Genomic DNA, 55,150 nt, shown 5'->3' on the forward strand with positions numbered 1-55,150 from the left:
GCCTGACACTGAAGCAATTGCCCGCGCAGCAGCAGGGCCAACGCTTGCTCTGGGCCGAAGCTGGCGCCAAGCCGCTGGTCGGCGAGCGCGTCCATATCGTCGAGCGCCCGCTGCGCTGGACCAACGGCGCCATGAGCCTGGCCGGCACGCTGATGCTGCCGGCCACACCAGGCCCGCACGCCACCGTCGTGCTCGCACCCATGTCCACCAATGCGCCGCGCGAGGCCTATCGCCAGCAGGCCGAGTTCTTCGTCAGCCAGGGGCTGGCCGCTCTCATCTACGACAAGCGCGGCGTCGGCGAGTCCAAGGGCGATACGCGCGAGACCGGCCTCAACGACCTGGCCGACGACGCCGTCGCGGCGGTGCGCCTGCTCAAGCAGCAACCGGGCGTCGATCCAGGCCGCATCGGCGTCTGGGGCCACTCCCAAGGCGGGTGGGTCGCCCCGATCGCGGCAGCGCGCAGCAGCGACGTCGCCTTCGTCATCGCGCAGTCCGGCCCGTCCGTCACCGCGGCCGAGCAGGAGATCTACCGCGTCGAGACCAGCGCACGCAACGAAGGCCTGAGCGCTGCGGACGTGGCCGAGGCGGCCGACTACGAGCGCCGCCTGATGCACTGGGTGAAGACCGGCGAAGGCCGCGACTGGCTGGAAGCGGCCGCCCGCACCAAGACCGACGCGCGCTGGGCCCACCTGGTGGAGTTCCACGAGAAGCTGCCCGACCTGCCGAGCCGGCGCGCCCAGACCTTCTGGTATTTCGACCCCATGCCTTCCTACGCCCAGGTCAAGGTACCCATGCTCGCCGTCTTCGGCGACCGCGACGCCTTCGTGCCCGTGGAGCGCAGCGTGACCCTGCTGCGCCAGGCCCTCGCGCAGGCCGGCAATCGCGACCACCAGATCACCCTCCTCGACCACGCCGCCCATGGCCTGTGGGCGACCGACCTCGACAGCGGGCACAAGGCCGCCACCACGACGGGCTTTCACGCCGACTACTTTCCAACGCTGGTGCGCTGGATGAAGGCGCATGGGCTGACCGGGCCAGACAACGGCAAGCGCTGAACGCCTGGTTGCGCAAAACCTCACGCTCCTGACGGCCGTCCCGGGCTGCCAGCAGTACGTCCGTCGCTGGCTGAGCGACAAGCCTCAGCGCCCGTCGCCGGCTTGCGGGCTGTACTTGTCACCATCCATTGCAGCTCGGCGGGTCATTTGGCGATATCAATGGCGGATGCGAATCCATGAGAAGAAGAAGCACAGCGTCGGCCCCCTGCTGCTCGCAGCCTCCCTCGGCCTGACGGCCTGCGGCGGCGGAGGCAGCAGCTCCCCGGCACCCGCGCCGGCACCAACTCCATCGCCCGCACCGGCACCGGCACCAACGCCGACCCCGCCTGCGCCGCCACCGGCCCCTGCTCCTTCACCTGCGCCCTCGCCCGCTCCTTCACCTGCCCCCGGCGCCGTACCGCAGATCGGCGGCTGCGATGTCTTCTCGGTCACGGCCGTGTTCAACACGCGCATCGACGACGCTCAACGTTTCCCCGTGCACGCCAGCAGCGCGACGTGGATCAACAGCATCGGCGGCACGAGGTCGTTTCATCCGGACTGGGGCACCAGCGAGAACCAGCAACAGACGGCCGACTACTACGGCATCCCGTACAACGTGGTGGACGGCAGCACCGCAGCCACGGCCACCACGGATTGGCCGACGGTCTCCTTCAACCCCACCGACCCACGCGCCGGCAACGGCGACAGCGCGCCCGACGAGAGCGACTGCGCCGCGCCCGTCGGTGGCGGCTACAGCCTGGTGCGCGACTGCACGACGCTGACCGCGCCCAACCGCCGCTTCCCCTTCCCGCGCGACGACGTGATCAAGGCCGAGGGCGGCGCCTGCAACGACGCCCAGCAATGCGGCGACCGCCATGTGCTCGTGGTGGAGCAAGGCAGCTGCCGGCTGTGGGAGAGCTATGCCAGCTATCACGTCAACTCGCAGTGGTACAGCTACTCGACGGCCGCCTGGGACCTGAAGAGCAACGCCATGCGGCCCGACACCTGGACCTCGGGCGACGCCGCCGGCCTGCCCATGCTGCCGCTGCTGGCGCGCGCCACTGAAGCCAGCGCCGGTGAGATCCGCCATGCCTTGCGCGTCACGCTGCGCGACAGCGTGCTCGCCCGCAGCCACGTGTGGCCCGCACGCCACCACGCGGGTGGCGACACGGTGGGCGGCGTGCCCTTTGGTGCCGTCATGCGCCTGAAGGCCGGCTTTGTGCCACCGGCCTCCTGGAGCGCCCAGGCCAAAGCCGTCGCAATCGCGATGCAGCGCTACGGCCTCTATGTGGCCGACATCGGCTCCGACCTCTATGTGCAGGGCGAGCCGAGTGCGCAGTGGCAGGACGCGACCATCTCCAACTTGAAGACGCTGAGGGCGTCGGACTTCGAGTTCGTGGACATGGGCGCGGTCACGGGAGACAGCCGGTTCAACGGCAACTCCTTGCAGGGCAACTGGTAGCGGGCAACGAGTCGCGGGGCGGCTTTGTCAGGCCGCCTTGGACGGGCCGCGGCCCACCCAGACGAAGGCGCTGGCGCTGGCCGCCACGGCCACGGCAGCCGCGACGACGGCGGCCCAGCGGAACGACGCGGCCAGTGCGGCGCCCTGCAGGGCCAGCACGCCGCCGAGCAAGGCCGTGGCGATCAGGCCGCCGGTGCGGGCGATGGCGCTGTTGAAGCCAGACGCCACGCCGGTGTGCTCGGCCTGGGCCGAGGCCAGTACGGCCGTGGTCAGCGGTGCCACCGCGCCGGCCATGCCCAGCGAGATCACCAGCAGCGCCGGAAACACCGTGAGCCAGTAGCTGCCGGCGTGCTCGATGCGCAGCGCCAGCACGCAGCCCGCGGCCACCACCAGCGGTCCGATGACGAGCGGCGGCCGCGAACCGGTGCGCGCGGCCAGCTTGCCCATCGCCGACGAGCTGATCGCGATGACCACCGGCAGCGGCAACAGCGCCGCCCCGGCCGCCGTGGCCGAATAGCCATGCGCCTGGATGAGCAGGTAGGGCACCAGCACCAGCAGCCCGCCGAGCGCGCCATACAGCAGCAGCGTGAGCAGCGACAGGCCCACGAAATCGGCGGATCGGAACAACGACAGCGGCAGCATCGCCTGCTCGCCCCGGCGTCTCTCCACGAGGACGAACACGCCCAGCGCCAGCAGCCCGGCGCCGAGAACGGCCAGCGTCATGGCGTCGGCATGCTGCGCCGCGCTCCAGCGCGTCAGCGCCCAGGTCTGAGCGCCGAGCGCGGCCGACGCCAGCAGTCCGCCGGCCAGGTCCAGCGGCGCGCGGCCCTGCTCGGGCTCGTTCGGCACGTAACGCAGCGCCAGCGCGATGGCCGCCGCGGCGATCGGCAGGTTGATGAGGAAGATCGAGCGCCAGCCCACGACGTCGATCAGCCAGCCGCCCAGCAGCGGGCCCACCGCTCCCGCGGCGGCACCCACGGCGGCCCAGATGCCGATGGCCCGCCCGCGCGCCTCGCCACTGAAGCTGGCGCCGAGGATGGCCAGGCTGTTGGGCATCAGCAGCGCCGCGCCGATGCCCTGCAGCACGCGGCCTGCCACCAGCCACGCCATGCCCGGCGCCAGCGCGCACAACAGCGACGCGGCGGCGAACAGCACCGTGCCGATGACCAGCAGCCGGCGCCGCCCATACAAGTCGCCGGCTGCGCCGCCGATCATCAGCAGCGCCGACAACGGCAGCAGGTAGCCGTTGAGCACCCAGGCGAGTTCGATGCGGCTGTCATCCAGGCTGCGGCCGATGGCGGGCAGGCCGACGTTGACGACCGAACCGTCGATGAAGGCCAGGCTGGAGGCGAGGATGGTGGTGGCGAGGATCCATGCCGCGTGCGGCGGCGAGGCCGTCGCCGCCTCGGGCTTGGCCGCGGCGATGGAACGGTCACAGGAAGGGTGCAGCGGGGCGCTCATGGCCGGGCTCCTGATATGGATTGAAGAACACCTTCATCGGGGACCGTTCAGCATCAAGCACACCAAGGTGCGCAAGGCTTGCGGCCAGGTCTGCGACGCATCGACGGTGGGCGACGCGGCAGCGTGAGAAGTGGCAGTGGCCATGTCGTTTCGACAGCGGTGCAGTGCGGGGATGTGGGGCTGCCGGCTCGGCAGACGTGGGGCAAGGATTGAGCCCGCAAGCCGCCCCGAGCCGCCTGGACTTTCGAGCGGACTTCGGACGACGCCGCCGGCCTGCCCATGCTGCCGCGACTGGCGCGCCGAAGCCAGCGCCGGCGAGATCCTCACCCAGCCAGCGCGGCCGACGGCCCGGTGAGCCAGCAGTTACAGAAGACCGGGTAAGCCCGATGGTCGAACTAATTGTTCGGGGCTCGAATTAATTTGCCTGATGACAACGCTGCCATGGCAGCCGTCGCAGGCGTCTTTCTTCCATCAAACAAACGACATCGGAGACATATGAAATCCACCCACCGCGCGTTGGGCGCAGCCGCCGCCTTCGTCGCCCTGACCCTCGCCTCCTCGACGAGCGCTCAAGCCGCCACCTGGGCCGCCTCCTCGCCCGCGACGGCGTCCTGTTCTGCTCCCAACCTGTTCGCCAGCTGGACCTACGGCAAGTACACCTTCAACAACGACGTCTGGTCGCCCTGCGGCGGCGTGGCCGCCGGCGCGCAGACGATCTGGGCCAACACGAATGCCGACTGGGGCGTCTGGTCCGACCAGCCCAACACCGGCGGCATCAAGTCCTATCCGCACATTGGCTACACGGTGAACCGGACGATCAGCTCGATGTCGCAGCTGTCATCGACCATCTCCGCCACCACGCCGGCCGGCGGCGCCTGGGAATCCGCCTACGACATCTGGGTGGGCAACAACGCCCACGAGATCATGCTGTGGCTGAACTACACCGGCACCGCGGCCGGCTGCGGCAACGTCAAGCCCATCTCCTACAACTGGACCGCGCAAGGCTGCGCGATTCCCGTCTACACCAACGTCAACGTGGGCGGCGCCACCTGGAACGTCTACCGCGGCAACAACGGCAGCAACATGGTCTATTCCTTTTTGCGCACCACCAAGACCAACAACACGACCATCGACGTGCTGGCCATCCTCAACTACTTGAAGAACCTCGGCTGGATGGCCGACCTGGTGGTGGGTGATGTGCAGTACGGCTTCGAGATCACGTCGTCGTCGGGGGGAATGAACTTTGGGTCGAAGAATTTCTCGGTGACCGTGAAGTAGGCGTGGGGCCGGTGGCGCCGCGGGGTAAGTCGTACCCAGTGCGCGCTGAGGTGTCTGCGCACAGTCGCGCCCGCATCTGTTCCCCGACAGCGTGCTTGTCCCAGCCAGTTCTGGCCGGCCCGCCATCACGCTGGCCGGCCAACGCGTGCCTATGGCGCCGTCACGCGCCTCAAGTCCAGCTTTGTGCCGCCGGCCTCCTTGGGACGAAGCTGGGCTTTAGATTTAAGACCTCGTATCTGACCCCGATCCTGAGGATCCCGAGGATGCGCCCAGAGCGCAGCGGCAGGGCGCGACGATCCCGGACGCTGAGGCCGTCAGACTTCGAGTTCGTGGACATGGTTCTATCTAGATAGAACACTTGCTAGACAGCCGCCCTCCAGTGTGTACAAATGCCGTTCGACGCTACAAACGCACAAGGGAGAAAAAAGGATGATCGAATCATTCCTCAAACTAATTGAACCGTATCCCCTATGGGCCCGAATTGCGATTGTCACAGGGTTAATTGTGGTCGGCGCGGCATTGGTTTTTGGACGTCAATCGATAACTTCCGCCGAAGCCGAAACCGCAACCAACGCAACCGGCACAGTCTATCTGCGAATCAACGGCATCACACTGTATCCAGACGACCCCGATGCCGAACTTCAGATTATAAGCTCAGTAAATAGAACTGAATATATTTTCCCAAGCGTGGCGGGTGTAAAGTGGATGAAAGTAGGGCCAGCAATGGGGAAAAAAATAATACCACTTCCGGAAGCAGATAGCTATGAAATTTGGTTCAAAATGAATTACAAATCCGGGAAAGTCGCTCGCGCGCAAGATCCAATTACAATATATAAAAGCAAGGCACTGGCCACAAATGCACGAGCCACCGCATCAATTCCATATTCTGGAAAGTACAAGCTATACCCCGTAAAAAGCGATACAGCCTCACCCGCCGTCGTGGCTGTTGTTTCATTTGAAATCACTCAAAGCGGCGAGTAACACAAGCAATTCGGAGGTTGAGAATGCTTAATTATATTCAAAGCAAAGCCCACCAAGCGATGCTCATCGCCGGCCTAAGCTTGACTTGCACATCGCCCATGGCCGCCGACTCCCCCAAACAAGTTGTATTGATTATTAAGCAAGTCGCTTTCTATGGAGACTCAAAGCCAGACGATGGAGAAGAGGTACATATAAAAGCGATTGTAAATGACACAGTCTATTCATTAGTCCGGGCCTGCTGTCACGACGGCCATGCACTTCTTCTAAAAACCGAGAAATCGTTCCCACTCCCCAACGATTCAAATTATTCCGTTCGGTTCGAATTGCTACGACCCGGCATGTCATTACCCAGCAGCTCCAACACCATACGACGCTACAATGCAAAGAGCGCATATATCAGTACGCAACCAGACCCTGCGAGGCGATGGCTCGGATTGATTCCTGTTTCCATTGCTAACGCCCAGCCCATATCGGGCGAGTATCCATTGTATGAAGTTCGCAACGGGACCCGAGAAGCAGCAGTTTCCGCAGTAGTTCACTATCAACTTGCGCTTAAGACTGAATAGCTCTGCAGCCCATCCAAGACTTTTGTCATGGAATCGAGCTCGGGCCTCAAACCAAAAATACTAGAAGACCATTCCGTCGGTCACTTTGGCAAGCCATGCCGCCGAGCATCGCAGGGCGCCGAGGCGCGTGCGCAGCACGCTTCGTGAACTGGCTCCGCGCAACCGTTTGACAAGGGCGTAGCGACGGGAGTTTTGCGCGGGCCTCGGTGCTCCAGAAGCGCAGGGAACCCCTCGCAACGCAAGGGGCGGCGGAACCAGGGCGGTTTCTTTGCTTACTTCTTGGGCGCCCAAGAAAGTGAGTCACCCGCGGGGCGAACTCCCCGCTGGGCCTCACGCGCCAAGCCGCTGCCGCGACATACGCACTATCCACATCGCGGCATCGCACTGGCGACACACCCCGCATGCTTGAATAACGTCTCCCGCGCGCAGGCCGCCCAGAGCATCCAGACAAGAGCCCGCCGCAGCCAGGGGCAGCTAGGAGACAAACCCATGACGACGTCACTTCGGCAGCTGGCCAACCGCCTCCTGCTCGCCGCCACGGCAACGGCGCTGGCGAGCACCGCCCACGCCGACTTCACCATCGGCCAGACCGCCGGCCACACCGGCCAGGTGGCGGCCAGCGTGGGTGAGGCGACCAAGGGCGCCAAGCTCTATTTCGACATCGTCAATGCCGGCGGCGGCATCAACGGTCAGAAGATCAACCTGGTGTCGCTGGACGACAAGTTCGATCCCAAGATCGCGGCGGCCAACGCCAAGCAGCTGATCGACCAGGGAGTCATCTCGCTGTTCCTGAACCGCGGCACGCCTCACACCCAGGCCATCATGCCGCTGCTGACCGAGCACAAGGTGCCGCTGGTGGGCCCGTCGACGGGCGCCATGGTGCTGCACAAGCCGGTCCACCCCTGGCTCTTCAACGTGCGCGCCACCTACCAGCGCGAGGCCGAGCGGGCCATCGAGCACCTGAGCCTGATCGGCATGGAGCGCATCGCCATCGTGCAGGTGGACGACAGCTTCGGAGACGACGCCGTCCAGGGCGCCATGGCCGGCCTCACCAAGACCAACAAGAAGCCCATCGCCCACGAGAAGTACGACCGCGCCAAGCCCGACTTCGCTCCCATCGTGCCCAAACTGCTGGAGAAGCAGCCGCAGGCCGTGATGTTCATCGGCTCGGGCACGGCCGTCGTGGCGGGCATGAAGGCGGTGCGCGCGGCCGGCTCGACGGCCCAGCTGGTGACCCTGTCCAACAACGCCTCGATGGGCTTCATCAAGGACCTGGGCGACATCGCCTACGGCGTCATCGTCAGCCAGGTCTTCCCTTATGAGCGCTCCATCGCCAAGCCCATCATCAAGGAGATCTCCGAGGCAGCCCAGAAGGCCGGCGTGGACCTGACGCCGACGGTCGTCGAGGGCTATGTGTCGGCCAAGGTGCTGGTGGAGGGCCTGAAGCGCGCCGGCAAGACCCCCACGCGCCAGAGCCTGCGCGATGCGCTGGAAGGCATGGGCCGCTTCGACGTGGGCGGCATCGAGGTCGGCTACGGGCCCAAGGACCACAGCGGCCTGGACTATGTGGACCTGGCCATCATCGACCAGAACGGCAAATTCCGGCGCTGAGCCGGGACCGAGGACAGGCCACTGCGGCCTGTCCGACGCCCGGCGAAGGACTGCCGCCATGCAGGGCGGCTGGCATGAGTCGGAGCGCCTGCGCCCGTATCTTTTTTCGAACGCCCAAGGCTTCGTTTCTAGGGGCGGCCGCAAGGGCCGCCCTTTCCATTTTTGCCCCGCCTGCCCTGCTCGCGACCTTCCTGGCATGCAATTGGTATCAAACCAATGACGAGCTTGCCGGGCAAGCGCCGGACGCTGGTATCTCTTCTATGACAATTGGCCAAATTCCGAGCCGATCGAGGGCCTGTTGACGCGCCGAGACACACGCACTCCACCCCAGCAGATTTCCCTCTTTCATTGATTGGTATCTCAGTGGTACCTTGCGCCGCGTTGACTGGTGGCTGCCCGTGGGCGGCCCCGTCGGCAGGCGCGCTGCGAGCCGCAGTTGAGTAGTTCTCGCAGACCCGCAGGCCACGCCCTGGCGCGGCCCGCCCACCTACCGCAGAGACCCATCATGCGAAGAGCCCCCTCGCCCCTGAAACCTCCTCCCTTGCCGCACAAGCGCGTGCGCAGCGCCATCGGTCTGCTGGCCAGCGGCCTGCTTGCGCTGAGCGTGCATGCCGCCAGCTACCCGGCCTGGAAGCCCGACACCTACTACGCCGCCGGCTCCCTGGTCACCTACCAGGGCCGCAACTACAAGGCCCTGGTCAACCAGACCGACTACGCCAGCACGGGCTGGAACCCGACCAATGGCAGCCTGTGGCAGGACATCGGCGCCGCGGACGGCAGCACGCCCCCGCCGCCTCCTCCCCCACCGCCGCCTCCGCCGCCCCCTCCTCCACCGCCGCCGCCGGCCAGCAGCACCTGGGACGCCAACACGGCCTACACCCAGGGGCAGACCGTGGTCATCGCCGGCGTGACTTACAAGGCCAACTGGTGGACCCGCGGCGAGGATCCGCGCACCAACAACGGCCCGGTTGGCAGCGGCAAGCCCTGAACCATCGTCAGCGGCAACCCGCCGCCTCCTCCGCCTCCTCCGCCTCCTCCGCCTCCTCCGCCTCCTCCGCCTCCTCCGCCGCCTCCTCCGCCGCCTCCACCCCCGCCACCTCCTCCTCCGCCGCCACCTCCGCCGCCACCTCCTCCGCCGCCGCCCTCAGGCACGCACTCGCTGGTGGGCTATCTGCACGCCAGCTTCGCCAACGGCTCGGGCTATGTGCGCATGGCGGACGTCAGCGACCTGTGGGACCACATCAACCTGTCCTTCGCGGAGCCGACCTCGGCGACCTCGGGCGAGGTGGCGTTCAAGCGCTGCCCGGTGGGCGAGTGCCCCAACGTCGAGTCCGACGCCGACTTCCTGGCCGCCATCAAGGCCAAGCAGGCCGCGGGCAAGAAGGTGCTGATCTCCATCGGCGGGGCCAACGGCCAGGTGCGGCTGGAGTCCGCCGCGGCGGTCACGGCCTTCGTCGGTTCGGTCGCCAGCATCATCGACCGCTGGGGACTGGACGGCCTGGACGTGGACTTCGAAGGCCACTCCCTGCAGCTCAATGCGGGTGACAGCAATGTCGCCAGCCCGACCACGCCCGTGGTGGTCAACCTCATCAGCGCGTTGAAGCAGCTCAAGGCGCGCTATGGCAGCAAATTCGTGCTGACCATGGCGCCCGAGACCTTCTTCGTGCAGCTGGGCTACAGCTTCTACGGCGGCACCTGCTCGGGCTGCGACACGCGAGCCGGCGCCTATCTGCCGGTCATCTACGCGCTGCGCAACGACCTCACGCTGCTGCATGTGCAGGACTACAACTCGGGACCCATCACCGGGCTGGACAACCAGTACCACAACATGGGTACGGCCGACTTCCATGTCGCCATGACCGACATGCTGTTGACCGGCTTCACCGTCGCGGGCACGGGCTTCAAGTTCCCGGCGCTGCGGCCCGACCAGGTCGCCATCGGCCTGCCGGCCAACTCGTATGCCGGCGGTGGCTTCACCCCGGTGGCCGAGGTGCAGAACGCGCTGAACTGCCTGACCCAGCTGCGCAACTGCGGCAGCTACGCGCCCCGCACGCCGACGCTGGGCCTGCGCGGCGTGATGACCTGGTCGATCAACTGGGACCGTTACAACGGCAACGAGTTCTCGGTCAACCACAAGGCCTATCTGAACGCCCTGCCCAAGCCCTGAGGCACTGAGCCTCGGCACGGCCCGCCCGGTCTTTCGGCCTGGCGGGCCTTTTCTTTGGACGGGCGACGAGTTGACAGGCAGTTGGATTTAACCGACACCACGACCAACCCGGCAAAGCTATGGTGCCGCCGCCATGCCTTCCACGCCCTCGCCCCGACTCTGGGACATCTCCCCCACCGTCGCCCCCGACGCCCCCATCTTCCCGGGCGACGAGCCCTACAGCCTGCGCTGGACGGCCCAGCTGTCGCCGGGCTGCCCGGTCAATCTCAGCGCCATCACCATGAGCCCCCACGTAGGCGCTCATGCGGATGCCCCCCTGCACTACGCCAACGACGCGCCGGCCATTGCCGAGGTGCCGCTGGACACCTATCTCGGCCGCTGCCGCGTCATCCACGCCATTGGCGCCGCGCCACTGATCAAGGTCGAGCATCTGCGGCACGCTGAACGCGACCTGCCGCCGCGCGTGCTGGTGCGTGTCTGCGAGAAGGCCGACACGGTGTGGAACCCCGCCTTCACGGCCTATGCCCCCGAGGCCGTCGAATGGCTGGCCGCGCGCGGCGTGCGCCTGATCGGCATCGACACGCCCAGCGTGGACCCGGCCGACTCCAAGGTGCTGGACAGCCACCAGCAGCTGCGCCGTCACGACCTGCGCGTGCTGGAAAACCTCGTGCTCGACGACGTGCCCGCGGGCGACTACGAGCTGATCGCCCTGCCACTCAAACTCCAAGGCGCCTGCGCTTCGCCCGTGCGCGCCATCCTGAGGGAACTGAAGCCATGAATATCGAAGACGCCAAGCGGCTCGACGCCGCCGATCCCCTGCGCTCGCTGCGCGACCTTTTCACCCTGCCCGACGGCGTCACCTATCTGGACGGCAACTCCCTGGGCGCCCTGCCCAAGGCGACGCCGGCACGCATCCAGCGCGCCGTGGAGCAGGAGTGGGGTCAGGGCCTGATCAAGAGCTGGAACAGCGCCGGCTGGATCGACCTGCCGCGCCGCCTGGGCGACCGGCTGGCGCCCTGGCTGGGCGCGCGCCCGGGCGAGGTGCTGGTGGCGGACTCGACCTCGGTCAACCTCTACAAGGTGCTGCACGCGGCCCTGCAGCTGCAGCAGGGCAAGCGCAAGGTCGTCATCAGCGAGCGCAGCAACTTCCCGACCGACAACTACATCGCCCAGAGCGTGGTGCGGGCCCATGGCGGCGAGTTGATCCTGACCGAGTCGCCCGAGGACATCCCGCCGCTGCTGGACGAGCGCTGCGCCGTGCTGATGCTGACGCATGTCAACTACCGCAGCGGCCGCATGCACGACATGGCCCTGCTGACACGCTGGGCCCACCAGGCTGGCGCCCTGGCCGTGTGGGACCTGGCGCACAGCGCCGGCGCCGTGCCCATCGACCTGCTCGGGGCGGCGGCCGACTTCGCCATCGGCTGCGGCTACAAATACCTGAACGGCGGCCCCGGCGCGCCGGCCTTTGTGTGGATGCACCCGCGCCACGAGGGCCAGGTCTGGCAGCCGCTGACGGGCTGGCTGGGCCACGCCAACCCCTTCGACTTCGACAGCGAATACCAGCCCGCCCCGGGCATCCAGCAATACCAGTGCGGCACGCCCGCGGTGCTGGCCATGACCGGCCTGGACACGGCCCTGGACGTGTTCGACGCGGCCCAGAAGCTCGGCGGCATCAAGGCCCTGCGCAACAAGTCGCTGGCCCTGACCGAGGCCTTCATCGGCGGCGTCGAGCAGCGCGTGCCCGGCGCCGTCATCGCCACGCCGCGCGACTCGGCCATGCGCGGCTCGCAGGTGTCGTTCTCCCTGCCCCAGGGCGTGGACGGCTATGCCGTCATGCAGGCGCTGATTGCCCAGGGCGTCATCGGCGACTTCCGCGCCGGTGACCCCGAGCTGCTGCGCTTCGGCTTTGCGCCGCTGTACAACGGCTTTGCCGACGTGGCGCGGGCTGTCGACGTGCTCGTCGACATCCTGGAGACCAAGTCCTGGGACGCACCCCAGTTCACGTCTCGCTCGAAGGTGACCTGAGCATGTCCGACGTCCAACACCACGGCGCCCAGCTCGATTTCTCCAAGGACATGAGCTATGGAGACTATCTCCAGCTCGACGCCATCCTGAACGCGCAGAAGCCGCTCTCGCCTGACCACAACGAGATGCTCTTCATCGTGCAGCACCAGACCTCGGAGCTGTGGATGAAGCTGATGCTGCACGAGCTGCACGCGGCCGTCGCCAATGTGGCGGCCGACCGCCTGCCCGAGGCCTTCAAGATGCTGGCCCGCGTCTCACGCATCATGGAGCAGCTCGTCCACGCCTGGGATGTGCTGGCCACCATGACGCCGCCCGAGTACAGCGCCGTGCGGCCCTATCTGGCCAAGAGCAGCGGCTTCCAGAGCGCGCAGTACCGGCGCATCGAATTCACGCTCGGCAACAAGAACGCCGCCATGCTCAAGCCCCACGAGCACCGGCCCGACCTGCTGGCCCAGGTGAAAGCGGCCTACGAGGCGCCGTCCCTCTACGACGAGGCGCTGAAGCTGATGGCCCGCCGCGGCATCCCGGTGCCGGCCGCCAACCTCAGCCGCGACTGGACCCAGCCCCATGTGGCCGACGAGGGCGTCAAGGAAGCCTGGCTGACCGTCTACCGCGCGCCCGAAAAGAACTGGGACCTCTACCAGATGGGCGAGGAGCTGGTCGATCTGGAGGACGCCTTCCGCCTCTGGCGCTTCCGCCATGTGACGACGGTGGAGCGTGTCATCGGCTTCAAGCGCGGCACCGGCGGCACGGGCGGCGTCAGCTATCTGCGCAAGATGCTGGACGTGGTGCTGTTCCCGGAGCTGTGGGCGCTGCGGACCGACCTGTAGCGAGTTTGCGGCCTTCCTGACCTGGGTCAAAACGGCGTCGCCCGCGGCTGGCTAGCCTACATGGCTTGTCGCTTGCGTGCGGCTCAGGACGACCCATGATGAATCGCTTCCCCTTCGTCTCGCCCGATCTGGGCACCCTGCTGGGGCGCAGCGGCCTGTGGCCCCTGCGCCTGGGCGGGCGCGAGCTGCTGCCTATCGTGCAGGGCGGCATGGGCATAGGCATCAGCGCCAAGGGCCTGGCCGGTGCCGTGGCGGCCGAGGGCGGCATGGGCACGCTGAGTTCGGTGGACCTGCGCCGCCACCATGCCGACCTGATGGAAGCCACGCGCGACTGCCGCGCCGGCGATGCGGCCAAGCGGCGCATCGACGCCGCCAATCTGGAAGCGCTGGACCGGGAGATCGCCGGTGCACGTGAACGCTCTCAGGGCCGCGGGCTCATCGCGCTGAACGTGATGCGCGCGGTCGGCGAGTACGCGGCCTCGGTCAAGCGCGCGCTGGCCGCGGGCGTGGACGCCATCGTCGTCGGCGCCGGGCTGCCGCTGGACCTGCCCGATCTGGCCCAGGACCACCCCCGCACCCTGCTCATCCCCATCCTCAGCGACGCGCGCGGCGTGCAGCTCATCATCAGGAAATGGGAGCGCAAGAAGCGCCTGCCGGACGCCATCGTCATCGAGCACCCGCGCCTGGCCGGCGGCCACCTGGGCGCCGCGCGCATCGCCGACCTGGGCGACAAGCGCTTCGACTTCGACCAGGTGCTGCCCGCCTGCCGCGAGTTCTTCAAGCAGGCTGGCCTGGAGCGCGAGATCCCGCTGATCGCGGCCGGCGGCATCCGCAGCTTCGGGGACGTGCAGCGCCTGCAATCGCTGGGCGCGGCGGGGGTCCAGCTGGGCACGCCCTTTGCCGTGACCGCCGAGGGCGACGCCCACCCCGAGTTCAAACGGGTGCTGGCCGAGGCGCGCGACGAAGACATGGTGGAGTTCACCAGCGTGGCCGGGCTGCCGGCACGCGCCGTGGCCACGCCCTGGCTGAAGAACTATCTGCGCCTGGAGCCCCGGCTGCAGGCCGCGGCCCACGCCAAGGCGCGCTGCACCAAGGTCTTCGACTGCCTGGCCCAATGCGGCCTGCGTGACGGCCTCAAGGACTGGGGCCAGTTCTGCATCGACAACCAGCTCGCCGCGGCGCTGCGCGGCGACGTGAACAAGGGCCTGTTCTTCCGCGGCGTCGGCGCCCTGCCCTTCGGCAGCCAGATCCGCAGCGTGCGGGAACTGCTCGAACGCCTGCTTACACCCCCACCGGTCACCGCCTGAGCCCTGTCCTTCGGCAGGGGCGGCGCGGCAAAACTAAACTCATGGCTTCGACTCAGAAAAGGTCCTGGCCATGGACACCCGCACCCACGAAACCCGCCTGCGCATCGAGCGCATCCGCGATGCCCTGAATGCCCAAGGCGTGCACGCCTTGCTGGTGCCGTCCAGCGACCCGCATCTGTCCGAATACCTGCCCGACCGCTGGCAAGGCCGCCAGTGGCTGTCGGGTTTCACCGGCTCGGTCGGCAGCCTGGTCGTCACGCGCGACCGCGCCGCGCTGTTCGCCGACAGCCGCTACTGGGCCCAGGCCGAGGCGCAGATCGCCGGCAGCGGCATCACGCTGGAGAAGATGGCCACCGGCGCGTCGACGATCTACATCGACTGGATCGCCCAGCAGCTGCAGCCCGGCCAGGTGCTGGCCGTAGACGGCCAGGTGCTGGGCCTGTCGCTGGCCAACGCGCTGCGCGCGGCCATGCAACGCGCCGGCGTGACGCTGCGCACCGACCTTGACCTGCTGAAGGCCGCCTGGGAAGACCGCCCCGGCCTGCCCACCGAGCCCGTCTACGAGCACGCCGCGCCCTTTGCCGTCGTGTCGCGCACCGACAAGCTGGCCCGCGTGCGCAAGGCCATGGCCAGCGTTGGCGCCAGCCACCACCTGGTCTCGACCGTGGATGACCTGGCCTGGCTGCTCAATCTGCGCGGCAGCGACGTCGAGTGCAACCCCGTCTTCATCGCTCATCTGCTGATCGACGCCACCGGCGGGCGTCTCTTCATCGCCGACGGCAAGGTGCCGGCCGACGTGGCTGCCCGCCTGGGGGCCGACGGCATCACGCTCGCCCCTTATGACCAGGCCGCCAAGGCCCTGGCTGCCCTGCCCGCCACCGCCAAGCTGCTGATCGACCCGCGCCGTGTGACCCTGGGCCTGCGCGAGGCGGTGCCGGCCACGGTGGCCGTCGTCGAGCAGATCAACCCCAGCACGCTGCTGAAGAGCCGCAAGACGGCCGAGGAAGCCGCCTTCATCCGCGCGGCCATGGCCGAAGACGGCGCGGCCATGTGCGAGTTCTATGCCGACTTCGAGGCCTCGATGGCCCGCGGCGAGCGCTGGAGCGAGCTGGATATCGACACCAAGCTCAGCGCCGCCCGCAAGAAGCGCCCCGGCTTCGTCGGCCTCTCCTTCAGCACCATCGCCGGCTGGATGGCCAATGGCGCCCTGCCCCACTACCGCGCCACGCCCGAGTCCTTCGCGCACATCGAGGGCAACGGCCTGCTGCTGATCGACTCCGGCGGCCAGTACCACGGCGGCACGACGGACATCACGCGCGTCTGGCCCATCGGCACGGTCAGCGCGGCACAGAAGCGCGACTACACGCTCGTGCTCAAGGGCACGCTGGCCCTGTCGCGCACCCGCTTCCCGCGCGGGACCTTGAGCCCCATGCTGGACGCCATCGCCCGCGCGCCGCTGTGGGAGCACGGCCTGGACTATGGCCACGGCACCGGTCACGGCGTGGGCTATTTCCTGAATGTGCACGAAGGCCCGCAGAGCATCAGCAAGGCAATCGCCGAGCCGGCCATGGCCATGGAGCCCGGCATGATCACCTCCATCGAGCCGGGCCTGTACCGGCCGGGACAGTGGGGGGTGCGCATCGAGAACCTGGTGCTCAACGTCGCCATCGACACGCCGGAGAAAAACGCCTTTGGCGAGATGCTGGAGTTCGAGACGCTGACGCTGTGCCCCATCGACACGCGCTGCATCGACCTGAGCCTGATGCGTGCCGACGAGATCGACTGGCTGAACCGCTATCACGCCACGGTGCGCGAGCGCCTGGCGCCGCTGGTCAGCGGCGCGGCCCTGGCCTGGCTGATCCAACGCACCGAGCCCCTGGCCGCATGAGCGCCGCGCCGGGCCGCCCCAAGCAAGCTCGCTCCCGCTTGGCGGGACAGCGCGTAGCGCGAAGGGTGCACCAGTGAGACGGCTGGCCGCACTGCTGCTGATCGCGGCGGGCGCGGCCGGCGCGCAGACACGCTATGAAGGCCTGTGCGATGCGTCGGCAGCCGTGGCGCTGGATGCGCGCCATTTCATCGTCGCCGATGACGAACACAACCGGCTGACCATTTACCGGCGCGGCGAGGTCCGGGCCGTCAGCCAGGTCGACCTCGACAAGTTCCTGAAGGCCGACAAGGAGGCTGACCTCGAAGGCGCGGCCCAGGTCGGCAACCGCATCTACTGGATCGCCTCGCATGCGCGCAACAGCGCGGGCAAGGTCCGCGAGGACAGGCAGCGCTTCTTTGCGACCGAGATCCGCGGCAGCACCATCGAGCCCATCGGCAAGCCCTACACGGTCCTGCTGGCCGACCTGCTGGCGGCCGCGCCCCTGGCGCCGCTGAAGCTGTCCGACGCCGCCGGCCGCGCGGCCGAGGCCATGGGCGGCTTCAATATCGAAGGCCTGGCCGCAGCGCCCGACGGCAGCCTGTTGATCGGCCTGCGCAATCCCATCCCGCAGGGCCGTGCCCTCATCATCCCGCTGCTGAACCCGGCGGCGCTGGTGGAGGGCAAAGGGCCGGCACGCTTTGGCAGCGCCATCCGCCTGGACCTGGGTGGGCGTGGCGTGCGCTCCCTCGAGCGCATCGGCAACGGCTATCTGATCGTGGCCGGCCCGACGGGCGACGAAGGCACGTTCGCCCTGTTCCGCTGGAGCGGCAAGCCCATCGACATGCCGGTGCCGGTCAAGGCCGAGCTGGGCACGCTGCGGCCCGAGGCCTTGTTTGCCTGGCCCGATGGGCAGATCACGCTGCTCAGCGACGACGGCGGCGTCATGGTCGGCAACAAGGCCTGCAAGGACGCCGACAAGGGCAAGCGCACCTTCCGGGCCCTTGACGTCAAGTCCTAGTCAAAGCGCCAGCTTGAGCACTGCGTCCGCCGCCGCGAAGCTGGTGGCCAGTTGCGCTTTCACACTCGCCAGTTCGGCCGCGGGCCTGCCCTGCGCTTGCATGGATTGCAGCAGCCCGCGCAGCGCCCAGCCGCTGGTGGGATGTTCGGCCAGGTCGGCCCTGAAACTGGCCTCGGCCTGAGCCCATCGCGCGGCCTTGAGTTGCATCTCGCCCAAGGCCAGGCGCGAGCCGGCCGCCAGCATCGGCGGCTCGTTGCGGTCGATGAACTTGCCGGCCTCGACGGCCTGTGCCTGCAACTCCAAGGCCGCGTCGGCGCGCCCCTCGGCCAGCGCGATCTCGGCAGCCAAACGCGCCTTGGCCACCTGGGCCAGGCCGCGGGTGACCTTCTCCCTGTACTGGTCGCGGGCGTTCTCGCTGATCAACCGCTCCGCCACGGGTGCGAGCTGCGCGTAGGTTTGCTGCGCTTCGGCGATGCGCCCGGTGCGCACCAGGGCCACGCCCCGCGCCTGCTGAGCCAGCACGATCGCCACGCCCAGGCTGCCAGCAGGCAGGGGCTCGGCCAGCACGGCCTCCCAACGCTCCAGCCGCATCAGCGTCAGCAGGGGCAGGCTGCGCTGGTACTCACCGAACACGTAATTCTTGCCTTCTGCCATCTCGGCGCTGCGGCGTGCATTCACGAGAGCCACCTCGCCACGGCCCTGCATCAGCGCGGCAAACCACAGATAGGAGCGGTTGTGCATGCGCCATTCCTTGCCGGCCGAGAAGCCCTGGCGCTCCAGCTCGGCTTCGCGCGCATCGTCCAGGGCCAGAGCGCGCTCGTTGACGGCGGCCGCCTCGGCATAACGCCCCAGCAGGCCGAAGGTGTGGGAGGGCATGTGCACGAGATGGGGCGACTGCGGCGCCAGGCTGTCAAGACGCTCGGCCGCGGCGATGGCGCGATGCGCCTGGCGGGGCGTGTCCACGGCGTGGATCAGGTAATGGTTGACGCCGGTGTGCTGTGGATGGCGGGCCACCGCGGCCTCCAGCCGGGTGGCCAAAGTACCGACGCGGCCATGCGGCGTGCCACTGTCGTCATCCCACCAGTCGTCGCGGGTGGCGACCAACTCGGCTTCCGCCCACAGCGACAGCAGATCGGGATCGTCCGGCGCGCGGTCAGCAAGCGCATGCAGGCGGTCGGCATACGCGACGTCCAGCGGATCGGGGCGCCTGGCTGAATCTCCGGACTTCTGGCCGCAGACCGGCGCGCTCAGCACCGCCACCTCGGCACTCTGGCTCGCATGGGCGTAGCGCAACGCCATCGCGTCGATCAGCTCGTGTTCGCGCGGGCTGGCACCGGCGCGCAGGTGCACGGCCAGGTCCACATAGCGCCTGGCTTCGGCGAGGTTGCCGCGCTCCGGTGCATTGATGTTGGGACCGAGCTGCCAGGCCACACCCCAGGCGCACAACGCACAGCCGGGGTCGACCGCCAGCGCGGCCTTGAACATGCGCACCGCCTCGTTCTCGTTGAAGGCATAGGCCTGGGCCATGCCCTGGCCGAAGAGACGGCGGGCTTCTTCCGAGCGCGTCGTCACCGCGAGGTCGACGCTGCCATAACCCTCCAGGCGCGGTGCACGGGCGCTGCGGTCCACCTGCAGAGGCATGCCCGAGCAGGAAGCCAGCACGCAAAGGGAGACGAGGCTCAGGCGCCACGACAAGGAGCGAGCGCGGCCGGCGGAAGGCTGAGGCATTGTTATGAGGTTCCCTGACAAAGCCGGGAGCCTAGGCGCGGGCTTCGTGCCTCGCCATTGGGCCGAGTCCTTAGGCGGTGGAAGACTGCCGCACGGCCGGATAGCGCCACACCAGGGCCGCACTCACGAGCAGCTGGATCAGCACGCCGGCAAACACCGGCACGGCGCTGTCCGCATGCCCGAGGAAAGGCGCCACCAGCTGTGTGCCCAGAGCGCCCACGGCCAGCAGGGCCAGCACCAGCAGGGCCGTGGCACGGCCCATCTGCGCAGGCGGCAGGGCCAGCGCATCGACGAAGGTGGCCGGGCCGCGGATGGCCAGCGCACCGCAGAAACACATCCAGTAGGCTGCCACCACGGCGTAAGGCAGTTGCGCCCCGCTCCAGGCCAGCAACAGCGCCACGGTGCAGGCCACCAGCTGCACCACGCTGCCCAGCCTGACGACGCGCGCATGGCCCAGGCGCGCAGCCAGCTTGCCCGACTGCGAGGCACCGATCATGAAGGAGCCCACACCCAGCACCTGCAGCAGCGCGAAGGCCGCCGTGCCCAGGCCCAGGGTGTGCTGCAGCAGCTGCGGCGCGCTGGCCAGGAAGGTCAGCAGCGCGCCTATGCACAGCGCGTGCGAACCGGCCAGGCGCAGATAGCTGCGGTTGCGCAGGATGCCGAAGTAGCCGGCGTCATGCTCGAGGTTGAGGCCGGGCAGCTTGCGCGGCGCGATCTTCACCACCCAGGGCAGCACCAGCAGGGCCAGGGCCGCCAGCACCCAGAAGGTGCCGCGCCAGTCGGTCACGCGCAGCATCAGCGCGCCCAGCACCGGCCCGGCGGCGGGCACGATGGCTTCGACCATGGAGATGGCGGCAATGCCGCGCACCACATCGGCATCGGCCAGCGTGGCGCGCACGACGGTGGGTGCGACGACAGTGGCCGCGGCAGCCGACACGCCCTGCAGCAGGCGCAGCACCAGCAGGGTCTCGATATTGGGCGCCAGGGCGCAGCCCAGGCTGGTCAGCACCAGCAGCAACAGGCCGATCTCGATGCTGCGGCGCGGGCCGAGCCGGTTCAGCAGCTCGCCCCACAGCAGTTGGGCACCGGCCAGGCCGGCGAGGTAGACGGCCACGGTGGCCTGGGCCAGCGGCACGCTGATGCCCATGCCGGCCTGCAGGGCGGGCACGGCGGGCAGATAGAGATCCATCGCGGCCATGCTGACGCCGGTGACAAAGGCCAGCGGCAGGATGGTTCGTATCGATGCAGATGCGGGCGGGGAATGCATGCGGGAGCCTCTTCTTCACAGAGGGCGCCCTTGTCCTGTCGACCCCGCCCAGCGTGGCGGAAGCCTCGTCGCTTCCGTCGCAGCACCCCTCGGCAGAGACGGTGTCGCGGCACTCGCCGCGGCACGTTGCGCATTCTAGGCAAGGCAAACTGCTGGTCATGGACCAGGTGGATATTGCCGTCATCGGCGCCGGCGTCGTGGGCCTCGCGATCGCCCGTGAGCTGGCGCTGCGCGGGCGCGAAGTCGTCCTCATCGAGGCTGCGGGCGCCATAGGCACGGGCATCTCCTCGCGCAACAGCGAGGTCATCCACGCCGGCCTCTACTACCCGGCCGGCAGCCTGAAGGCGAAGCTGTGCGTGAGGGGCAAGCAACTGCTCTACGACTACTGCGCGGCGCGCGACATTGCGCACAGCCGCTGCGGCAAGCTCGTTGTCGCGACGCGTGGGCAGGATCTGCCGCGCCTGGAGCAGATTGCCGCCAGCGCTGCAGCGAATGGTGTCAACGACCTGCGTCTGCTGAGCCAGGCGCAAACGCTGGCCCTGGAGCCGGCCCTGCAGGCCGCCGGCGCCCTGCTGTCTCCGTCCAGCGGCATCGTCGACAGCCACGGCCTGATGACCTCGCTGCTGGCCGATGCCGAGAACGCCGGCGCGACGCTGGCGCTGGCGAGTCCCGTCACGGGCGGGCTGCGCGAGGCGAAAAGCTGGCGGCTGCGGGTCGGCTCGGACTTCGAGCTCGGCGCGCGCTGCGTCATCAATGCGGCCGGCCTCTTTGCCGCTCAGGTCGCCGAGTCCATCGGCGCACCCCGGCCACGGCTGCGCTTTGCGCGCGGCCACTATTTCTCGCTGGCCGGCCGGGCGCCCTTCTCGCGGCTGATCTACCCGCTGCCGGTGGACGGCGGCCTGGGCGTGCACCTGACGCTGGACCTGGGCGGCCAGGCCCGCTTCGGGCCCGACGTGCAATGGCTGCCCGATGCCGATCCGGCGACCCTGGACTACGCCGTCGACCCCGCCTTGGCCCCGGCCTTCGAGGCCGAGGTGCGCAGCTATTGGCCGGGCCTGCCGGCGGGCGCGCTGCAGCCGGCCTACAGCGGCATCCGCCCCAAGCTGACCGGCCCGGCCGAAGCGGCGGCGGACTTCCGCATCGACACGGCGACACCCGGCCTGGTGCAGCTCTTCGGCATCGAATCGCCGGGACTGACAGCCTCCCTGGCCTTGGCCGAAGAGGTCGCCGCCCGGCTTTGAGGCTCAGGCCGTGATGCTGATCTGCGAGTCCGAGCCGGCCTGCTGCAGCCAGTTCTTGCTGAGCTGGTCGTAGAGCTTCTGCGCCAGCGCGGCGATGTCGCTGTTGGCGCTGCCCTGGCTGCCGTCGGCGCCGGCCGTCTGCGCGAGCTCCTTCAACTGGCCGGCCAGCCTCTCGATCTGCGACACCGTGCCGTCCTGGTTGGCGTCCAGCGGGTCATAGCTGGTCGAGGTCGAGCTGGTTGCACTGCTGCCCGACGACGACGACGCCGGCGGCGGGCCGCCAGGACCATGCGGGCCACCTTCATGCCGCTGCGCCTTGCCGGCCTCAAACTCGGCGCGCGACAGCTGGCCGTCGCCATCGGTGTCGAGTTTGGCAAAGGCGTCGCCGTCCTCGCCGCCCTCGTCGTTGGCCGCGCCACGCGATTGCGCGAACTCCAGCGTCGACGAAGGCGGCGGCATCAGGTCGCGCATGCCCTGGCTCAGCTCCTCGCTGTTCAGGCTGCCGTCGCCGTCGCTGTCCATCTTCTTCAACAGCTCGGCGCTGTCGCCAGCCTGGCCGCTCAGCGGCCCCTTTTCCAGCATGGCCGCCAGTTCGGTGGCATCGACGCCCCCGCTGCCGTCGCTGTCGACCTTGGCGAACATACGGGCTTCATGGTCGGCGCGGCGGCTCTGCTGCTGCCCGACGTCCCAGGACCGGTTGGCACCGCCCAGGCCACTGATCGTGCTCATTGGGGACTCCTTTCAAGGGTTGTGGATCGCCCCGCGGCCCTGTTGCGGCGGGACGATTCATTCTTGAAAGCGCGAGTAAGCCCTTCGTATATGCCGTGTGTCGGGCCAGACACAAAGCGGGTTTCGATGCGCTGAACTGGGCGGTCAGCCCAGCCCAGTTCCAGCGATCAGATGGCCAGGGCCGCGTCTGCGCCAGCCGCCAGCGCGCGCGGCCACAGGGCCAGGCCGCCGCCCAGGCTCCAGGCCTGCTCGTGGCCGAGGCGGCGCAGGGCCTGGGCGGCCTGGGCGCTGCGGTTGCCGCTGCGGCAGAAGAAGACCACGGGCGTCTCGGCCGGCAGGGTCAGCCAGCGCGCCAGCGCATTGGGCAGGCCGGACAGGGCCACGGCCTCGCGGCGCACCGCCACGCCGAGCTCCGGCGCCTGGCCCAGGCGCTGCTCATAGGGCTCGCGCACGTCGACCAGCAGCAGCTGGGGCTGCTCATGCAGCAGCTCATTCAGCTCATGCATGCTCATCTCGCTGGATGCCAACGGGCAGGCGCCGTCCACGCGCGCACCACAGGCCACGGTCTGGTATTCGGTCAGGGCCAGGCCCTGTTCCAGCTCGGCCTTCGCGGCCGCGAAGCCGGCAGCGTCGACGCGGCCCGCCAGCACATCGGCCAGCAGCGGCTGGGCCACGCATTCCACGGCCAGGGTGCTGGCGAAGCGGTCGTCGTAGTCATGGCCGGGCAGCAGCAGGGTGTGAGGGCCGACGGCCTGCTCGAGCCGGCCGAGTGACGCGCCGTAGTCCAGCGGCGCGCTCTGCTCGAAGTCGCTGCGGCCCAAGGCGCCGGGCATGACGGTGTCGCCGACAAAGGCCAGGCGCAGGCCGGCCTCGTCATGCAGCAGATAGGCGGTCGAGTCCTGGGTGTGGCCCGGGATGGCCATGCGGCTCAGCTTCAGCGCGCCGAGCTCGATGGCGTCGGCATCGAGGGGCCAGCCCAGGCCGTCGACGGCGCCACGCCGCTGCTTCGCCGCGGCGAGCAGTTCGGGCGCGGAGGAGGCGTGGTCGCCATGGCTGTGGGTGTCCAGCACGGCGGCAAGTTCATAGCCCTGGCAATTGAGCCACTGGGCCAGTCTCTCGGTCAGCTCGGGCAGGGGGTCGACGACGACGGCGCGGCGGCTGGCGGCGTCGGCCAGCAGATAGCAGCAGGCCCCGTCGACGACGAAGCGCGTCAGGCCATCGGCCGGCAGGGCCTGGCCGGGGGTGCTCGGGTCCAGGCAGCTTTCGCGCAGCGACTCGCCGCAGATGCGGATGCGCGCGCAGGCCTCGTCGATGAAGGCGGCATCGGCCACCGGCCCGAAGGACAGGCGCACCGCCGAGGCCGTCTGCCAGGCCGGCAGGCCCATGGCTTCGAGCACATAGCTGGGCTGGGCCTTGGCCGCGCTGCAGGCCGAGCCGCCGCTGACGCGCAACTCGGCGGCGTCGAAGAGGTCCAGCAACAGCTTGGAGCTGATGCCGGGGACGGCGAAGTTCAGCGTCGTCGGCAGGCAGAGCTCGGGCGGCGCATTGAAGACGAGGCCAGGGAAGGCTTGCTGCAGGGCCGCGGCGAGGCGGTCGCGGAAGGCGACGAGGGTGGCGGGGTCGCGGAAATTCTGGCCTTCGCCCAGGGCCGCCAGCACGGCGCCCAAGGCCGCGATGCCCGACATGTTCTCGGTGCCCGAACGCAGGGCGCCTTCCTGGCCGCCACCGGCCAGCAGCGGCGTGAAGGGCGCGCCTTCGCGCACATAGAGCAGGCCTATGCCCTTGGGCGCGTACAGCTTGTGGCCGGAGAAGGGTGCGTAATCGATGCGGCGCTCAGCCAGGCGCAACGGCAGCTTGCCCAGGGCCTGCACGCCGTCCACCATCCACAGCGCCGTGCTGCCTGAAAGCGCCTGCTCGATGCCATCGAGATCGGTGATGACGCCGGTCTCGTTGTTGGCCGCCATGGTGCAGACCAGGCCGGCGCGCGGCGCATGCTCGCGCAGCCAGGCGAGGTCATGACGGCCATCGCGGCCCACGGGAATGGCCAGCACCTTCAGGTTCAGGCCGAGCAGCGCGTTCCAGTGCTTGATGGCCTCGGGCACGGCCTTGTGTTCGGTGGCGCCGTAGAGCAGCAGCTCGGGCCGCGTGGGCGCGTCGCGCAGGGCGCTGAGGGCCGACAGCACGGCCGTCTGTATGCCCTCCGTCGCACCGCTGAGGAAGAGCAGCTTGCCGGTGCTGGCGCCGAGCACGCGGCGGGCGCGGGCGCGCACGCCGTCCATCAGCGCCCTCGCCTTCAGGCCGGTGCTGTGGATGCTGCTGGGGTTGCCGAAGTCCTCGGCCATCGCCGCCATTGCGGCCTCGCGGGCCTGGAGCAGGACGGGCGTGGTGGCGTTGGCGTCGAGATAGATTTCCATGATGGGGGGCCGCCGCAGCGGCGAAAGGCGCTGGCGGGTATTGTTGCCAGCATCGGGCGGAAATGGGTTGCTCAAGCCGTCTTGACGGCCACACTTGTGAGCATGGATTGCTGCGTATCATCGAATCCATGAAATTGGATTCCATAGACATCCGCATCCTGGACATCCTTCAGCAGAATGCCGAACTCCAAACGGCGGAGATCGCGCAGCAGGTCGGCCTGTCGACAACGCCTTGCTGGCGGCGCATCCAGCGCCTGAAGGAAGCGGGCGTCATCACCCGGCAGGTGGCCCTGTTGGACGCCCAGAAGGTGAATGTCGGGGTCACCGTCTTCGTCTCGGTGCGCACGAGCACGCACAGCCAGGAATGGTTCGAGAGCTTCAAGGCCACGGTGCAGGCCATTCCCGAGGTCGTCGAGTTCTATCGCATGAGCGGTGAGGTGGACTATCTGCTGCGCGTGGTGGTGCCCGACATCGCGGCCTATGACAGGGTCTACAAGCGCCTCATCGCCGGCACGCAGCTCCACGACGTCAGCTCGAGTTTCGCGATGGAAGAGCTCAAGCTGACGACGGCCCTGCCACTGGGCTATGTCGGTTGACACCCCATTTGCTACGGTGTGTTGCAAATTGCGGGCGGCCGCAGTACACCATACAGGCACCGCCGCGTTAAGTTCAGCGCATTCGACCTTGAGCGAGCTCGCCATGAAGACCCTAGTCCGCGCCTCCGTTGTTCTCGCATTGCTGGCCGCCCAGGGCCTGGCGAACGCCGGCCCCCGTTACTACCACCATCACCATCATCACCGCGGCCCCGGTCTCGGCGGCCTCGTCCTTGGCCTGGCCGTGGCCGTACCGCTGATCGCCCTGGCCAACCAGGCCGAGCGCGAGGTGGTCTATGTGCCGCCGCCTCCGCCGCCCCAGCCGGTCTACGTGCCGCAGCCGGTGCAACCCGTCTACGTCCAGCCGGCGCCATCGCGTGCCGTGCCCATCATCTATCCGCGCAACGGCCAGAGCGGCGCGCAGCTGGAAGCCGACAGCCGGGAATGCAACCGCTGGGCGACGACGCAGCAGGCGGCCATGTCCGACGCTGGCGTCTTCCAGCGCGCCGTCGAAGCCTGCATGGACGGCCGCGGGTACACGATGCGCTGAGCTTTTAGCAGTCCCCGCAAGCAACAAGGACCTGGAGGCTCCCGCTTCCAGGTCCTTGTTGCTTCAGGGACACAGTTGCATCTTGTGGAGCCCCATCGAGGCGCTGCACACCCTCAAATGGACGGCGCAATGAAAAAGACCTGGAGGCTTTCGCTTCCAGGTCTTTGCTTTATTTGGGGTGGCTGATGGGACTCGAACCCACGACGACAGGAATCACAATCCTGGACTCTACCAACTGAGCTACAGCCACCGCAGAGCCAAAAAGTATAACCCAAAAATCAGGGCGCGCTGGCCGCGGAGGCGGGCGCTTCGACCTTGATGGCGGCCTTGTACTGCGACTTCAGTGCGGCCAGATAGGCCTGGGCTTCGGCGCGGGCCCAGGCGCCGGCGTATTGCTGGGCGGCGCGCTTGTCGTCGATGACGGCAGCGTCGCGCGGCTGCAGCTGGTTGATGCGTGCCACGACATAGCCGCCATCGTCAGCCGCCACGCCGACCACGGCCGGCAGCTTGCTGGCGTCGGCGCCGAGGACGGCCTCGAGCTGCGCACGCGTCAGGCTCTGCGGCTTCGCGCGCGACACGGTGACGGCAGCCTCCAGGCCGGCGGTATCGGCCGGATTGGCCTTCAGCGCGGCCAGGCGGGCCTCGCCGGCCTTCCTGGCCTGTTCGGTGGCGAGCTTCTTGACGAGCTGGGCACGCACCTTGTCCTTCACGTCGGCCAGCGGCGGCACGCGGGCCGGGTTGTGCTGGACGATATGGGCCGACACGAGCTGGTTGGGGCCGGTCTCGACGGCTTCGGTGTTGCGCTTGTTGCGCAGCGCATCGTTGCCGAAGACGGCTTCCAGCAGCTTGGCCGAGGCCAGCGGGCCGGCGGCACCGGGCAAAGGCTGGCGCTGCACGGTGGCGGTCTGGATCTGCAGCTTGAGCTTGTCGGCGGCGGGTTGCAGGCTGTCCGACTGCTCATAGACGAGGTTGCCGAACTGCTCGGCGGCCTCGGAATAGCGGCGCTGGGCGAGCTGCTTGCGCACTTCGTTCTCGACCTCGGCTCGCACGGCCTCGAAGGGCTTCTTGTCGCCGCCGCGGGTGCCGGTCAGCTGGATGATGTGGTAGCCGAAGTCGGTCTCGACGAGGTTGCTGATCTCGCCCTGCTTCATCGCGTAGACGGCCGCATCGAACTCCTTGACCATGGCACCGCGGCTGAAGAAGTCGAGATCGCCACCGTTGGCGGCCGACCCTTCGTCCTGCGAGTTCTTCTTGGCCAGGGCGGCGAACTCGGCCGGGTTCTTGCGGACCTGGGCCAGGATCTCCTCGGCCTTGGCCTTGGCCTTGGCGCGCTCGGCGGCCGGCGCGCTGCGCTCCACCTTGATGAGGATGTGGCTGGCGCGGCGCTCCTCGGGCACGCCGTAGCGGGCGGCGTTTTCCTTGTAGTAGTTCTGCAGGTCTTCTTCGCTGAACTTGACGTCCTTCTTCAGCGCTTCCAGGTCGAGCACGACGTACTGGATCTGGGCCGACTCGGCCAGCTGGAACTTGGCGGCGTTGGCCGGCTCCTTGTAGAAAGCCTCGACCTCGGCGTCGCTGGGATTGATCTTGGCGGCGAAGTCCTTGATGTCGAAGCGCTGCAGTTGCACTTCACGCTGCTGCAGCAGGGCATCGAAGGCCAGCTTGGCATTGGCGGAGGCCGTCACGGCGGAGGACTCGACGCCCGACGTGACCTGGCGCAGCGAAAGATCCTGGCGCAGCTTCTCGACGAAGATCGCCGAATTCATGCCCTGGGCGGCCAGGATGGCCTTGTTGATCGAGCCGTCGGGGTTGCGCAGGAAGGCGAATTGCGGGTCGCGCTGGAACAGCGTGGCGATGCGCTCGTCGCTGACCGTGAAGTGCTGGTGGTTGGCAGCGGCCTGCAGCGTGCGCTCGGCAACCAGGCTCTCGAGCGCCTGGCGCTTCGCTTCCGGCGTGTCCAGCAGCTTGGGGTCCACGCCCGGGTTCTGGTTGCGGATGCGCTGGGACTGCTCGCGCTGGGCGACATCCCATTCGGCCTGCGTGATCTTGCGGCCATCGACGCTCGCCACACCGGTGTTGGCGCCACCCATCATGCTGGTGTAGCCCTGCATGCCGACCAAGGCGAAGGACGGCAGGATCAGCAGCATCAACAGGAACTGGAACAGGCGGTTGTGCTGGCGGACGAATTCAAACATCTCGAGGAGCCTTGAGGATCAAACGCGACGAAGGCGAACCGAGGTTCGCCTTCGAGGGAGACGCATTCTAAATGCGATACGGCTGACGCCGCCCTGGGGTCGGGTGGTGGGCGCTGACGGGCTCGAACCGCCGACAATCTCCGTGTAAGGGAGGTGCTCTACCAACTGAGCTAAGCGCCCGGGAAAACCGGGACCGGCTGAAGGTTCAGTTCACGGCGTCTTTAAGTGCCTTGCCGGGTTTGAACTTGGGCACCTTGGCCGATTTGATCTTGATGGTGTCGCCGGTGCGGGGGTTGCGGCCGGCGCGCGCAGCGCGCTTGGTGATGCTGAAGGTGCCGAAGCCCACCAGCGAGACGGTGCCGTTCTTCTTCAGCGTCGTCTTGACGCCGCCGATCACGGCTTCGAGCGCGCGGCCTGCAGCAGCCTTGGAGATGTCGGCCTGCTTGGCGATGTGCTCGATCAATTCGGACTTGTTCACTCGTGCCCCCTCATGACGATTCAGCGGACTGTTGAGCCCCGCGCCGTGGCCGGGCGCTGGACTGCGATGCAGATGTCGATCCCGCGCACTGCGCAGCCTGTGAAAGGCCGACTGCAAGCGGCCAAGGCGCGCGCGGGGAAGCGGATTCTAGACGCGCGTCCCGTGGTGGGCGGGGCGGGAAAAGTCCCGATACAACTCGGTGTCCGACGTGCGCCGGGTCGGCGTCCTAGCGAGCCTTGGCGCGGATTTCCGGCAGGGCTTTGCGCAGGTAATAGACCATGGACCAGATGGTCAGCACCACGGCGGCATAGATCAGCCAGGTGCCCCAGAGCCGGGTCGGGATGAGGCCGAAGAGCCGGCCGTCATAGAGCAGAAAGGGGATGGCCACCATCTGCACCATGGTCTTCAGCTTGCCGACCATGTGCACGGCCACGCTGCGCGACGCACCGATCTGGGCCATCCATTCACGCAGGGCCGAGATGGCGATTTCGCGGCCGATGATGACCAGGGCGACGAAGGCGTCGACGCGCCCGAGTTCCAGCAGCACCAGCAGGGCCGAGCAGACCAGGAATTTGTCGGCCACCGGGTCCAGGAAGGCGCCGAAGGACGAGGTCTGGTTGAGCTTGCGCGCCAGATAGCCATCCAGCCAGTCGGTCAATGCGACGACGACGAAGAGGACGGTGGCAAACAGGTTCTGGTGCGCCGGCGCCAGCTCCAGATGGAAGACGCCGACGATCAGCGGGATGGCCACGATGCGGGCCCAGGTCAGCAGAGTCGGCAGCGTCAGGAACATGACGGCATTGTGCCCATGTCGACGCCCTCTTCCGGAGCGCTGCAACGGCGACTGTGGCGGACAACCCTCAGTTCAGGCTGAGCGGCTTGAAGCGCCGGTCTTCTTCAAAGAGGAAGGTTTCGGTGAACTTCCAGGGCTCGGGCATGCGGCGCACGTCGCCAAAGGGAGCGGCGCGATGGATGGCGTCGATGGCCAGCTGCAGGGTCTCGGGCGCAAACCTGGGTTTGCGAACCACGTTGACCCGCCGCACGCTGCCGTCGGACTTGACCTCGACCTCGAGTACCACGACGCTCAGCACATGGGTGGGGGCCTGGGTCATGAAGCTGCCTTCCGGGTTGGCCATGACCAGGCGCTCGGCGGCCTGGCGGCGCAACTCCTCATGGGTGCGCACGGCCTTGGGCGCCGGCAGGCCGGCCGGCTTGGGCGCGGCCACCACCGCAGGCGAAGGCTGGGGTGCCGGCGCCGTGACGGGCGGCGCCGGCCTCGCGGGTCCGGGCGCGGGCTCGGGGGCACGCGGGGTGGCGGCACAGCCGGCCAGCAGCGGGCCGATCAGCCAGCGGGCGGCGCGCTTCATGCGGTCGATGGTAGGCACGGCGTTCTCCTCAAGGTTTGAATTGTTCAACCTCGCCGCCAATGCAAACTGCGACGGATTTCTCGGTACGACTGCGCGTCGTGTACCGCAGTGCAACCTGCCGTAAGTCTCTGCTTTCAGTGCAGCGCGCGGTAGATTTCCTCGGCCAACTCGCGCGAGATGCCTTTGACGCTGCACAGCTCGTCCACGCTGGCCCCGGCCACCCCGCGCACCCCGCCAAAGCGCTGCAACAACTGGGCACGTTTCTTGGGGCCGACGCCCGGCACTTCTTCCAGCCGTGAGCCGCCGGTGCGTGTGGCCGCGCGCTTGGCGCGCATGCCGGTGATGGCAAAGCGGTGGGCCTCGTCGCGGATCTGGGCGATCAGCATCAGCGCGGCGGAATCGCGACCCAGGTAGACCTTCTCGCGGCCGTCGGCAAAGACCAGTTCCTCCAGCCCCACCTTGCGCCCTTCACCCTTCTCGACGCCGGCGATCAGGCCCAGGTCCAGGCCCAGCTCCTCGAAGACCTCGCGCGCCATGCTGACCTGGCCGCGGCCGCCGTCGACCAGCACCAGGTCGGGCAGGCGGCCCGTGCCCAGCTGGGCCGCCTCGGCCATCTTGCTGTAGCGGCGGGTCAGCACCTGGCGCATGGCGGCGTAGTCGTCGCCACCCGTGACACCCTCGATGTTGTAGCGGCGGTATTCGCTGCTCTGCATCTGGTGGTTCTCGAAGACCACGCAACTGGCCATGGTCGCCTCGCCGGCCGTGTGGCTGATGTCGAAGCACTCGACCCGAAACTTGTCGATCTCGGGCGGCGACAGGTCCAGCGCATCCACCAGGGCGCGCGTGCGCGCCTGCTGCGAGCCTTCCTCGGCCAGCAACCGGGCCAGGGCCAGCCCGGCGCCCTTGATGCACATCTCCTGCCAGATGCGCCGCTGGCCGCGCGGCTGGGCCTGCACGGTCACGCGGCTGCCGGCCTGGACGCCCAGGGCCTCGGCCAGCCCGGCGTCGACCGGGTCGCTGACGACGATGAGGCCAGGCACAGGCGAGGCCAGGTAGTGCTGGGCCATGAAGGCCTCGAGCACCTGTCGCTCAGGCGATAGCACCTCCTCGTCTTCCAGCCGGATGGCCGTCGCATCGTCGACATGCTTGGGGAAGAAGGCGCGGTCGCCCAGATGCCGGCCGCCGCGCACCATGGCGAGGTTGACGCAGGCCTTGCCGCCCTGCACCTTGACGGCCAGGACGTCGACGTCGCGGTCGCGCCCGGTGGCGCTGCTCTCCTCGATGACCTGCTGCTGCAGCACCTTGGACAGGGCCTGGATCTGGTTGCGCACCTCGGCGGCCAGTTCGTAGTGCTGGGCTTCGGCATGGGCCATCATCTGCTCCTGCAGCATGGCCATGACCTCGTCGGTCTCACCGCGCAGGAAACGTTCGGCGCTCTGCACATTGCGGGCGTAGTCGCCCGTCTGCCCCGCCGGCACACAAGGGCCTGAGCAGCGTTTGATCTGGTGCAGCAGGCAGGGGCGGCTGCGGTTGTTGAAGACGCTGTCCTCGCAGGTGCGCAGCTTGAACACCTTCTGCATCAGCTGGATGGACTCCTTCACCGCCCAGGCGCTCGGGAAGGGGCCGAAGTAGTGATGCCGCTTGTCCACGGACCCGCGGTAGTAGGCCATGCGCGGCCAGGCGTGCGAGGTGATCTTCAGATAGGGATAGCTCTTGTCGTCCCGGAACAGGATGTTGAAGCGCGGGTTCAACGTCTTGATCAGGTTGTTTTCCAGCAGCAAGGCCTCGGCCTCGGTGCGCACGACCGTCGTTTCCATGCGGGAGATGCGCGCGACCATCATGCCGATGCGCGTGCCACCATGGTTCTTCTGAAAATAGCTGCTGACGCGGCGCTTCAGGTCCTTGGCCTTGCCGACGTAGAGCACTTCGTCACGGGCGTCGAAATAGCGATACACGCCCGGCAAGGCCGGCAGCGCATTGACTTCGGCCTGCAGGCGGTCGCGGGCCTCGCGGGCGGCGGCCTCCATTTCGGCATTGCGCTTCTTCTCGGCGGCCTCGACGGTGGCGCGCTCGTCTTGAGGCCGTTCGGCGGATTCGGTGTTGGACGGGGTCGGGGTCGACATGGCGGGGGATTTTGGCCTGGGACAATCGCACCATGCTTTGGGACCTGTTTTGCCGCGTCATCGACAACCATGGCGACCTGGGGGTCTGCTGGCGCCTGGCGCGCGACCTGGTCGCCCGCGGCGAGCAGGCCAGGCTTTGGGTGGACGACGCCTCGGCGCTGGCATGGATGGCGCCCGAGCGGCCCGACCGGCGCCACGGCGTCGACATCCGGCCTTGGCCCGAGAGCCCCGTGGAGGCCGCCCCCGGCGACGTGGTCATCGAGGCCTTCGGCTGCGAACTGCCGGCATTCTTCATCGCCCGCATGGCCGCTCGCCGGCCCGCGCCGCATTGGATCAACCTCGAATACCTCAGCGCCGAGGACTACGTCGAGCGCAGCCATGGCCTGGCCTCGCCGCAGTTCCACGGCCCCGGCGCGGGCCTGACCAAGCATTTCTTCTACCCCGGCTTCACGCCCCGCACCGGCGGCCTGCTGCGCGAGCCGCGCCTGCTGGACCGCATCGCGAACTTCGACAGCCACGCCTGGCTGGCCACGCGCGGCTGGGCGCCCGAGGAGGGCGAGCGTGTCGTCAGCCTGTTCGCCTATGCCAACGAGCGCTTGCCAGCCCTGCTGGCCGCACTCGCAGAACAACCCACGCTGGTGCTGGCCTGCCCCGGGCCCCTACAGCCCTTGATCACCGCCCGCCCCGGCCTGCGCTCCCTTGCCCTGCCCCATCTGCCCCAGGACGACTACGACCGCCTGCTCTGGGCCTGCGACCTGAATTTCGTGCGCGGCGAGGATTCCTTCGTGCGCGCCCAATGGGCCGGCAAGCCCTTCGTCTGGCATATCTATCCGCAGCACGACGACGCCCACCACGCCAAGCTCGAGGCCTTCATGGATCGCGCCGGACTGCCCCAGGCCTGGCGCGGCGTCTGGCGCGGCTGGAACGGGCTCACCGCCCTGCCCGGCCGGCTGGAGGGCTTGCCGGCAGCCGCCGAACACGCGCCGCAGTGGCGTGCGCAATTGGCGGCGCAGCCCGATCTGCTGACGCAGCTGCAGGGATTCTTAGGGGTTTCCAGCTAGAATGTCGGGCTTTGCCGCGCCAAACCGGGATGAAATCCGCTGGAGTCTGGTGCGCAGCTCCTGATTCAAGCCTGAGAGACCCCCATGAAACTCGCTCAAGAAATCCGCGCCGGCAACGTGATCATGCAGGGCAAGGACCCGATGGTCGTCCTGAAGACCGAATACAGCCGTGGCGGCCGTGGTGCCGCCACCGTGCGCATGAAGATGAAGAACCTGCTGAACGGCGCTGGTTCCGAACTCGTCTTCAAGGCCGACGACAAGATGGAGCAGATCATCCTCGACAAGAAGGAGTGCACCTACACCTACTTCGCCGACCCGATGTATGTCTTCATGGACACCGAGTACAACCAGTACGAAGTCGAGTCCGAGAATATGGGCGACGCCCTGTCCTACCTGGAAGACAGCATGGCCGTGGAAGTGACCTTCTACGACGGCAAGGCCATCTCCGTCGAAATGCCCACCAGCGTGCAGCGCGAGATCGAGACCGAGCCGGCCGTCAAGGGCGACACCTCGGGCAAGGTCATGAAGCCCGCTCGCATCAAGGGCACCGGCTTCGAGATCGCCGTGCCGCTGTTCGTCGAGAACGGCGACAAGATCGAAATCGACACCCGCACCCACGAGTACCGCAAGCGCGTCTAAATCGCGCTCCGGCCTCAAGCAAAAACGCCCGCATCAGCGGGCGTTTTGTTTTATTCGGCGTCGTCCGACAGATCAGGCACTTCCGGCTCGGCGTCGATCTCGCTGTCGAAATCGGCAGGAGCGCCCTTGACCGGTATCCAGGGGCGGTCCAGCGGGCGGTAGACGCGGCGCTGCAGGCGGGCCAGGCGGTCCGAACGCTCGATGGCATTCATCACCTGCTCGGGAGCGATCAGCATCGCGAAGGGATCAGCCAGATTCGGGGCGGTGGACAGCATGGTGGGCCTCGTTGTTTGACGATGACTCCACTGTAGGCAAGCGCGCCGTTCCGAAATAGTCGGCTCAGCGCCCTAGCTGCTGTAAGACTTTTCCCTACACGGCCGCCTGGGCGAGAACTATTTGGCGGTCTCGGGCGGGCGCTGGCGTTCCTGCATGACGCGGCGCAGTTCCTTGGCCAGCAGATCGCGGCCGCCACGCTGGGCGAAATCGGCCGCCGTCAGCTCCTGCTCGTTGGCCGCGCGCGGTTCCGCGCCAGCCTTGAGCAGCAGGGGCACCAGGTCGCTGTTGCCATAGCGGGCCGCCATCATCAGCGGCGTCGTGCCGTTCTCGGAGCGCGCATTGAGTTCGGCACCCTGGGCGATCAGAAAGGCGGCCACGCCGTTGTCGGGGCCGCTGCAGGCGTAGTGCAGCGGCGTCCAGCCCTTGCGGTTGATGGAGGCGCCACGCTTGACCAGGGCCTGGGCGGCCGGTAGCGAGCCACGGATGGCGGCGATCATCAGCGGCGTCTCGCCCTGGGCATTGGGCTCGTCAACCTGCGTCAATGGCGAAGCCAGCAGGCTGTCCAGCGCGCGCAGCGAGTCCTCGCGCAAGGCGATGAAGATGGCCTTGCGGCCGCGCGAATCGGCCTGGTTGGGGTCGACCCCCTTGAGCAGCAGGCTCAGCACGGCCCGGCCATCGTTCATCTCGGCGGCGATGACGAAGTCGTCGATGGGCGCGGCGCGCGAGGCCGTGGCCGCCAGCAGGGCCAGCGCAGCGATCCAGGCCTTCTTCATGCCATCGCGGGCAGACCGAACAGCCGCCGTGTATTCGCCGTGGTTTGCGCGGCGAGTTCCTCCACCGGCAGGTCGACCGCATCGGCCACCGCCTTGGCCACGTGCGCGACATAGGCCGGCGAATTGGTCTTGCCGCGAAAAGGCACCGGGGCCAGATAGGGGCTGTCGGTCTCGATCAGCACGCGGTCCAGCGGCAGCAGCTTCAGCAGGTCACGCAGGTCCTGGGCGTTCTTGAAGCTGACGATGCCAGAAAACGAGATGTAGTAGCCGCGCTCGACCGCCGCCAGGGCCACCTCGGCCGTCTCGGTGAAGCAGTGGAAGACGCCGCCGGCCTGCTCGCCGCCCTCCTCGTCCAGCACGCGCAGGGTGTCGGCGGCGCTGGAACGGGTGTGGATGACCAGGGGCTTGGCCGCCTGTTTGGCGGCGCGGATGTGGGTGCGGAAGCGCTCGCGCTGCCACTCCATGTCCTCGATGCTGCGGCCGTTGAGGCGGTAGTAGTCCAGGCCGGTCTCGCCGATGGCGACGACGCGCGGCAGCGCGGCCAGGCGCACCAGCTCGGCCACGTCGGGCTCGCGCATGTCCTCGGTGTCGGGGTGCACGCCCACCGTGGCCCACAGCTGGGCATGCTCAAGAGCCAGCGCATGCACGGCCTCGAACTCCTCCATCTGCGTACAGATGCAGATGGCCTGCTCGACCCGGGCGGCCTGCATGTCGGCCAGGATGGCGGGAAGGTTGTGCTTCAGCTCCGGGAAGCTGAGATGGCAATGCGAATCAACGAACATGGTCTTGGGCCGAGCGCCGGGCCGCCCCAAGCCGGCCCGTCAGGCGATGTGCTTGCTGGTCGAACCGGCAAGCATCGCCGCCCCCACGGGGGCTGAGGCCGGACACATGGCGCCCAGTGGGCGGCATGTGCCTGCCGAAGGGCTGCGGCCCACGCCGCGGCGCGGTCAGCAAGACCGGCTGGGCTTGCCCGCGTTCAGCGGGAGCGAGACCGGACGAGGGGCTCACAGCGTCTGCGTCGGCTTGCTCGAGGAAATGGCGGTGCCGAGAATCTCCTCGATGCGCACGCGGATCAGCCGCGTCTTCTCGTCGCCCGGGAAACGCACACCCACACCCTGGGTGCGGCCGCCCGAGGCATTGGCCGGCGTCAGCCAGGCCACCTTGCCGGCGACCGGGTAGCGCTGGTTGTCTTCGGGCAGGGCCAGCAGCAGATAGACGTCCTCACCGAGCTTGTAGTCGCGCGTCGTCGGCACGAACAGGCCGCCTTCGCTGAAGGCCGGGATGTAGGCGGCATAGAGGGCCGACTTCTCGCGGAAGACGAGCTGGATGACGCTGGGCCGCGCCCCCGAAGACGCGCCCTGGCCACCCACGGTAGGCAGGGGCAGGCTGCCGCCCATCTGGCTGGGCTGGAATTGCGAAGGCTTGGAGGTGGGCTCGCTCATGAGGGCTGAGTGTAGTCAGCGCGCCGCCGCCGCGATGGCAGTCTGGGCTTGGGCCACCAGGGCCTCGATCCACAGGCTGGCGTTCAGCGGGTGATCGGCATGGCGGGCGGCGCGGCGCAGCTCGGCATCCCAGCCCAGCAGCGGCGCGGCGCGCTTGGGCGAAGGCAGTGACGCCGCGGCGAAGAACTGGCCCGGCCGGCCATGGCTGCGGCGCACCAGGTCGTGGCACAGGCGCTGCAGGGCGTCGATGGCACGCGGCGGCGCCCAGTCCGACAGGGCGGCCACCTCGCCGCGCGCCACGCGCTTGGGCAGGGCCTGCCAGGCCGCGTCGGTCAGGCCGGCCTCATGCCAGGCCAGGGCCTGCTGGGGGCGGCCGCCGGTGGCATCGAGCAGGCCTTCGGCGCCGTCCACACCCTTGGAGGCGAGCCAGGCCAGCGCGGCACTGCGCTCGGGCAAAGGCAGGGGCAGAGGCTGGCAGCGGCTGCGGATGGTGGGCAAGAGGGAGGCGCTGTCATGGCTGGCCAGCGCAAAGCGCAGCAGGCCGGAGGGTTCTTCCAGCGTCTTCAGCAGCGCATTGGCGGCAATGCCGTTCAGCGCCTCGGCTGGGAAGATGACGACGACCTTGGCCTTGCCCCGCGCCGACGTGGCCTGGGCGAAGGCCAGCAGATTGCGCACCGCCTCGACCTTGATCTCCTTGCTGGGCTTGGCCTTGCCGGCCTTGGGCGCGTCCGGCTCTTCAAACGGCAGGCCGAGCGATTCCCGCGCCGAGGCGTCCAGGGCCTCGGGCAGCAGCAGCTGGAAGTCGGGATGGGTGCCGCTGGCAAACAGCTTGCAGCTGGCGCAGCGGCCGCAGGCGGGCTGGGCCTCGCCGCGGTCTTCGCACAGCCAGCTCTGGGCCAGCTTGACGGCGAGCTCCAGCTGGCCGACGCCGGCCGGCCCCTGCACCAGCAGGGCATGGGAGCGCGCCCGCGCCAGCGCGTCGGCCAGCGGCGCCTGCAGCCAGGGGAGATCGGCGCTCAGCATGGATAGCGCTCAGCAAGCACAGCCAGCACCTGGGTGCCGACCTGCTCGACCGTGCCACTGGCATCGATGCGCACGATGCGCTGCGGCGCCTTGGCCGCGCGGTCGGCATAGCCGGCGCGCACGCGTTCGAAGAAGTCCAGGTCCTGCTGCTCGATGCGATCCGCCTCGCGGGCGCTGGCGCGGCGCGCTGCGGCCTGTCCGGCAGGCAGGTCGAACCACAGCGTCAGTTCGGGCTCGGTGCCTTCCTGCACCCAATCGGCCAGCGGGTCCAGCACCGACAGCGGCAGGCCGCGGCCGCCGCCCTGGTAGGCAAAGCTGGCATCGGTGAAACGGTCGCAGAGCAGGGTCTTGCCGGCGGCCAGGGCCGGCTTGATGACGGTCTCGACATGGTCGCGACGGCCGGCAAACATCAGCAGCAGCTCGGTCAGCGAACCCATGGGCTCTTTCAGCACGATGTCGCGCAGGGTCTCGGCCAGCGGCGTGCCGCCGGGCTCGCGGCTGAGCTGCACATCGGCGCCGCGGGCACGGAACCAGTCGGCCACCGCCTGGATATGGGTGGATTTGCCGGCACCGTCGATGCCCTCGAAAGAAATGAACCGACCTGTCACTTGCCGCCGCGCTGGTATTTGTTGACCGCGCGATTGTGCGCGGTGAGGTCTTCGCTGAATTCGCTGCTGCCGTCGCCGCGGGCGACGAAGTACACCGCCTTGATGGCTGCCGGGTTCAGCGCCGCCTGCAGCGAGGCCGCGCCGGGCATGGCGATGGGCGTGGGCGGCAGGCCGCCGCGGGTGTAGGTGTTGTAGGGCGTGTCGGCCAGCAGGTCGCGCTTGCGCAGATTGCCGTCGAAGGCCTCGCCCAGGCCGTAGATGACGGTCGGGTCGGTCTGCAGCGGCATGCCCACGCGCAGGCGGTTGACGAATACGGCGGCGACCTTGGAGCGGTCGGAGGACACGCCGGTCTCCTTCTCGACGATGGAGGCCAGGATCAGGGCCTCGTCGGCCGACTTCAGCGGCAGGTCCGACGCCCGCTTGCTCCAGGCGGCGGCCAGGCGGCCCTTCATGGCTGCATGGGCGCGCTTGAGCACGGTCAGGTCGCTGACGCCGCGGCTGTAGGCATAGGTGTCGGGGAAGAAGCGGCCCTCGGGCGAGACGCCAGGCTCGCCCAGCGCCGCCATGATGTCCGCGTCGCTCATCTGCGCTGTCTTGCCCTTCAACTGCGGCGCGGCAGCGAGTGCCGCCCTCACCTGGCGCCAGTTCCAGCCTTCGATGAGGCGCAGCTGCTCCAGGATCTGGTCGCCACGCACCATCTTGTCCAGCAGCTCGCGCGGTGTCACGCCGGCATGGACCTCATAGCTGCCGGCACGGATCTGCTTGGCCAGGCCCGACCACCTGAACCATTGGTAGAGCAAGCGAGCATCGGTCTGCACCCCCGCCCCCACCCAGGCGCGGGCCACCTCGGCGGGATTGGTGCCAGGCTCGATGGACAGCTCCACCGAAGGCGCGGCCAGGCTCAGCGGGCTGCGCAGCCACTGCCAGACGGCGCCGGCGGCCAGTGCCGCGATCAACAACAACACGAGCAGCGCTCGCAACAACCACTTCATGCCCTGTAAAAAGCCCGGTCAAAAGGGGGCCGATGATAATTCCCGCCATGTCCCAAGCCTCCCAACTCCGCCTCTCGGACTGGGGCGTCATCCGCGCCCAGGGTGCCGACGCCGCCAGCTTCCTGCACAGCCAGCTGACCCAGGACTTCGCCCTGCTCGACAGCGACCACGCCCGCCTGGCCGGCTTCTGCACGGCCAAGGGCCGGCTGCTGGCGACCATGGTGGGTTGGAAGCACGGTGAGGAGGAGATCCTGCTGGCCCTGCCCGCCGAAACCCTGGCGGCGACGCTCAAGCGCCTGTCCATGTTCGTGCTGCGCGCGAAATGCAAGCTCAGCGACGCGAGCGGCGAATTCGCCATCTATGGTCTGCTCGGCACGCCAGCCGCCCAGGCCTGGTCGCTGGCGCGTGACGGGGACGCGGTGCAGATCGCGCTGCCCGGTGCGGGTCGCGCCCTGCGCGTCCAGCCGGTCGATGCGCCCGCGCCGGCCGGCGCGGCCATCACGGCCGACGACTGGGCCTGGGCCGAAGCCGAAGCCGGCATGGCCTGGGTACGCGGCGCCACCGTCGAAGCCTTTGTGCCGCAGATGATCAATTTCGAGGTGCTGGGCGGCGTGAACTTCAAGAAGGGCTGCTATCCCGGCCAGGAGATCGTCGCCCGCAGCCAGTACCGCGGCACGCTGAAGCGCCGGCTGCAGGTCTTCGAGACCGACGCCGCCGCGACCGTCGGCCAGGAGATCTTCCACAGCGCCGACCCCGAGCAGCCGGCCGGTGTCGTCGCCGGCAGCGGCACGCGCGCAGGCCGCACGGCGATCGCGGCGGAGATCAAACTCGCGGCCCTCGAAGACGGCAGCCTGCATCTGGGCAGCGCCACGGGTGCCCAGCTGCGGCCGCGCTCCCTGCCCTATGAGATCCCGCCCCAGGAATGAGCGCGCAGCTCTACGTCTACTACCGGGTGGCGTCAGCACACGTCGACGACGCCCTCATCGCCTTCCGCAAGGCGCGCGTCGAGGCGCCCATCGAGCTGCTGCAACGACCCGAACCGAACGCCGAAGGGCAATGGACGTGGATGGAGATCTATCCCGAGGGCTGGACGCATCGCGAGCCACAGGTGGCCGCGGCGATGGCGCCCTGGCTGGCCAGCGAGCGCAAGATCGAGCGCTTCGAGATGCTGGGCTGACTCAGTAGTCGCCGCGAATCCACCGCTCCCAGAACGTGTCACCGTATCGGACGGCCAGATACGCGACGACGCCCGGAACGACGATGAACAACAGCGCCGTGGGAATCACCCCCAGTCCGCCGAGCCTGAACCAGAGCACCGTTGCAGCAACGATACCGGCCAGACCGCCACACACGGCCCGGACCTTGACCACAATGGGTTCGGGTTCTGGGTCAGGCAGGAACAGCTTCTCCTCTGGTGGCTTGGGCTCCTTCATAGCGCCCTGACCATCTCCACATGCGCAATGCCCACCTCCTCAAAAGGCTGGCCGCGCCGCTGGAAGCCGGCGCGCAGATAGAAATTCTCGGCCGACAGCTGGGCATGCAGCAGCACCTCGCGGTAGCCCTGGCTCCTCGCCTCGGCCATCAGCGCGTCCAGCACCTGGCGGCCGATCTGGGTGCCGCGCATGGAGCGCAGCACGGCCATGCGGCCGATCTTGGCGACGCCGGGCACGTGTTCCAGCATGCGGCCGGTGGCCAGCGGCACGCCGAAGCGGTTGCGCGCCAATGCATGCAAGCAGCTGGCGTCGGCCGCATCCCATTCCATGTCGGCCGGGATGCCCTGCTCCTCGATGAAGACCTCGCGCCGGATGGTGCCTGCCGCTTCCCCATGCTCTTTCCAGCCGCCAACGCTGACATCGACGACGCTCTGGCCGGCTTCGAAGCCATGGATGACGTCGCGCAGCGCGTCGGGCAGGCGCTGCGGCGTCTGCGCAACCGGGTCGGCGAACACATAGATCATGTCGGCCTGGACCAGCAGTTGGTCGCCGCGGAAGAAGGCGCCGTCGACCTTCATCGAGCTGTTGCCGAACTCGCGGCAGCGCACGCCGATGTCCAGGCGGTCGTCGTAGCGGGCCGAGGCGAGATAGTCCAGGGCGGCGCGGCGCACGAAGAGGTCGCCACCGAGCAGCTTCATCGTGTCGGCATAGGGCAGAGCCAGGGCCCGCCAGTAGCCGCTGATGGCCGTGTCCATATAGGTCAGGTAATGGCCGTTGAAGACGATGCCCTGGGCATCGATCTCGGCCCAGCGCACGCGCAGCGGCTCGAGGAAGCGGAAGTCCTGGCGTTTCATGGTTGCAGATGTCCCCTGATCGCGGCCGCGCAGAAGTCCAGGGCCGTCAAGGCCTCGGGCAGGCTGCGGCCCATCTTGATGAAATCGTGGGTGACGCCGCGCGCCAGCTCGAGCTGCACCGGCACGCCGGCCGCGCGCAGCAGGTCGGCATAGGCCAGGCCTTCGTCCACCAGCGGGTCGGCCTCGGCCAGCAGCACGGCGGCGGGGGCAAGGTCGGCATGGTCGTCGGCCTCCAGCGGCGCGAAGCGCCAGTCGGCACGCTGATCGGCGTCGATGTAGTGGCTGAAGAACCACTCGATGGTGGTGGCGTCGAGCAGATAGCCTTCGGCGAAGCGGCGGTGCGAGTCATGGCTCATGCGGGCCGCGGTGCCGGGGGTGATGAGGAGCTGCAAGGCCAGCGGCAGGCCACGCTCGCGGGCGAAGAAGGCCGTGCTGGCCGCCAGCGTGCCACCCGCGCTGTCGCCACCGACGGCAAGACGCGTGCCGTCCAGGCCGAGGGCCGCCGCGTGGTCGTGCAACCAGCCCAGGCCCGCCCAGGCGTCGTCGACGGCGGCCGGAAAGCGGTGCTCGGGCGCGAGGCGGTAGTCCAGGGCCAGCACGGCGGCGCCGCTGCGTGCGCTGAGCTGGCGGCACAGGCTGTCATGGGTCTCGAGGTCGCCGATGGTGAAGCCGCCGCCGTGCAGATAGAGCAGCACCGGCAGCTTGTCGGCGCTGGGTGCATAGAGCCGCGCCGGGCGGCCGGCAGCTTCGAGGTCCTCGACGCGGGCCAGCGGCGCGCGCGGCAGGTCCAGGATCTCGGCGCCCATGCGGTAGGCGATGCGGGCCTCGCGCGGCGTCAGCGAATGAAACGGCGGCCGCTTGGCGCGCTGGATGCGCGTCAGCAGTTCGGCCATGCGGGGTGTGAGCGCGGGGTTCGTGTCGGTCATCGAGCCCGCATTGTCTGCGGCGGCACCCAGGGATCGCGCAGCGGCGCCTGGAAGGCTTTCTCGTCCGTCGGCGCGACGCTGCCCGGCAGCTGCAGCGTGCCGGCGCGGTCGATGGCGACGACGGGGCGCGCTTCCTGAGCACGCCTTTCGGGGCCGAGGTCGGCCGCGGCGCGCAGGGCCAGGGTGCTGGCGTAGAAGGCCTTCAGGTCGGCGAACTGGGCCGCGCGGGTGGCGTCGTCCAGATAGCTCATGTGACCGCCCGCGTAGTTGCGGATCTTCACGCGGCTGGCATCGACGCGGGCCAGGTCGGTCTCGGTCAGGTGGAAGGGCGTGGCGAGGTCGTGATAGCCATTGACGGCCAGCACGCGCAGACGCGCGTTCTGGGCCAGGGCCGCCGACAGGTCGGGCAAGGTGTCGGGCAGGGCCCGGCCGCCATGGCTGAAATCCCAGAAGTTGATGGCGTTGCTCAGCAGCACATAGGTGGAGTTGTTGCGATAGCCGAGCTGGTCGCGCAGATGGGTGGCGATGCCGGTGGCGAAGCTGCTGCCGATCCAGGTGCTGGACACATCGCCTTCGGAAGCGAGGTCGCTGCCGATGGCCGCCTTCATGCGGCCGTCGTAGCGGCCCAGCTGCTGGCCGGAGATCAGCCAGATGCGGAAGTTGTCGGCCGAGACATTCAGGCTGTTCTGCCATCGCGTCGCGGGCAGGCCGGTCAGGTCGGCCAGCGGCTGCCAGATCGTCGGCGTGGGCGTCTGGGCGAACCAGGCCTGCAGCGCCGGGGCATAGACCTGGTCGGCATAGTTGCGCGCCTGCGCCGCCCAGGCGTTGAGGTCGGTGGGTATCGGCTGGGTCAGGCGATGGAAGGCGCCCACCGCGGCGAAGCTGGGCAGATAGCCGCCGCAACCCTGGCCGTTGGTGATGCCGCAGTTGCTGTTGTAGTCCATGGCCGGGGACTGCAGCACCAGGCCGTCGAGCATGACGCCGGCCTCCTGCAGCCGGCGCGCCAGCACGGCCGTGCGCGGGCCGCCGTAGCTTTCGCCATAGAGGTATTTGGGCGAGGCGGCGCGGTTGTTGACGGCCAGATAGCGCTGGATGAAGTCGCGGAACAGGGCCGCATCGGCGTCCACGCCCCAGAAATTGCGGTTGGTGAAAGGGGCGATGGCCTGGGAGTAGCCGCAGCCGACGGCGTTGATGAAGACCAGATCGCTCTGGCCGAGCAGATGCTCGGCGTTGTCGACCATGGGGAAGGGCCGCGCGGCCGTGGTGTCGGGTGCATTGGCAACCAGGCGCTTGGGGCCGAAGCTGCCCAGCTGCAGCCAGACCGAGGCCGAGCCCGGGCCGCCGTTGTAGAAGAAGGTGACCGGCCGGGTCGCCGCGTTGGCGCCGGGCAGGGTGTAGGCGACGTAGAAGACCGAGGCCTCGGCGGCGCCGGTCGCATCGCGGGCGATCAGGTGGCCGGCGGTGGCCGTGTAGCTGATGGTCTGGCCGTTGGCCGTCAGCGTCTGGTTGCTGACGGCCGCGGCCTCGACGGCGCCCGACAGCGACGCATCGGCCGCCGAGGAATAGACCGTCGTGTCGGTCAGGCCGGGCTGGTTGTCGACCGGCGCAGGCGCGGGTGAAGAGCCCCCTCCTCCACCGCCACCACAGGCGGCCAGAACCAGGGACAGCAACAGGAGGGAGGCAGTCGCACGCATGACGGCAAGTCTAGACACGCGGCACTACCATGAGGAAAGACATTGTGGAGAACGCGCCATGGCCCAGATCCTCTACCTGACCCGTATCGAGCTCGAATTCGGCGCCAGCCGCCTGCTGCCGGCCGAATGCGAGCGCATCGGCATCCGCCGCCCCCTGGTCGTGACCGATGCCGGGGTGCGCGCCGCCGGCGTACTGGACGAGGCCCTGGCCGCCTTTGACCTGAAACCGCCCGTCTTCGACCGCACCCCCGCCAACCCCACCGAGGCGGCCGTGCGCCTGGCCGTGCAAGTGGCCAAGGAGTTCGATTGCGACGGCCTCATCGCCATTGGTGGCGGCTCCAGCATGGACCTGGCCAAGGGCGTGGCCATCGCCGCCACCCACGAGGGGCCGCTGAAGAACTACGCCACCATCGAGGGTGGCGCCGTCAACATCAGCGCCAGGGTGCTGCCGCTGATTGCCGTGCCCACCACGGCCGGCACCGGCAGCGAGGTGGCGCGCGGCGCCATCCTCATCGTCGACGATGGCCGCAAGCTGGGCTTCCACAACTGGGAGCTGCTGCCCAAGGCCGCCATCTGCGACCCGGCCCTGACGCTGAAGCTGCCGCCCGCCCTGACGGCCGCGACCGGCATGGACGCGATTGCGCATTGCATCGAGACCTTCCTGGCACCGGCCTTCAACCCGCCGGCCGACGGCATCGCGCTGGAGGGGCTGCGGCGCGGCTGGCAGAGCATCGAGGCCGCCACGCACGACGGCGGCGACCGCGATGCGCGCCTGGACATGATGTGCGCCAGCGTGCACGGCGCCCTGGCCTTCCAGAAGGGACTGGGTGCGGTGCACTCGCTGAGCCATTCCCTGGGCGGCATCAACCCGCGCCTGCACCATGGCACGCTGAATGCCGTCTTCCTGCCGGCCGTCATCCGCTTCAATGCCGAGGCCGACAGCGTCAGGCGGGACGACCGCATCGGGCGCCTGGCCCAGGCCATGAAGCTGCCCGGCCGCGACGCCGACGCGGTGGCCGATGCGATCACGGCGCTGAACGCCCGCCTCGGCCTGCCCGCCGGCCTGGCCGCCATGGGCGTGGGACCGGAGCTGGACGACCGCATCATCGAGCACGCCCTGCTCGACCACTGCCACAAGACCAACCCGCGCATCGCCAGCCCCGAGGACTATCGCGGCCTGCTGGCCGCCTCGCGCTGAGCCCTCAGCTGCCGCCGCCGCAACTGCTGCCGCAGCTGCAGCCGCCACCGCCGTCTGAGGACGAAGACGACGAGCAGTCGCCACTGCCGCTGCCACTGTCAAACCCGCCCCAGCCGAAGAAGCTGCCATCCCCCCCGGTGCTGCCGCTGGCCGCGGCCGCCGCACGGCGACGCATCGTCTCGGCCTCGCCGGCGCTGAGCAGGCCCAGGGCCGCCAGGCCGGTGCCCGCCAGGGCGGCGTGCTGCATGCCCATGCCACGGGTCTCGCCAAAGCCGTCGATCTGCCGGTGCACGAGGCGGCCGCGCTCGAAGGTGTAAGCCCAGCCGGTGGGCGGGCGCAGCTGGGCATCCAGGGCGAAGACCAGAGGCAGCCGAGGCGCCAGCGCGCTGCGACCCTCGCTGCGGCAGGCGGCTGCCCAGGTGCGGGCCAGGCATTCATCGACGGGCGCGCCGAGATCGGCCGATTCACGGTGCTCGATGACGCGGCCGAAGAAGCGCTGCTGCCAGGCAGCCAGACCGCCGGGGTCGACCTTGAGCCAGGCGTGCCAGACCGAGTCCGCCGCCCGCGACGGCAGGGCGCAGGGACCGGCATCGCGCTGCAGCCGGCTGGCCTCGAAGAACTGGGCCAGGCCCGTGGCGCAGTACGGCCAGCTCGCGGCCTGCACCGCAAAACCGGGCAGGGTCTTGGCCACTTCGGCCTGCCAGGCCGCCCTCACCTGCGGCGCAATCTGCTGAGCCGCGAGGGCGGCCGGCGGGCATTGGCGCTGCAGGCGACGCCAGGCGTTGGCGATCTGCCGTTGCGGCGTGGAGTGCCAGGGCAGGCTGCGGCTGACGCGTTGCCACCATCCGGGCTTGGGGAGCTGGTTCATCTGAATCTCCTCTTCTTCTTGTCGTTATGCGGGCAGTCTGGCCGTTTTGCGTGACGAATTCATGACGCTGCACCTCGTTGGGAACGCTAGCATGCCCGATGGCCCCATGCAGAGGGCGATGCATCGTTGTGAGGAGATACCCATGTTCAAGCTTTCCATCGGACAAAGGCTGGCTGCCGGCTTTGCACTGGTGCTGGCCCTGGCGGCCCTGGTCATAGCACTCGCGTCCTGGCGGCTGGCTTCCACGGCAGCCGCGACGCGCCAGATGATGGACGAGCCGCTGGTCAAGGAAAGGCTGATCGCGGACTGGAACCGCAACATCAATTCCGGCGTGCGCCGCACCATGGCCATCGCCAAGAGTTCGGACGCCTCCCTGGTGGACCTGTTCAAGGAAGACCAGGCCCAGTCGACCCAATCCTCCAGCGTGATGCAGGAGAAGCTCAAGAGCCTGATCCGCTCACCCGAGGAGCAGGCGCTGTTCGACGCCGTCGGCAAGGCGCGCCAGGTCTACATCACCTCGCGCGACGAAATCGTCAAGCTGAAGAAGGACGGCCAGGCCGAGGCGGCCGACAAGCTGCTGACCGATGTCTTCGTGCCCGGCTCCAAGGTCTATCTGCAGAAGATGCAGGACTTCCTGGACCACCAGCGTGCCGAGATCGACAAGACGGCCGCCAGCATCGACGCCGCCAACGGCAACGGCCGCATGCTGCTGCTGGGCCTCGGCCTGCTGATGCTCGTCCTGGGCATCGCCGCGGCCTGGAACATCACCCAGGGAATCACCGGGCCGCTGCTTGCCGCCAACGAACTGGCCGAGCGCGTGGCCGACGGCAACCTCATACCTTCGGGCCAGGGCACGGCGGCGCGGTCGGACGAGATCGGCAAGCTGCAGATGACGCTGCGGCGCATGCGCGAGACGCTGTCGCAGACGATTGGCGGCATCCGCGAGGTCGCCGAGTCCATCAACACGGCCTCGGCCGAGATCGCCAGCGGCAACCAGGACCTGAGCGCGCGCACCGAGAAGGCCGCGTCCAGCCTGGAGGAGACGGCCAGCGCGATGGAGGAGCTGACCGGCACGGTGCAGCACTCGGCGGCGTCGGCGGGCCAGGCGAATACGCTGGCCGTGTCCGCCGCCAGCGTGGCCCAGCGCGGCGGCGAGGTGGTGGCCCAGGTCGTCAGCACCATGGACGAGATCAACAACAGCTCGCGCAAGATCGCCGACATCATCGGCGTCATCGACGGCATCGCCTTCCAGACCAATATCCTGGCGCTGAACGCCGCCGTGGAAGCGGCACGGGCCGGCGAGCAGGGGCGCGGTTTCGCCGTCGTCGCCGGCGAGGTGCGCTCACTGGCCGGTCGCTCGGCCGATGCGGCCAAGGAGATCAAGAGCCTGATCGGCAGCAGCGTCGAGCGCGTCGAGGCCGGCTCGCGCCTGGTGGCCGAGGCGGGCAAGACCATGGACGAGCTCGTCGGCGCCGTGCAGCGCGTCAAGGACATCATGGGCGAGATCACGACGGCCGCCGCCGAGCAGTCCGATGGCATCGGCCAGGTCAATATCGCCATTGCCCAGCTCGACCAGGTCACCCAGCAGAACGCGGCCCTGGTGGAGGAGTCCACGGCGGCGGCGGAGAGCCTGCGCGATCAGGCCCAGTCGCTGTCCGAGGCCGTGGGCATCTTCAAGGTCTCGCGGCGCTGAACAACCGGTGCCGGAAATAAAAAGACCCGCCGAAGCGGGTCATGAAAGTCAGGAGTTGACGCTCTGACAAATTAACCGTGCTTGGCGTCGAAGAACTGCTCGTCTTCCGTCGAGCCCTTCAGCGCCGCGGTTGAAGCGTTCGCCTCGATGGTCGTCGTGACGGCATCGAAGTAGCCGGTACCGACTTCGCGCTGGTGCTTGACAGCGGTGAAGCCCTTCTCGGCGGCGGCGAACTCCTTCTCCTGCAACTCGACGAAGGCGCTCATCTGGTTGCGGGCATAGCCGTGGGCCAGTTCGAACATCGAGTAGTTCAGGCTGTGGAAACCGGCCAGCGTGATGAACTGGAACTTGTAGCCCATGGCGCCCAGCTCGCGCTGGAACTTGGCGATGGTCGCGTCGTCCAGGTTCTTCTTCCAGTTGAAGGAAGGCGAGCAGTTGTAGGCCAGCAGCTTGCCGGGGAACTTGGCATGGATGGCGTCGGCGAAGGCCTTGGCGAAGGCCAGGTCGGGCTTGCCGGTCTCGCACCAGATCAGGTCGGCATAGGGCGCATAGGCCAGGCCGCGGCTGATGGCCTGGTCCAGGCCATTCTTGGTGCGGTAGAAGCCTTCGACCGTGCGCTCGCCGGTGCAGAAGGGCTTGTCGTTGTCGTCGATGTCGCTGGTGACGAGGTCGCCGGCTTCGGCGTCGGTGCGGGCCACGAGCAGGGTCGGCACGCCCATGGTGTCGGCCGCGAGGCGGGCCGCGACGAGCTTGGCGACGGCTTCACGGGTGGGCACCAGCACCTTGCCGCCCATGTGGCCGCACTTCTTGGCGCTGGCCAGCTGGTCTTCGAAGTGCACGCCGGAGGCGCCGGCTTCGATCATGGCCTTCATCAGCTCGAAGGCGTTCAGCACGCCGCCGAAGCCGGCTTCCGCGTCGGCCACGATGGGGGCGAAGAAGTCGACGTCGTCCTTGCCTTCGCTCCACTGGATCTCGTCAGCACGCTTGAAGGTGGCGTTGATCTTCTTGACGACCTTGGGCACCGAATCCACCGAGTACAGGGACTGGTCGGGGTACATCTCGCCATTGCTGTTGGCGTCGCCGGCGACCTGCCAGCCGGACAGGTAGATGGCCTTCAGGCCGGCCTTGACCTGCTGCATGGCCTGGTTGCCGGTCAGGGCGCCCAGGGCGTTGACGAAGGGCTCGGTGTTCACCAGGCCCCACAGCTTCTCGGCGCCGCGCTTGGCCAGGGTGTGCTCGATCTCGACGGAGCCGCGCAGGCGGATGACGTCGGCGGCGGTGTAGCCGCGCGAGATGCCCTTCCAACGGGGGTTCTCGGCCCAGTCCTTTTCCAGGGCGGCGATCTGTTGTTCACGGGTGAGGCGGGTCATGCAGTACTCCTTTGAAACATCGAAAACCGATGGCGTAAGACTAGGCCTTGGGTTCAGGCTTGTGAAGACCCGAGTCTTATATAAGACAAAAAACTTTATCCATATAAATCAACAATTTATGTTCTAATTTTCAAATCGCGAAAGGCTATTCACCATAATGAGAAATCATGCGGCGGTGCAGCATGCTCGTTTTTCACAATTTGAAAAGTGACTTTCGAATCGTGAGAATGCCGCCCGCAGAATCGTCCGATCACCGCTGACTCGCCCCCATGACCCTACTCATCACGCCCCGGCTGCGGCTCGAGCCGCTCGAGGACAGGCACTTCGATGGCCTGTACGAACTCAACCGCGATCCGGTTGTCATGCGCTACATCACCGGCCGGCCGGATACGCCCGAAGACACCCAGTCCATGATCGAACGCGTCAAGGCGCGTTGGGCCGAGTTCGGCTATTCCTGGTGGGGCTTCATCCGCCAGGACAGCGGCGCCTTCGTCGGCACCGGCTGCATCCAGCACCTGAACCGCGACCCCGCCGGCCCGCTGGAAACCGGCTGGCGCCTGCGCCAGGACGCCTGGGGCCAGGGCTATGCCAGCGAGGCCGCCCGCCACATGGTGGGCTGGGCCTTCAGGACGCTTCAACCCGAGCTGATCTGCGCGGTCTGCCAGCCCGAGAACACGCCCTCCTCCACCGTCATGGAGCGCCTGGGCATGAAGTTCACCGGCACGGGCCGCTGGTACGACATGGACTGCAAGCGCTACGACATCACGGCCGCGCAATGGCTCGCAAGCCCTGCCAAAACGAAGTACGACGCTGAGGCATAGTTCGACCTACTTCAACCCCTTTGCATGGAGGATTCATGGCGAACACAGAACAACGCGGCAACAAGATGGCGAAGAAGCCCAAAAAGGACGCCGCGCCCGGCAAGACGGCCGGCTCCGACCGCCCCGTCCCGCCGATGACCGCGGTCATCCCCAAGGGCAAGGAAGCCAAGCTGAAGGGCAAGTAAGCCCTTCGCTGGCCGGCCGGCGCGGCCCTACAGCCCGCCGACGAAGTAGCGCTTCAGGCCGGCCAGCACCATCTCGACGGCAATCGCCGTCAGCACCAGGCCCATCAGCTTCTCGATGGCCGAGACGACCGAATCGCCCAGCAGCTTGCGGATGCGGTCGGCCAGCACCAGCACCAGGCCCGACACCAGCAGGGCGGCGCTCAGCGCTCCTATCCAGTAGTAGATGCGCTCCGGCTGGCGGGATGCCAGCAGCAGCACCGTGGCCATGGCCGACGGGCCGGCCAGCAGCGGCACGGCCAGGGGGAAGATCAAGGGCTCCTTGCCCGGCTCCAGCCCATAGGCCGACTCGGCCGAGCCGCCGAAGATCATGCGGATGGCGATGATCATCAGGATGACGCCGCCGGCCACCTCCAGCGAGCGCTCCGACAGGTGCATGACCTCCAGGAAGGTCTCGCCGACGAACATGAAGCCGAACAGCACGCAAAACGCGATGCCCACTTCCCGCAATGCAACACGCGTGCGGCGCTCTTTGGGCACCGCACGCATGATGGGAATGAAGATGGGCAGGCTGCCGAGCGGGTCGAGCACCAGCAGCAGCAGGATCAGGGCGGAGAGGAAGCTGTGGTCCATCCGCCCGGATTGTCATCGACCGACTCAGAACCGGTAGTAGGCCCGCGCGTAGTAAGACGCGCCATTCAGGCCGAACTGCACGCTGTCGTAGTAGAAGCCGTTGTCGGTTTCATACGGGTCCTGGCGGGTCGGCTTGACGTTGAAGACGTTGTTGCCGCCCACGCTGAACTTCAGCGCCGGGGTGGCCTGCCAGCTCATGCCCAGATCCATCGAGGTCTTGGGCTTGTAGTGCAGGTTGGGCACCGGCGGGCCGGAGAAGGTGCCCTGGGTCTGGCTGCCGAAGTGGATGACCTTGGCCTCGCCCGTCCAGGCGCCCTGGCTGTATTCGAAGCCCAGCGTCGCCTTGGAGCGCGGGCCGCCCTGCTCGATGAACAGGCGCTCACGCTCGGACAGCAGTACGTCCTCAAAGCCCTTCAGCGCGGCCGGGGCGTTGATGGCCGTCACCGTCGTGCTGCTGATGTTCAGGGCCAGGAAGGTGTTGAGCTGACCCGCGCCCAGCTTCATGCGGTTGGAGGCCGTCAGGTCCAGGCCACGCGTGCGGGTGTTGATCGAGTTGACGAAGAACTGCGCCTGGCCCACGCCCAGGCCCTGCAGGATGGCGCCCAGCGCCGGGTAGTTGTCCTCGTCGAAGCGGCCCGACAGCACGATGCGGTCCTTGATGTTGATCTGGTAGAGGTCGACCGTGAGGGCCGTGTCCGTGCTGGGCTTGACCGTGATGCCCACCGTGAAGTTCTTGGACTTCTCCTGCTTCAGGGCCGGCACGCCGGCGGCGGCGGTGATCTTGCTGCCATTGGGCGCCAGCACGACGTCCAGCGGCTTGCCGCTGATGAAGTCGGTGAAGGTCGACGAGAAGTAGAGCTGCTGCAGGCTGGGGGCGCGGAAGCCCGTGCTGGCGGCAGCGCGCAGCAGCACTTCCTTGCTGGCCTTGAAGCTGCCGGCCAGCTTGGCCGTCGTCGTCGAGCCGAAGTCGCTGTAGTGCTCGGCGCGCAGGGCGGCGTCCAGCGTCAGTGCCGACGTCAGATTGGCTTCCCAGTCGGCGTAGACGGCCTGGCTGTTGCGGCTCTTGTTGGTGGCATCGCCCGGCTGGAAGCCCGGGAAGCCCTGGCTGCCGGCGTTGCCGCCGAAGCCCACGCCGTCGGCGTCAATGTAGGAGCCAGGCTCGCCGGCACCGATGTCGTACTTCTCCTTGCGGTACTCGGCACCGAAGGCGATGTTGCTGCCGCCCAGCAGATTGGGGAAGAAGCGGCTGACGTCAACGTTGGTCGTCGCCTGGCTGAAGCCGAAGCCACCTGCATCGAAGCTGGTCGCGCTGATGCCCTTGCCGCCGGCCAGCAGATCCTTGTTGGCGATGGAGGCGTTCAGCGTGTTGCTGATGTTGTAGCGCATCTTGTTGCTGCCATAGGTCTGCGACAGGTCGGTGTCCCAGCCCGCGATCAGCGACTTCCAGCCAACGATGAAATAGCGGTCCTCGATCTTGCCGTTGATGAAGGGCACGAAGCCGTTGGGGTACATCGCAGCCGAGTTGCGGCTGGGGATGTCGTCGGAGCCGACGCCGCCGCGCGCCCAAGCGCCGGACGATGCATCGCGGTTCTGCGCGCCGGCCGTCAGGTAGAGCTTGTTGTCGGCAGCGAGCGGGAACTCGCCGTTCAGGTAGACGGTCTTGTTGGTGACCGCGGTGTCGCCGATGGTGCGGGGGCCGACCAGCTCGTCGTTGGGATCATTGCGATTGGAGCGGCCCCGGTCCTGCCATTCGCCGGTTAGCCCCAAGGTGCCGTTGCCGACCTTGATGCCGCAATAGGCGGAGGCCAGGTAGTTCTTGCCGTCGCCGGCCGAGTACTGGCCATAGCCGGCAACGGCTTCGCAGCCCTGCTTCTTCTTCAGCTGCACATTGATGACGCCGGCAATGGCGTCCGATCCGTACTGGGCCGCGGCACCGTCACGCAGCACCTGCACGTTGTCGATGGCCAGCAGTGGCAGGGAGTTCATGTCCGTACCCGTCGAGCCGCGGTTGCGGGCGCCGAACAGGTTGACCAGGGCCACGGTGTGGCGGCGCTTGCCGTTGACCAGCACCAGGGTCTGGTCCGAGCCCAGGCCACGCAGGGCGGCGGAGTCGATCAGGTCGGCACCGTCGGCGCCGGTCTGGCGCGTCGAGTTGAAGGACGGCGACAGGTATTGCAGGGTCTGGGCCAGGTCGAATTGACCCCCGCCCTCGGTCACCTTGCTCATCGAATAGATGTCAACGGGCACCAGGGTGTCGGTGCTGGACGCCGCCGGCAGGCTCTTGCGCGAGCCGATGACGGTGACGCGCTCCAGGCTGTTGTCCTGGGCAAAGGCCGAAACGGTGGCGCAGAGGGTGATGGCGGCCAGGGCGGTCGGCAGCAGGCGGGTGGCGTGCATGGGGTGGACTCCGTGAATGCGATTTGTGATGGCGGCGGAGTTTGCCCCTCGCGGCAGGGGTCCAGAGGCCCGGTGTTGTGGCCTGCCGACAGGTTTGAAACCAACGAAACGAACGAAGCTTCGGTGCAACCCGGGGACGGGAAAACACTCAGCCGCGCGGATGATGCTCGGCGTGCAGCGCTTTGAGGCGCTCGCGCGCCACATGGGTGTAGATCTGCGTCGTCGACAGGTCGGCATGCCCCAGAAGCAGCTGCACGGCGCGCAGGTCCGCACCATGATTGAGCAGATGCGTCGCGAAGGCATGGCGCAGCGTGTGCGGCGACAGCGGCACCGTGATGCCTGCGGCAAGCGCGTGTCGCTTGATCAGGGTCCAGAACATCTGGCGCGTCATGCCGGCGCCGCGAGCCGTCACGAAGAGGTCGTCGCTGCTCTGGCCGGCCAGGATCTCGGCGCGGGCCTCGCGCAGATAGCGGGCCATCCAGTCGTGCGCGTGCTCGCCGAAAGGCACGAGGCGGGCCTTGCTGCCCTTGCCGGTCACGTGCAGCACGGCGTCCTTGAAGGCCACGTGGGCGCTCTTCAGCGTGACCAGCTCGCTGACACGCAGGCCGCTGGCATACATCAGCTCCAGCATGGCGCGGTCGCGCAGGCCCAGGGCCGTGTTGACATCGGGCGCCGCAAGCAAGGCGCTGACCTGGGCCTCGCTGAGCAGCTTGGGCACGCGCAGCGGCTGCCTGGCGGCCGTCAGCTTCAGCGTCGGATCGGCCTGGATGCGGCCCTCGCGCAGGGCCCAGCGGAAGTAGCGCTTGAAGACCGAGAGGCGCCGGTTCGCACTCGTTGCCTTGCCTGCCGGCTTGGCAGCGGCGTACTCGAACAGCTTGAGTTCGGTGCAGGCGTCCAGCGACGTGGGTTGGAGCCACGCCGCCAGCGCGGCCAGGTCGCGCCGGTAGGCCGCCTGGGTGTTGGCGCTCAGGCCGTCTTCCAGCCAGAGCGCCTCGATAAAACTCTCGATGCCCGGATCAATGGTCACGGCGCATCCCGCATTCGGGCCGAGCGCCGGGCCGCTCCCTAGCCGGCCCGCTTTGGCGATGTGCTTGCCGGTCAATCCAGCAAGCATCGCCGTCCCCTCGGGGGACCGGCCAAGGTACTCCTTGGACGAGAGGCTTCAGCTCAGTCAAGCTTGAGTTTTTGTTGAGCCACGACCTTTTTGTAGACCTCGAACTCCGCCGCGATCTGCGCTGCGAATTCGCTCGGCGTGTTCGCCAGGATCAGCGAGCCGGTGTCCTCGATGCGCTTCTTCACGTCCGGGATCTCGACGGCCTTCTTCACTGCTGCATGGACCTTGTCGATGACTTCCTTGGGCAGGCCCTTGGGGCCGTGGATGCCGTAGTAGGCCATGCGGTTGACGGCATCCAGGCCGACTTCCTTGAAGGTCGGCACATTGGGCAGGGCCGCCAGGCGCTGCGGCGCGGCGACGACGATGGGGATGAGGCGGCCGTCCTTGATGAAGGGCAAGGCCGACGGCAGGTTGTCGAAGATCATCGGCACCTGGCCGGCCACCGTGTCGTTGAGCGCCGGGCCGGCGCCGCGGTAGGGGATGTGCAGCACGAAGACGCCGGCCAGGGTCTTGTAGAGCTCCATCTGCAGATGGCCGATGCCGCCGGTGCCCGAGGTGGCGTAGCTGTGCTTGGCGGGGTTCTTCTTGAGCTCGGCGACGAAGCTCTTGTAGTCGCGCGCCGGGAAGCTCGGGTGCACCGCAATCACATTGGGCGTGGCCGCAACGTTGGTGATGGGCGTGAAGTCGGTCAGCGGGTTGTAGGCGATCTTGGGATTGATGGCCGGGTTGGCTGCCGTCGTCGACACCGTCGCCATGCCCAGGGTGTAGCCATCCGGCGCCGAACGGACGATCTCGGTCGCTCCCACCGTGCCGCCGCCGCCCGCCTTGTTGTCCACCACCATGGTCTGGCCCAGCAGGCTG

51 protein-coding genes and 2 tRNA genes (2 of these 53 only partly in view) are annotated in these 55,150 nt (G+C 68.1%); 24 read left to right on the forward strand and 29 right to left on the reverse strand.

Annotation, left to right across the window (positions count from 1 at the left end; genetic code table 11):
- Both J2X20_RS01670 and J2X20_RS01675 read left to right on the forward strand, forming a co-directional pair.
- Positions 1–1,055, forward strand: partial view of an alpha/beta hydrolase family protein gene (locus J2X20_RS01670; protein WP_310259934.1) — the 3' portion only. The gene continues 559 nt to the left of window position 1, outside the view; 1,055 of the gene's 1,614 nt are visible here — the last part of the coding sequence; its start codon lies beyond the left edge, outside the window; the stop codon is at positions 1,053–1,055.
- Positions 1,056–1,221: 166 nt separating this feature from the next.
- Complete coding sequence (locus tag J2X20_RS01675) at positions 1,222–2,496, forward strand: hypothetical protein (RefSeq protein ID WP_310259937.1); 1,275 nt, start codon at positions 1,222–1,224, stop codon at positions 2,494–2,496.
- Between the two features lie 27 nt (positions 2,497–2,523).
- Here J2X20_RS01675 and J2X20_RS01680 read toward each other — a convergent pair whose 3' ends face one another.
- A complete protein-coding gene (locus J2X20_RS01680; protein WP_025563763.1) occupies positions 2,524–3,957 on the reverse strand; it encodes an MFS transporter in 1,434 nt (477 codons plus the stop codon).
- 495 nt (positions 3,958–4,452) lie between these two features.
- On the opposite strand from J2X20_RS01680, the gene J2X20_RS01685 reads away from it, so the two are divergent.
- From J2X20_RS01685 to J2X20_RS01735, 11 genes are all read left to right on the forward strand, one after another.
- A complete protein-coding gene (locus J2X20_RS01685) occupies positions 4,453–5,235 on the forward strand; it encodes a GH12 family glycosyl hydrolase domain-containing protein (RefSeq protein WP_310259943.1) in 783 nt (260 codons plus the stop codon).
- Positions 5,236–5,664: 429 nt separating this feature from the next.
- Entirely contained in the window at positions 5,665–6,216 is a 552-nt protein-coding gene (locus J2X20_RS01690) for a hypothetical protein (protein WP_310259946.1), read from the forward strand.
- Positions 6,217–7,271: 1,055 nt separating this feature from the next.
- Positions 7,272–8,393 carry an ABC transporter substrate-binding protein gene (locus J2X20_RS01695; protein WP_310259949.1) on the forward strand — a complete coding sequence of 374 codons (1,122 nt, stop codon included), beginning with the start codon at positions 7,272–7,274 and terminating at the stop codon, positions 8,391–8,393.
- Positions 8,394–8,898: 505 nt separating this feature from the next.
- On the forward strand, positions 8,899–9,381 hold the full coding sequence (locus J2X20_RS01700) for a carbohydrate-binding protein (protein ID WP_310259953.1): 483 nt from the start codon (positions 8,899–8,901) through the stop codon (positions 9,379–9,381).
- A gap of 174 nt (positions 9,382–9,555) precedes the next feature.
- Positions 9,556–10,560 carry a chitinase gene (locus tag J2X20_RS01705; RefSeq protein WP_310259956.1) on the forward strand — a complete coding sequence of 335 codons (1,005 nt, stop codon included), beginning with the start codon at positions 9,556–9,558 and terminating at the stop codon, positions 10,558–10,560.
- A 133-nt stretch (positions 10,561–10,693) separates the two neighbouring features.
- Positions 10,694–11,338 (forward strand): arylformamidase, encoded by a 645-nt coding sequence (gene kynB, locus J2X20_RS01710; protein WP_310259959.1) that lies wholly within the window; start codon positions 10,694–10,696, stop codon positions 11,336–11,338.
- The gene (gene kynU, locus J2X20_RS01715) at positions 11,335–12,588 is read left to right on the forward strand and encodes a kynureninase (protein ID WP_310259962.1); all 1,254 of its coding nucleotides are present in this window, start codon (positions 11,335–11,337) and stop codon (positions 12,586–12,588) included. The genes kynB and kynU overlap by 4 nt, the downstream gene beginning before the upstream one ends.
- A 2-nt stretch (positions 12,589–12,590) precedes the next feature.
- Positions 12,591–13,418 (forward strand): tryptophan 2,3-dioxygenase, encoded by an 828-nt coding sequence (gene kynA, locus J2X20_RS01720; RefSeq protein ID WP_310259965.1) that lies wholly within the window; start codon positions 12,591–12,593, stop codon positions 13,416–13,418.
- Positions 13,419–13,513: 95 nt separating this feature from the next.
- Positions 13,514–14,725: an NAD(P)H-dependent flavin oxidoreductase gene (locus tag J2X20_RS01725; protein WP_409034121.1), complete on the forward strand. Its 1,212-nt coding sequence runs from the start codon at positions 13,514–13,516 to the stop codon at positions 14,723–14,725.
- Between the two features lie 70 nt (positions 14,726–14,795).
- Positions 14,796–16,613, forward strand: a complete 1,818-nt coding sequence (locus J2X20_RS01730; protein ID WP_310259968.1) for an aminopeptidase P family protein — start codon at positions 14,796–14,798, stop codon at positions 16,611–16,613.
- 73 nt (positions 16,614–16,686) lie between these two features.
- Entirely contained in the window at positions 16,687–17,610 is a 924-nt protein-coding gene (locus tag J2X20_RS01735) for a DUF3616 domain-containing protein (protein ID WP_310259970.1), read from the forward strand.
- Here J2X20_RS01735 and J2X20_RS01740 read toward each other — a convergent pair whose 3' ends face one another.
- A complete protein-coding gene (locus tag J2X20_RS01740) occupies positions 17,611–19,338 on the reverse strand; it encodes a hypothetical protein (protein ID WP_310259973.1) in 1,728 nt (575 codons plus the stop codon).
- A 70-nt stretch (positions 19,339–19,408) separates the two neighbouring features.
- A complete protein-coding gene (locus J2X20_RS01745) occupies positions 19,409–20,605 on the reverse strand; it encodes an MFS transporter (RefSeq protein WP_310259976.1) in 1,197 nt (398 codons plus the stop codon).
- Between the two features lie 158 nt (positions 20,606–20,763).
- Here J2X20_RS01745 and J2X20_RS01750 point away from each other — a divergent pair, with 158 nt between their 5' ends.
- Positions 20,764–21,846 (forward strand): NAD(P)/FAD-dependent oxidoreductase, encoded by a 1,083-nt coding sequence (locus tag J2X20_RS01750; protein ID WP_310259979.1) that lies wholly within the window; start codon positions 20,764–20,766, stop codon positions 21,844–21,846.
- 3 nt (positions 21,847–21,849) lie between these two features.
- Here the strand turns inward: J2X20_RS01750 and xopAW are convergent, their stop codons facing one another.
- A complete protein-coding gene (xopAW, locus tag J2X20_RS01755; protein WP_310259983.1) occupies positions 21,850–22,575 on the reverse strand; it encodes a XopAW family type III secretion system calcium-binding effector in 726 nt (241 codons plus the stop codon).
- Between the two features lie 167 nt (positions 22,576–22,742).
- Complete coding sequence (locus J2X20_RS01760; RefSeq protein ID WP_310259985.1) at positions 22,743–24,989, reverse strand: aminotransferase class V-fold PLP-dependent enzyme; 2,247 nt, start codon at positions 24,987–24,989, stop codon at positions 22,743–22,745.
- A 128-nt stretch (positions 24,990–25,117) separates the two neighbouring features.
- Between J2X20_RS01760 and J2X20_RS01765 the strand changes: the two genes are divergently transcribed.
- Positions 25,118–25,585 (forward strand): Lrp/AsnC family transcriptional regulator, encoded by a 468-nt coding sequence (locus tag J2X20_RS01765; protein WP_409034122.1) that lies wholly within the window; start codon positions 25,118–25,120, stop codon positions 25,583–25,585.
- Positions 25,586–25,688: 103 nt separating this feature from the next.
- Entirely contained in the window at positions 25,689–26,132 is a 444-nt protein-coding gene (locus J2X20_RS01770; protein WP_310259989.1) for a hypothetical protein, read from the forward strand.
- A 174-nt stretch (positions 26,133–26,306) separates the two neighbouring features.
- Here the strand turns inward: J2X20_RS01770 and J2X20_RS01775 are convergent.
- The 7 genes from J2X20_RS01775 to uvrC all read right to left on the reverse strand — a co-directional run bounded on the left by J2X20_RS01775 (position 26,307) and on the right by uvrC (position 32,292).
- Positions 26,307–26,382 (reverse strand) — tRNA-His (locus tag J2X20_RS01775).
- A 28-nt stretch (positions 26,383–26,410) separates the two neighbouring features.
- Positions 26,411–28,324, reverse strand: a complete 1,914-nt coding sequence (locus J2X20_RS01780) for a SurA N-terminal domain-containing protein (protein WP_310259992.1) — start codon at positions 28,322–28,324, stop codon at positions 26,411–26,413.
- 104 nt (positions 28,325–28,428) lie between these two features.
- A tRNA-Val gene (locus tag J2X20_RS01785) sits at positions 28,429–28,504 on the reverse strand.
- A 25-nt stretch (positions 28,505–28,529) separates the two neighbouring features.
- Positions 28,530–28,802 (reverse strand): HU family DNA-binding protein, encoded by a 273-nt coding sequence (locus tag J2X20_RS01790; RefSeq protein ID WP_056201680.1) that lies wholly within the window; start codon positions 28,800–28,802, stop codon positions 28,530–28,532.
- 226 nt (positions 28,803–29,028) lie between these two features.
- Positions 29,029–29,595 (reverse strand): CDP-diacylglycerol--glycerol-3-phosphate 3-phosphatidyltransferase, encoded by a 567-nt coding sequence (gene pgsA, locus J2X20_RS01795; RefSeq protein ID WP_310260005.1) that lies wholly within the window; start codon positions 29,593–29,595, stop codon positions 29,029–29,031.
- Between the two features lie 67 nt (positions 29,596–29,662).
- Positions 29,663–30,187 carry a hypothetical protein gene (locus J2X20_RS01800; protein WP_310260008.1) on the reverse strand — a complete coding sequence of 175 codons (525 nt, stop codon included), beginning with the start codon at positions 30,185–30,187 and terminating at the stop codon, positions 29,663–29,665.
- A gap of 116 nt (positions 30,188–30,303) precedes the next feature.
- Positions 30,304–32,292 (reverse strand): excinuclease ABC subunit UvrC, encoded by a 1,989-nt coding sequence (gene uvrC / locus J2X20_RS01805; RefSeq protein ID WP_409034123.1) that lies wholly within the window; start codon positions 32,290–32,292, stop codon positions 30,304–30,306.
- Between the two features lie 32 nt (positions 32,293–32,324).
- Here uvrC and earP point away from each other — a divergent pair, with 32 nt between their 5' ends.
- Together earP and efp are read left to right on the forward strand one after the other, a co-directional pair.
- On the forward strand, positions 32,325–33,353 hold the full coding sequence (gene earP / locus J2X20_RS01810; protein ID WP_310260011.1) for an elongation factor P maturation arginine rhamnosyltransferase EarP: 1,029 nt from the start codon (positions 32,325–32,327) through the stop codon (positions 33,351–33,353).
- Positions 33,354–33,437: 84 nt separating this feature from the next.
- On the forward strand, positions 33,438–33,992 hold the full coding sequence (gene efp, locus J2X20_RS01815; protein WP_310260014.1) for an elongation factor P: 555 nt from the start codon (positions 33,438–33,440) through the stop codon (positions 33,990–33,992).
- 50 nt (positions 33,993–34,042) lie between these two features.
- Here the strand turns inward: efp and J2X20_RS01820 are convergent, their stop codons facing one another.
- The 7 genes from J2X20_RS01820 to mltG form a co-directional block, all read right to left on the reverse strand.
- Positions 34,043–34,267 carry a hypothetical protein gene (locus J2X20_RS01820; protein WP_310260017.1) on the reverse strand — a complete coding sequence of 75 codons (225 nt, stop codon included), beginning with the start codon at positions 34,265–34,267 and terminating at the stop codon, positions 34,043–34,045.
- 117 nt (positions 34,268–34,384) lie between these two features.
- Complete coding sequence (locus J2X20_RS01825; protein ID WP_310260021.1) at positions 34,385–35,041, reverse strand: ankyrin repeat domain-containing protein; 657 nt, start codon at positions 35,039–35,041, stop codon at positions 34,385–34,387.
- Entirely contained in the window at positions 35,038–35,823 is a 786-nt protein-coding gene (locus J2X20_RS01830; RefSeq protein WP_310260024.1) for a TatD family hydrolase, read from the reverse strand. The genes J2X20_RS01825 and J2X20_RS01830 overlap by 4 nt, the downstream gene beginning before the upstream one ends.
- A gap of 222 nt (positions 35,824–36,045) precedes the next feature.
- Complete coding sequence (locus tag J2X20_RS01835) at positions 36,046–36,438, reverse strand: PilZ domain-containing protein (protein WP_310265065.1); 393 nt, start codon at positions 36,436–36,438, stop codon at positions 36,046–36,048.
- A 60-nt stretch (positions 36,439–36,498) separates the two neighbouring features.
- On the reverse strand, positions 36,499–37,506 hold the full coding sequence (locus J2X20_RS01840; protein WP_310260027.1) for a DNA polymerase III subunit delta': 1,008 nt from the start codon (positions 37,504–37,506) through the stop codon (positions 36,499–36,501).
- Positions 37,500–38,114 carry a dTMP kinase gene (gene tmk / locus J2X20_RS01845; RefSeq protein ID WP_310260031.1) on the reverse strand — a complete coding sequence of 205 codons (615 nt, stop codon included), beginning with the start codon at positions 38,112–38,114 and terminating at the stop codon, positions 37,500–37,502. The genes J2X20_RS01840 and tmk overlap by 7 nt, the downstream gene beginning before the upstream one ends.
- Positions 38,111–39,106 carry an endolytic transglycosylase MltG gene (gene mltG, locus J2X20_RS01850; protein WP_310260034.1) on the reverse strand — a complete coding sequence of 332 codons (996 nt, stop codon included), beginning with the start codon at positions 39,104–39,106 and terminating at the stop codon, positions 38,111–38,113. Before mltG ends, tmk begins: the two co-directional genes overlap by 4 nt.
- A 47-nt stretch (positions 39,107–39,153) precedes the next feature.
- On the opposite strand from mltG, the gene ygfZ reads away from it, so the two are divergent.
- Together ygfZ and J2X20_RS01860 are read left to right on the forward strand one after the other, a co-directional pair.
- Positions 39,154–40,032 carry a CAF17-like 4Fe-4S cluster assembly/insertion protein YgfZ gene (ygfZ, locus tag J2X20_RS01855; RefSeq protein ID WP_310260039.1) on the forward strand — a complete coding sequence of 293 codons (879 nt, stop codon included), beginning with the start codon at positions 39,154–39,156 and terminating at the stop codon, positions 40,030–40,032.
- The gene (locus J2X20_RS01860; RefSeq protein ID WP_310260042.1) at positions 40,029–40,283 is read left to right on the forward strand and encodes a DUF4936 family protein; all 255 of its coding nucleotides are present in this window, start codon (positions 40,029–40,031) and stop codon (positions 40,281–40,283) included. The genes ygfZ and J2X20_RS01860 overlap by 4 nt, the downstream gene beginning before the upstream one ends.
- Position 40,284: 1 nt before the next feature.
- Here J2X20_RS01860 and J2X20_RS01865 read toward each other — a convergent pair whose 3' ends face one another.
- The 4 genes from J2X20_RS01865 to J2X20_RS01880 are packed head-to-tail and all read right to left on the reverse strand — an operon-like array spanning position 40,285 to position 44,013.
- Positions 40,285–40,539 (reverse strand): hypothetical protein, encoded by a 255-nt coding sequence (locus J2X20_RS01865; protein WP_310260046.1) that lies wholly within the window; start codon positions 40,537–40,539, stop codon positions 40,285–40,287.
- Positions 40,536–41,393 carry a YbgC/FadM family acyl-CoA thioesterase gene (locus tag J2X20_RS01870; RefSeq protein WP_310260049.1) on the reverse strand — a complete coding sequence of 286 codons (858 nt, stop codon included), beginning with the start codon at positions 41,391–41,393 and terminating at the stop codon, positions 40,536–40,538. The genes J2X20_RS01865 and J2X20_RS01870 overlap by 4 nt, the downstream gene beginning before the upstream one ends.
- Positions 41,390–42,319: an alpha/beta hydrolase gene (locus tag J2X20_RS01875; RefSeq protein ID WP_310260052.1), complete on the reverse strand. Its 930-nt coding sequence runs from the start codon at positions 42,317–42,319 to the stop codon at positions 41,390–41,392. Before J2X20_RS01875 ends, J2X20_RS01870 begins: the two co-directional genes overlap by 4 nt.
- On the reverse strand, positions 42,316–44,013 hold the full coding sequence (locus tag J2X20_RS01880) for a S10 family peptidase (protein WP_310260055.1): 1,698 nt from the start codon (positions 44,011–44,013) through the stop codon (positions 42,316–42,318). Before J2X20_RS01880 ends, J2X20_RS01875 begins: the two co-directional genes overlap by 4 nt.
- A gap of 58 nt (positions 44,014–44,071) precedes the next feature.
- Between J2X20_RS01880 and J2X20_RS01885 the strand changes: the two genes are divergently transcribed.
- Complete coding sequence (locus J2X20_RS01885) at positions 44,072–45,211, forward strand: iron-containing alcohol dehydrogenase (protein WP_310260058.1); 1,140 nt, start codon at positions 44,072–44,074, stop codon at positions 45,209–45,211.
- A gap of 4 nt (positions 45,212–45,215) precedes the next feature.
- On the opposite strand, the gene J2X20_RS01890 is transcribed toward J2X20_RS01885, so the two are convergent.
- A complete protein-coding gene (locus J2X20_RS01890; RefSeq protein ID WP_310260061.1) occupies positions 45,216–46,079 on the reverse strand; it encodes a hypothetical protein in 864 nt (287 codons plus the stop codon).
- 142 nt (positions 46,080–46,221) lie between these two features.
- On the opposite strand from J2X20_RS01890, the gene J2X20_RS01895 reads away from it, so the two are divergent.
- Complete coding sequence (locus tag J2X20_RS01895) at positions 46,222–47,772, forward strand: methyl-accepting chemotaxis protein (RefSeq protein WP_310260064.1); 1,551 nt, start codon at positions 46,222–46,224, stop codon at positions 47,770–47,772.
- A gap of 71 nt (positions 47,773–47,843) precedes the next feature.
- On the opposite strand, the gene aceA is transcribed toward J2X20_RS01895, so the two are convergent.
- A complete protein-coding gene (gene aceA / locus J2X20_RS01900; protein WP_310260067.1) occupies positions 47,844–49,142 on the reverse strand; it encodes an isocitrate lyase in 1,299 nt (432 codons plus the stop codon).
- A gap of 269 nt (positions 49,143–49,411) precedes the next feature.
- Between aceA and J2X20_RS01905 the strand changes: the two genes are divergently transcribed.
- Both J2X20_RS01905 and J2X20_RS01910 read left to right on the forward strand, forming a co-directional pair.
- On the forward strand, positions 49,412–49,963 hold the full coding sequence (locus tag J2X20_RS01905) for a GNAT family N-acetyltransferase (protein ID WP_310260070.1): 552 nt from the start codon (positions 49,412–49,414) through the stop codon (positions 49,961–49,963).
- A 35-nt stretch (positions 49,964–49,998) separates the two neighbouring features.
- On the forward strand, positions 49,999–50,148 hold the full coding sequence (locus J2X20_RS01910) for a hypothetical protein (RefSeq protein WP_310260072.1): 150 nt from the start codon (positions 49,999–50,001) through the stop codon (positions 50,146–50,148).
- A gap of 27 nt (positions 50,149–50,175) precedes the next feature.
- Here J2X20_RS01910 and J2X20_RS01915 read toward each other — a convergent pair whose 3' ends face one another.
- The 4 genes from J2X20_RS01915 to J2X20_RS01930 all read right to left on the reverse strand — a co-directional run.
- Complete coding sequence (locus J2X20_RS01915; protein WP_310260075.1) at positions 50,176–50,778, reverse strand: MarC family protein; 603 nt, start codon at positions 50,776–50,778, stop codon at positions 50,176–50,178.
- 24 nt (positions 50,779–50,802) lie between these two features.
- Positions 50,803–53,175, reverse strand: coding sequence for a TonB-dependent receptor plug domain-containing protein (locus tag J2X20_RS01920; protein ID WP_310260078.1), 2,373 nt, complete (start codon positions 53,173–53,175; stop codon positions 50,803–50,805).
- 148 nt (positions 53,176–53,323) lie between these two features.
- The gene (xerD, locus tag J2X20_RS01925) at positions 53,324–54,289 is read right to left on the reverse strand and encodes a site-specific tyrosine recombinase XerD (protein ID WP_409034124.1); all 966 of its coding nucleotides are present in this window, start codon (positions 54,287–54,289) and stop codon (positions 53,324–53,326) included.
- A gap of 53 nt (positions 54,290–54,342) precedes the next feature.
- Positions 54,343–55,150: the 3' portion of a tripartite tricarboxylate transporter substrate binding protein BugE gene (locus J2X20_RS01930; protein ID WP_310260083.1), read on the reverse strand. The gene runs 167 nt beyond the window's last position; only the last 808 of its 975 coding nucleotides appear in the window; its start codon lies off the right edge, out of view; its stop codon occupies positions 54,343–54,345.

It is taken from the genome of Roseateles saccharophilus (assembly GCF_031458095.1).
Classification (GTDB): domain Bacteria; phylum Pseudomonadota; class Gammaproteobacteria; order Burkholderiales; family Burkholderiaceae_C; genus Pelomonas; species Pelomonas saccharophila_A.

Excerpts from the sequence above, each read along its gene's own strand:
- J2X20_RS01675 (WP_310259937.1), top strand. The coding sequence starts at position 1,222 with ATGCGAATCCATGAGAAGAAGAAGCACAGCGTCGGCCCCCTGCTGCTC.
- J2X20_RS01680 (WP_025563763.1), bottom strand. The coding sequence starts at position 3,957 with ATGAGCGCCCCGCTGCACCCTTCCTGTGACCGTTCCATCGCCGCGGCC.
- J2X20_RS01685 (WP_310259943.1), top strand. The coding sequence starts at position 4,453 with ATGAAATCCACCCACCGCGCGTTGGGCGCAGCCGCCGCCTTCGTCGCC.
- J2X20_RS01690 (WP_310259946.1), top strand. The coding sequence starts at position 5,665 with ATGATCGAATCATTCCTCAAACTAATTGAACCGTATCCCCTATGGGCC.
- J2X20_RS01695 (WP_310259949.1), top strand. The coding sequence starts at position 7,272 with ATGACGACGTCACTTCGGCAGCTGGCCAACCGCCTCCTGCTCGCCGCC.
- J2X20_RS01700 (WP_310259953.1), top strand. The coding sequence starts at position 8,899 with ATGCGAAGAGCCCCCTCGCCCCTGAAACCTCCTCCCTTGCCGCACAAG.
- kynB (WP_310259959.1), top strand. The coding sequence starts at position 10,694 with ATGCCTTCCACGCCCTCGCCCCGACTCTGGGACATCTCCCCCACCGTC.
- kynU (WP_310259962.1), top strand. The coding sequence starts at position 11,335 with ATGAATATCGAAGACGCCAAGCGGCTCGACGCCGCCGATCCCCTGCGC.
- kynA (WP_310259965.1), top strand. The coding sequence starts at position 12,591 with ATGTCCGACGTCCAACACCACGGCGCCCAGCTCGATTTCTCCAAGGAC.
- J2X20_RS01725 (WP_409034121.1), top strand. The coding sequence starts at position 13,514 with ATGATGAATCGCTTCCCCTTCGTCTCGCCCGATCTGGGCACCCTGCTG.
- J2X20_RS01730 (WP_310259968.1), top strand. The coding sequence starts at position 14,796 with ATGGACACCCGCACCCACGAAACCCGCCTGCGCATCGAGCGCATCCGC.
- J2X20_RS01740 (WP_310259973.1), bottom strand. The coding sequence starts at position 19,338 with ATGCCTCAGCCTTCCGCCGGCCGCGCTCGCTCCTTGTCGTGGCGCCTG.
- J2X20_RS01745 (WP_310259976.1), bottom strand. The coding sequence starts at position 20,605 with ATGCATTCCCCGCCCGCATCTGCATCGATACGAACCATCCTGCCGCTG.
- J2X20_RS01750 (WP_310259979.1), top strand. The coding sequence starts at position 20,764 with ATGGACCAGGTGGATATTGCCGTCATCGGCGCCGGCGTCGTGGGCCTC.
- xopAW (WP_310259983.1), bottom strand. The coding sequence starts at position 22,575 with ATGAGCACGATCAGTGGCCTGGGCGGTGCCAACCGGTCCTGGGACGTC.
- J2X20_RS01760 (WP_310259985.1), bottom strand. The coding sequence starts at position 24,989 with ATGGAAATCTATCTCGACGCCAACGCCACCACGCCCGTCCTGCTCCAG.
- J2X20_RS01765 (WP_409034122.1), top strand. The coding sequence starts at position 25,118 with ATGAAATTGGATTCCATAGACATCCGCATCCTGGACATCCTTCAGCAG.
- J2X20_RS01770 (WP_310259989.1), top strand. The coding sequence starts at position 25,689 with ATGAAGACCCTAGTCCGCGCCTCCGTTGTTCTCGCATTGCTGGCCGCC.
- J2X20_RS01780 (WP_310259992.1), bottom strand. The coding sequence starts at position 28,324 with ATGTTTGAATTCGTCCGCCAGCACAACCGCCTGTTCCAGTTCCTGTTG.
- pgsA (WP_310260005.1), bottom strand. The coding sequence starts at position 29,595 with ATGTTCCTGACGCTGCCGACTCTGCTGACCTGGGCCCGCATCGTGGCC.
- uvrC (WP_409034123.1), bottom strand. The coding sequence starts at position 32,292 with ATGTCGACCCCGACCCCGTCCAACACCGAATCCGCCGAACGGCCTCAA.
- earP (WP_310260011.1), top strand. The coding sequence starts at position 32,325 with ATGCTTTGGGACCTGTTTTGCCGCGTCATCGACAACCATGGCGACCTG.
- efp (WP_310260014.1), top strand. The coding sequence starts at position 33,438 with ATGAAACTCGCTCAAGAAATCCGCGCCGGCAACGTGATCATGCAGGGC.
- J2X20_RS01820 (WP_310260017.1), bottom strand. The coding sequence starts at position 34,267 with ATGCTGTCCACCGCCCCGAATCTGGCTGATCCCTTCGCGATGCTGATC.
- J2X20_RS01825 (WP_310260021.1), bottom strand. The coding sequence starts at position 35,041 with ATGAAGAAGGCCTGGATCGCTGCGCTGGCCCTGCTGGCGGCCACGGCC.
- J2X20_RS01830 (WP_310260024.1), bottom strand. The coding sequence starts at position 35,823 with ATGTTCGTTGATTCGCATTGCCATCTCAGCTTCCCGGAGCTGAAGCAC.
- J2X20_RS01835 (WP_310265065.1), bottom strand. The coding sequence starts at position 36,438 with ATGGGCGGCAGCCTGCCCCTGCCTACCGTGGGTGGCCAGGGCGCGTCT.
- J2X20_RS01840 (WP_310260027.1), bottom strand. The coding sequence starts at position 37,506 with ATGCTGAGCGCCGATCTCCCCTGGCTGCAGGCGCCGCTGGCCGACGCG.
- mltG (WP_310260034.1), bottom strand. The coding sequence starts at position 39,106 with ATGAAGTGGTTGTTGCGAGCGCTGCTCGTGTTGTTGTTGATCGCGGCA.
- ygfZ (WP_310260039.1), top strand. The coding sequence starts at position 39,154 with ATGTCCCAAGCCTCCCAACTCCGCCTCTCGGACTGGGGCGTCATCCGC.
- J2X20_RS01860 (WP_310260042.1), top strand. The coding sequence starts at position 40,029 with ATGAGCGCGCAGCTCTACGTCTACTACCGGGTGGCGTCAGCACACGTC.
- J2X20_RS01865 (WP_310260046.1), bottom strand. The coding sequence starts at position 40,539 with ATGAAGGAGCCCAAGCCACCAGAGGAGAAGCTGTTCCTGCCTGACCCA.
- J2X20_RS01870 (WP_310260049.1), bottom strand. The coding sequence starts at position 41,393 with ATGAAACGCCAGGACTTCCGCTTCCTCGAGCCGCTGCGCGTGCGCTGG.
- J2X20_RS01875 (WP_310260052.1), bottom strand. The coding sequence starts at position 42,319 with ATGACCGACACGAACCCCGCGCTCACACCCCGCATGGCCGAACTGCTG.
- J2X20_RS01880 (WP_310260055.1), bottom strand. The coding sequence starts at position 44,013 with ATGCGTGCGACTGCCTCCCTCCTGTTGCTGTCCCTGGTTCTGGCCGCC.
- J2X20_RS01885 (WP_310260058.1), top strand. The coding sequence starts at position 44,072 with ATGGCCCAGATCCTCTACCTGACCCGTATCGAGCTCGAATTCGGCGCC.
- J2X20_RS01890 (WP_310260061.1), bottom strand. The coding sequence starts at position 46,079 with ATGAACCAGCTCCCCAAGCCCGGATGGTGGCAACGCGTCAGCCGCAGC.
- J2X20_RS01895 (WP_310260064.1), top strand. The coding sequence starts at position 46,222 with ATGTTCAAGCTTTCCATCGGACAAAGGCTGGCTGCCGGCTTTGCACTG.
- aceA (WP_310260067.1), bottom strand. The coding sequence starts at position 49,142 with ATGACCCGCCTCACCCGTGAACAACAGATCGCCGCCCTGGAAAAGGAC.
- J2X20_RS01905 (WP_310260070.1), top strand. The coding sequence starts at position 49,412 with ATGACCCTACTCATCACGCCCCGGCTGCGGCTCGAGCCGCTCGAGGAC.
- J2X20_RS01910 (WP_310260072.1), top strand. The coding sequence starts at position 49,999 with ATGGCGAACACAGAACAACGCGGCAACAAGATGGCGAAGAAGCCCAAA.
- J2X20_RS01915 (WP_310260075.1), bottom strand. The coding sequence starts at position 50,778 with ATGGACCACAGCTTCCTCTCCGCCCTGATCCTGCTGCTGCTGGTGCTC.
- J2X20_RS01920 (WP_310260078.1), bottom strand. The coding sequence starts at position 53,175 with ATGCACGCCACCCGCCTGCTGCCGACCGCCCTGGCCGCCATCACCCTC.
- xerD (WP_409034124.1), bottom strand. The coding sequence starts at position 54,289 with ATGCTTGCTGGATTGACCGGCAAGCACATCGCCAAAGCGGGCCGGCTA.